Here is a 55,138-nt window from a genome sequence, read left to right as displayed (position 1 = left end):
ATTTTCAGCCGGCATTTTTTGTTTTTTCATGGGCTTTTATGTTTTCAACGGCATTCAAGCTAGCTATGCTGGTCTTTTTGATGCCAAAAAGAAAGAGCCCTTTGGCGGCGGCGAGCCGAGGCAAGACAGCGCCTTAGGGCAAAAGAAATCAATTAAACGTCACTCATATTAATTTTTATAAAATAAATTACCCCTCGTAATGACGATCGGTGGCAGAATAAATTAGTTACTTACGCTTCCAATTCCCGATCTAAATGTTCGGTAACGCGTTGGATCGTATTATCGATGGTGTTACTTAGAATCGTTAAATAAGAGCCTTTTTTAGCAGTTTCGATCGCGATCTGCAAACATTCGGTGCTTTTATTGTTGATAATGATCTCTTTATCCGGATCAACTTCCTTGATGCCTTTTACAAGCAGGTCAACTAATTCCTGTGGTTGTCGCCCGCGCAGGTATTTCTCTTGGCAAATATAAATTTTATCAAACATCTGAGCCGAAATGCGGGCAGTTTCGATAATATCCTCATCTCTTCTATCTCCTGTTGCCGAAATAATACCTACATGTTCGGTAGCCTCTACACCTTGCAAGAAACCTTTTATGCCGTTAAATCCGTCAGGGTTATGCGCAAAATCGACCAGTACTTTAAATTCTTTGAACCTGAAAATATTCATCCTTCCCGGGGTATGCGCCGCAGAAGGAATAAATGTTTCCAGCGATAAACGGATATCTTCAGGTTTATAGCCCCATAAATAGGTTGCCAATGTTGCTGCAAGCACATTCTGGATCATAAAATTCACAGAACCACCAAAAGTTAATGGAATGTGCGTGGCTTTATCTACCCTTAATTTCCAGTCGCCTGTTTTAATAGTAATATATCCGTTTTCATAAATGGCGGCAATTCCACCTTTTCTACAATGTTCTTTAATCACCGGGTTATTTTCATCCATGCTAAAATAAGCAACATTACAGCGCGCATCTTTGCCAATTCGAACGCAATAGCCATTATCGGCATTTAATACTGCCCAACCTTTACGGCGCACTGCCCCGATCACAACCGCTTTGACACGTGTCAGATCGTCAAGATTATGGATATCTGAAATACCCAAATGATCTTCCTGGATATTGGTTACTACGCCAATATCACATGCATTAAATCCCAGTCCAGCCCTTAAAATTCCTCCTCGGGCAGTTTCTAGTACCGCAAATTCAACTGTTGGATCTTTTAAAATGAACTCAGCACTTACCGGTCCAGTGGTATCACCTTTCATTAGCATCGTGTTGTGCACATACACACCGTCGCTGGTGGTAAAACCTACACGTTTACCATTACTTCTGATAATGTGCGCAATTAACCGTGTAGTAGTGGTTTTTCCGTTTGTTCCGGTTACAGCAATAATCGGAATCTGTGATAATTTTCCCTGTGGATACAGCATGTCAATAACCGATGCAGCCACGTTTCTAGGCAAGCCTTCACTTGGTGCAAGGTGCATCCTGAATCCTGGTGCTGCATTAACTTCCAAAACCACACCTCCGTTTTCGGTTAATGGCTGAGTAAGGTCTTGCGCCATGATATCGATACCGCAGATATCCAATCCGATTACCCTCGAAATCCTTTCACATATAAAAATATTCTGTGGATGTACAATGTCAGTTACATCGATAGATGTCCCGCCTGTACTTAAATTTGCAGTAGATTTTAAATAAACCACTTCTCCCTTTTCGGGAATAGTTTCTAAGGTATATTCTTTTTTGGCCAGCAGATCCAAAGTATCCCGGTCGACAGCAATTTCAGTTAGCACATTTTCGTGACCATAACCACGGCGTGGATCTTCATTCTCCTTATCGATCAATTCTTGGATCGTATGAATTCCATTCCCCTTAACATGTGCAGGATCGCGTTGTGCAGCAGCTATAACTTTATGATCGATTACCAGCACCCTAAAATCGAAACCGGTAATAAATTTCTCTATAATTACTTTTCGTGAGTAGGTTTTGGCGTATTCAAAAGCTGCAACCGCATCTTCCATCGTTTTCACATTAATGGTTGCACCTTTACCATGGTTGCCATCAAGTGGTTTAAAAACTAAAGGAAATCCAACTTTTTTAACAGATGCCTCCAGATCATCAGGATTTGAAATCGTTACTCCTGAGGCCACTGGAATGGCGGCTTCGGTAAGCAAACGTTTTGTTTCTTCCTTGTTGCTGGCAATATCTACGGCAATGCTACTGGTTTTTTCCGTCATGGTTGCCCTAAAACGGACCTGATTTTTACCGTATCCCAATTGCACCAAAGAGCTTTTATTTAATCTGATCCATGGAATACTTCTACTTACGGCTTCCTCCACAATAGAACCTGTACTTGGCCCTAATGCTTCCAGCTCACGGATTTCCTTCATCCTGCGGATATCGTGCTCCAAATCGTACTCTTCGTTATTGATCAGGGCTTCGGCAATTTTAACTGCAGCTTCAGCAGCGTAAACACCAACCTTTTCTTCCAGATAACTGAATACAACATTATAAATACCTTCAGTTTTAGTTTGGCGGGTTCTGCCGAAACCGGTTTCCATGCCGGCCAAAGTTTGAATTTCTAAAGCAATATGTTCAATTACATGCCCCATCCATGTTCCTTCTTTTACCCGGGTGAAAAAGCCACCTTCAACTCCCTTAGAACAGCGGTGTGTAAACATGCTGGGCAAGAGTTTCTCAATCCTTTCGCTAAATCCTTCTATTACGTTGGTTGGTTTTTGCTCCAAATCTTCCAGATCTAAACGCATCTGGATCAATTTTTTTCGGCTAATTGACCATATGTTTGGCCCTCTTAATACTTGTATGTTTGATATCTTCATGTAATGTTTTGTTCGTTTTTTATTTAAAACAAGCGTTTGGGACAGCCTTTTTAACTCAATTTTTAGAATAAAATTGATGACGGTAAATTATGCATTTATTTTGAAATTAGACGTTCCATTTAGCTAAATCAATTTTAAGGCGTATTTGTTTTATTTTCAAGCACAATCCTGTTAATTTTAGGTTATAATATTTTAACGTTTGTTAATAAATTGAATATTCTTGACAAAAAAAGTCGTGTTTTTTATCATAAGCCTATATATTTGGGTTTTTTGATACAATTATAATACACAAAGAATGGTTCCGAAAGGTAAACTCATCATCATTGGTGGCGCAATAAACACAGGTAGCTTCGCAGAAACGCAATTTGGACTGCCTGAGAATATGAATTTTTTTGAGCGTGGAATTTTAAAACGGATTACTACAGAATCATTAAAAGATACTCAATCTCGCTTCGAGATCATCACTACAGCATCATTAATGCCCGAAAAAGTTGGTGAAGAATATATCAAGGCTTATGCACAATTAGATGTGCACAATGTTGGTGTGCTTAATATTACCAACCGTGAGGAAGCCAATTCTGATGAAAATTATGAACGTATCAAAGCAGCCGAAGTAATTATTTTTACCGGTGGTGATCAGCTCCGTCTTTCTTCAATTTTTGGTGGAACAAAAATCCATCAAATATTACTAGAGAAATACAGAAATGAACCTGTAGTAATTGCCGGTACTTCTGCAGGGGCGGCCGCAAGCTCTAAAAACATGATTTATCAGGGTAGCAGTAAAGATGCTTTGCTTAAGGGAGAGGTTAAAATTACCGGCGGATTAGGCTTTATTGATGATGTTATTGTTGATACACATTTTGTTCAACGCGGAAGAATTGGCCGCTTGTTATATGCTGCTGCCAGCAATCCTGGTATATTAGGGATTGGTCTTGGTGAAGATACGGGGCTTTTCATCTCTGATGGCCATACGATGGAAGCAATCGGCTCTGGCATGGTAATTTTAGTAGATGGCCGCAATATGGCTGATACCAATTTAACAGACGTAGAGATGGGTCAGCCTGTTTCAATTAAAAACATGGTGGTACATGTAATGTGCGATGGCGACGTTTATGATTTAACAGACCATAGCTTAGTGATCCATCATCCAAAGGTTGTTCCGATAGCCTAAAAAGGTTTAAGGTGGAGGGTTTAGGGTTTAAGGCCTAAGTCTCACATCAAATGTCTCAATACTCAAATCTAGTAGATGAAACTAATCATACATGGCGGCTTCTTCAGCGAATCGTCTACCAACCAGGAAACGAAAAAAGCTAAACAAGATGCTTTGGCTTCGATTGTTACGCTCGGATACGAATATCTGAAAACACATACTGCTTTAGAAACCGTGGTTTATACTGTTGCGCTGTTAGAAGATAACGAGCTGTTTAACGCTGGTATCGGTTCGCAGATCCAAAGCGATGGAAAAGTGAGGTTAAGCGCTGCCCTAATGGATGGTAAAACAGAAAAATTTAGCGGCGTAATTAATGTTGAGGATGTTAAAAACCCTATACAGATTGCACAGCGTTTATTAACATATGATGACCGGGTACTTAGTGGTGATGGTGCCCAGCAATTTGCAAGAACAAATGGATTTGAATATTTCGATCCGATTACCCCGCAGCGCCAATTAGAATACGAAGCTAAATTAAATCAAAAAAACAATAAAGGAACGGTGGGCTGTGTAGCACTCGATGCAGATGGAAATTTAGCAGCAGCAACCTCCACCGGGGGAAAAGGATTCGAAATCCCTTGTCGTGTGAGTGACTCTGCAACCGTGGCAGGCAACTATGCCAATCAATATGCAGGTATTTCTTGTACCGGAGTAGGTGAAGATATTGTAAGCGGTGCCTTAGCCGCAAAAATTGTAACCCGTGTTACCGATGGTTTTTCTTTAAAGGAAGCATCAGATAAATCTTTTGCCGAACTTAAAGCTTTTGATGGCTTTGCGGGCGTTGTAGGCATTTCTGCAGCAGGCGAAGTGTACCATTGCGACTCGCATCCATACATGGTTTGGGCATCTTTTGATGTTAATTTACAGGTATTTAGCTAAAATTGGATTTAAAGTATTATTTTTGTTGCATGACCAAGATTGTATTGGCTTTAATTGGCCTTTTTGCATCATTACAACTACAAGCTCAAAATATAGATAAATCTGAGATCCAAGAACCTAACGGTAGTGCTATAAATATAGCCGTATCTAAATTTGACCTGGAAGACGGCAATTCTTTTTTTGAGGAAGCAGAAGATTTAGAGCGAAAAGGCGATTACAACGAGGCCCTCACCTTATTTGGTAAAGCAGCTTTCGAATACAATGCCATAAAAAATTTCAACAGGTACGGACAGGCCGTTATCAAGATGAGTAGTATGCATTATCAGCTTGGCCGTTTCACTGATGCGGAGCAGATTCTTTTAAATGTGGCGTTAAAAAATTATTCTAAAACCGGAAACAGAGCAGGAGTAATGAACACCTATAACCTTTTAGGCAAAGTTTATCTGGCCAATACCAAGTATACCCAATCGATGTGGTTTTACACTCAACAGGGTATATTGGCAAAACAGCTAAAAAGCAACAATTCATATATCGAATCTATTTTAGGCATTGTTCAGGTTAAAATTAAAAAGAAAGATTTTACGCTTGCCCTGAGAGATCTGAAATCGGCCGAATGGCTTGCCAACTCGATCAAAACAACTCAGTACAAAACGCAGATCAAAGACGCCAGGGAAACGATCGCCAGCAAAACCACCAATAAAAAGGTAAATCCAAGCTAATTTAAACACCTGGTTTTCTATAAATCTTCCTATATTACTGGTAATATAGCGCTTAAAGGTCTGTAATTGGTCAAATTTTGAGTATCGATCAAAACAAAAATAACGCTCAACGTTCTACATAAGAAATTGTTAAATAAAAAGCTTTTAGTTAGATTTGATAAAGTTTTAACAAGAGACGGTAATAATGCTGTCTCTTTTTTGTTTTTTTGCTAAAATGGTAGCATATTGGCTATATAGAATTGGAAATGGATTTTAAATCATTTAAAGAGATGTTAAAGAGAATATTTTTTGTAATTTTTACTGCGGCAGTACTTGCTTGTCATGCTGCACCTAAAACTCAGCCAATGGTTGAGGGTGTTACCAACGTAAAACCTGATGAGCAGCAACAACTTGTTATAAAAGAGGTTGTAAATTTGATTGAGAGTTATAATTATAAAAAAATTCAGATCAACGATTCTATATCTTCGATCATTTTAGATAAGTATATCAAGTCTTTAGATCAGGGCAAAAATTACTTTTTGGCTTCGGATATCAAGGAATTTGAAAAATACAGATATACTTTGGATGATGATTTCAAAAATGGCGATCTAAGCGGCCCGTTTTTCATCTATAACGTTTATGCCAAAAGGTTAAACGAATATTTTACCTATTCTTTAGCACAGATTAAAACAAAATACGATTTTAATCAAACCGACAGCTACGTATACGACAGAGAGAAGCAGCCTTGGGCAACTTCTTCATCTGCATTAAACGATACCTGGAAAAAACGTGTTAAATACGAACTGATCAACTTAAATCTAGCTGGAACAGTGGAAGCAAAGAACGTAGAAACATTAACTAAACGTTACCAGAACTTACAGTCGCAAACTTCAAAAACCAATAATCAGGATGTATTCCAGATTTTGATGGATGCTTTTACCGAATCTATTGATCCACATACCAATTATTTTAACCCAACCAACGCAGCAGCATTTAACGAAGATATGTCCCGTTCTTTCGAAGGTATTGGCGCCCGTTTACAATTAGAAAACGAGGTCGTTAAAATCTCTGAAATTATTGCTGGCGGACCTGCATTTAAAGGTAAACAACTGAGTGCTGGCGATCGCATAATTGCCGTAGCCCAGGGTGATGGAGAATTTGTTGATGTAGTGGGTTGGAGATTGGATAACACCGTATCGAAAATTAAAGGTCCGAAAGGAACCAAGGTGCGTTTAAAAGTTATCCCTGTTGGAAAAGAAATGTCCTCTAAACCGGTTATCATCGAATTGGTTCGCGATAAAATTGTTTTGGAAGAAACATCTGCCAAGAAAAAAGTTAAAACCATTAACAGTAATGGTAAAGATTATAAAATCGGGATTATTACCCTACCAGCGTTCTATGCTGATTTTAAAGCAGCAAACGCAGGTGATAAAAACTACAAAAGCACTACCCGCGATGTTAGAAAATTAATCGACTCGTTAAAAACATACGATAAGGTAAATGCAATCGTAATGGATTTACGTGGAAACGGTGGAGGCTCATTAGTTGAAGCCATTTCATTAACTGGTTTATTTATTGATAGAGGTCCTGTAGTTCAGGTAAAAGATTTACGCGGTAAAATTGAAGTGGACGAGGATGAAAATAGCGGTGTAACCTGGGATGGGCCTTTTGGTGTAATTGTAGACCGTTTAAGCGCATCTGCATCAGAAATTTTCGCCGGTGCTATACAGGATTACGGCCGTGGTATTATTATGGGTAGCCAAACTTATGGTAAAGGTACCGTTCAATCTTCTATCGATTTAAACAAATTGGTAAACCCAAGTATGTTGCAAAGGGTAGCAGGATTAATTTCTAAAGATAAAACCGTTGGCACGTCGCCAAGCGGAGCAAGCCCGGCTGATATTAACTTAGGTCAGATTAACCTAACCATGGCCAAATTTTACCGTGTAGCAGGAAGCAGCACGCAGCATAAAGGTGTAACACCTGATGTTGTTTTCCCTTCAGTTTATCCGATGAATAAAATTGGAGAAGATACCGAATCATCTGCCTTACCATGGGACGTTATTCCGAGCTCCAGCTTTAAAGCAGTTGCAAATCTGACCCCTGTTAAAGCACAGTTGGTTAAAAACAGCGAGCAGCGTATCGCAAACTCATTGGATTTTAAATACCTGAAACAAGATATTGCCGATCTTAAAAAACGTGACAATGAAGTTTCTGTCACCTTAAATGAGGCAAAACTTAAAGCTGAGCGCGATGCACAAGAAGCTAAAACACTTGCCAGACAGAATGAATTAAGGGCATTAAGAGGATTACCTGCCATTAAAAAAGGAGATAAAATTACCAAGCAAGATGCTTTCGATTTTATTGAAGATGAATCGTTAAAAGTAATGGGCGATTTTATGCAACAATCTGGCAATTATGTGATGAACTTAGGCTTGATGCCAAAGAATAACTAAGAAATACATACTTTAACTCATAGTCGTCACCCTGAATTTATTTCAGGATCTATCTCTAGCAGGAAAGATGCTGACCACTTAGTAGCTACAAGACAATTAAAAATACTACTTCTACTTGTAAAACAAGTTCAGCATGACGATACGTATAGAGTAGGAAGGTAATCATTATTTGATTACCTGTCCCCTCACACCACCGTACGTGCCGTTCAGCATACGGCGGTTCATTAAACATAAACAGCTTTAGGGGCTACTATTTCTTTAAGACTTAGTAGCCCTTGTTTCTTTAAAAATGCATTGTTAAGCGACCTGGTCAGGATCGGACTATGCACCGTTCTCCAATAGCCTTTACGGGTATTTCCCCATTGATAGGCTTGATAGGGTTTTACCCCTAGTTTCTCAAGCTGCTTAACACGAGTTTTTACCTGTCTCCATTGAACCCAGTAGCATAGTCGAACACGACTACGAACCCATTCATCCAACTCTCCGAATACCGTTTTAGCATCACTCAACTTAAAGTAATTTCCCCAACCTTGGTTCAATTGTCTGATTTGCATCATCCGATCTTCCATCGTAGAGGGTTTCCTTCGGCAGGTGATGCCACGGATCTTATCCTTGTAGATGACAATGCTTTTCCGGTGTACGGTAATACCCTTGGAGCCCTTCTTATGATAGAAAGTAAACCCTAGTAATCGGGTTAGCCATGGCCGGGTCACCACACTCTTCTCTACATTTACTTTGAGTTTTAGTTCCTTTTCAAGGTAAGCACTGATACTTTCCATTACCCGATCTCCTGCCCGTTTGCTCTTCACATAGATACTACAATCATCAGCATACCGCACGAAACGGTGTCCACGCCTTTCAAGTTCCTTGTCCAGTTTATCCAGAATAATATTAGAAAGTAATGGGCTTAGTGGCCCTCCTTGTGGAACGCCTTGTTTACAATGCACCAACTTCCCATCATCCTCAATATCCGCCCGAAGTATACTATGAATGAGTTTTAACACTCGCTTATCATCGATATTCTTACTTAGTTCGTTCATCAGATAATCATGGTTTACCCGGTCAAAGAATTGCTCCAGATCAAGGTCTACAACATGGCTATAACCTGCGTTGATGTACTCCTTTGCCTTTTCTAAGGCCTGATGGGCATTCTTCGCAGCACGAAAACCATAGCTATTTTCCGAAAAATCAGGATCATACAGTTTAACCAGTACCTGCGAGATAGCTTGTTGAATCAGCCTATCCATATAAGTAGGAATACCTAGTAAACGGATTCCTCCATTAGACTTAGGAATCTTAACCCGCTTGACTGCTTTAGGCCGATATTTGCCTTGCTCCAGTTGGCTTTTGATCAATAGCCATTCAGTTTGAACTTGTTCGGAAAAGTCTGAAAAACCAATATTATCCACTCCAGCAGCCCCTTTGTTCCCTACAACCCGATCATAGGCCAGATGCAAGTTGCTTTTACTAATGATTTCTTCGAGTAACATGTCGAATTGCATTTTTTTTTCTCTCTGTTTCCTTGTTTCCTGCTTTCTTTCAAGACATCGCTCAGCGCTCCCTGCTACCTTATTCCCGACTAACTTATAACTTATTTGCTGTAATGATGGTTTTTTGACTCCTCATTTTCTTTAAACTTTAGTCTTTCAGCTTTCCTCCCTATCTTTGCCCACATGGATGTTTTTGGTAAAGCGTTAACAGATATTTATAGAACCGGCGAGGCTGATACGCTTTGGTTGCACAATTCGTATGGCGAACCAGAAGAAATGCCTTTAGAATTCTTCTTTCGTGATGATGAAGATATGCCCGTTTTAGAGCTTCAGGCTTTGCACATGTGCAGTGGAAAGGTATTGGATATTGGTGCCGGTGTTGGCAGTCATGCTTTACTTTTACAGGCTTTTAATATCGATGTAACGGCTATTGATATTTCCGAAGCAGCTGTTGATATTATGAAAAGCGCGTGGTGTAAAAAAAGCATTCATACAAGATGTTTTTACCTATCAGGAGAAATTCGATACCATTATTATGCTTATGAACGGCATCGGTTTAACCGGAACTTTGCCCGGTTTTAAGGATTTCCTGATCAAGCTAAAAGACCTCATCAATCCCAATGGACAGGTTATTTTCGATTCTTCTGATATTGCTTATTTATACGAAGATATGCCGAAACCGCAAAACCAATATTATGGCGAGGTATCTTATCAGTATGAATATAAGGGCGAAAAAGGCAATTGGTTTAATTGGATTTATATAGATGAAGAAACAATTAAACAGATTGCTAAAGAAACAGGATGGAATGCTGAATTGATTTTTGACGATGGCGAAGATCAGTATTTGGTCAAATTGACTTTGGCGCAATAATCTAAAAGTCATAAAGCTTTTCGAACTCATGTTTTAAATGAGCAGGCTCATAAATTTGTTAGGATACGAATATGAGCAATACGAAAATTAAACTAAGTGTGTTAGATCAATCGCCGGTTCGCAAGGGTGTTACAGCCCGCCGCGCCATTGAAGAAACCACTATACTTGCACAAGAAACCGAAAGATTGGGATATCACCGTTTCTGGGTTTCAGAACATCACAATACCACCAGTTTAGCGGGTTCAACGCCCGAAGTCTTAATTGCCCATTTGGCCAATCATACCAAAACTTTAAGGATAGGTTCTGGCGGTATTATGCTGCCCAACCATAGTGCATTAAAGGTTGCAGAAAGTTTTCGTTTGCTGGAAGTGATGCACCCTAACCGGATCGATCTGGGTATGGGCCGTGCACCGGGTACCGACCGCATTACGGCTTCGATGCTTAACCCATCAAACAATTGGAGCGAGCAGGATTTTGTAGAACAACTGCGTGAGCTGCAACATTACTTGCATGATACCTCTGATGGTGGTATCCAGGCCAAAATAAAAGCCATTCCCATTGCTGAAACTGTTCCGCAACAATGGCTTTTGAGCAGCAGCGGGCAAAGTGCCTTATTTTCGGCACACTTTGGAATGGGCTTTTCTTTTGCACATTTTATTAACCCGCGTGGAGGACCACAGGCTGTCCAATACTACAGGGAGCATTTTAAACCTTCGGTTGATTTGGCAAAACCCGTTGAAAACGTGGCACTTTTTGTTTTCTGCTCTGAAGACGAAGAAAAGGTAAAACAGCAGGAGGCATTAATGGCTTACCGTTTTCTCCAGCTAGAAAAGGGTGGAGGTTTAACTGCTGTAGGTTGGAACGATATTAAAGACATCAGTTATAACGCTGCAGAGCAGGAACGGGTTAAGGCCAATAAACCACGAATGATTTACGGCACCCCAACTGTAATTAAAGAGCGGCTTACCAAACTGGCTGCCGATTATGATGTTGATGAACTGATGGCGGTTACCATTACCGAGCATTTTGAAGACCGGATAAAATCGTACGAGTTACTTGCGGAGATGTTTTTGTAATGAATCATTTCCATGGTCTGTGTCCCCACAGACCATTATGAAGGGTTTGAAGCCGGGAGTTTTTACTGTGGTCTGTGGAGACACAGACCACGGGATTAAAAATTAAAAAACGTTTGTCTGCCACCAACTTTTTGGCCAAAGTTTTGAATATTATAAGTAAGGGTAAGCATGCCATATCTACCCAGGTTATTACTCTGCGTATCGATAACGCTGTTGCCCGTAATCTCGATGTTCCTACGTACATTGCTCTGCAAAATATCATTCACAGAGAATTTTAACTGTGCCCTGTCATTTTTCATGAATAGGTAAGTAAGAGCAGCATTCCAGAATTTGATGTTATTGTTATATCCGGCAATTTTTTGGTCATTGATGGTTAAAGAATAACTGGTTTCGAAAACCAGTTTTTTGGGATAACGGATAATCAGTTCGGATGTGCTTTGGTGGGTATTGTAGCTAATGTTAGTGTAATAGCTATCATCGTACCTGCTGCGATTCAGGTTTACCGAATACGACTGGTTAATTTCTACCTTATCGTTTAGGTCTAACCTTATACTTCCGTTAGGCCCTACATAAAACACATTTGCATCGCTCTCCATGTTGTTCACAATAACAGGGCTATGATCAAAATTGGCCCAGAAGCCCAAACCCACTTTTAAACTTGTTTTATCTTTTTTGAAATCTTTCGAAATATTGGCCCCTCCACTAAAATTATAGATGCCATTTTTGTTAACGGGATTAATCGTTTGAACTCCGTTATTTATGGTGATAGCGTTAACAATGCCGTTTTTTGTGAAATTACCATAACCGTATAAATTGTAATTGATCAGGCTTTTAGGGTCATATTTGTACATATTCATGCTTAAGCCCTGCATACGGGCGGGCAGTAGATTTGGGTTTCCATTTCTGATGTAAAATGCATTGGTATTGTCGGCCACTGGCTGAAGATAACTTACATTAGGTTCTGTAAAACGGGCCGAATAGTTAAAGCGGAATATTTTATATTTTAATTGAAAGGTTGGCCATATAAAATTATAACGCTGATTAATATCAACGGTATTGGTAAAGCGGTTGTTTAATGAAATATAGTTGTGTACCAATCCCGGTTGAAGGTAAAGATCTTTTGTTACTTTATAACCAAGGCTGATGTTCGTATTGGTTTTAAAACCGGCCTGTTTAACAGTTTGCGATAAATCTGGTACAATAATATCGTACAGCTGGTTAGCCGGATTGCGGTAAAAAGTACTTAATGCATTTTCGTTATTGATGATGTTTCCGCTTACATCTGCTTTAAAATTCAGTTTTTTGCTAATTGGTTCGGTATAATTGCCATAGAAGTAAGACCTGAAATTATCAATGGTATTATTCCTTAACTGATCAATTTCTAACGTAGACGGCTTAAGGTAAAAAACACTAATGCTCCTGTTATAATTGATAATTGGATTAGGGGTTGCAGAAATATCGGCTCCAATATTGAAAGATCTTCCTGCTTTTTTAAAATCCTTACTAAAATCGACCCTTAACTGATATTTGTTGCTTGATGTATTCAGGTCATTCAAATTAGCGAGCATATTAATGAGCTGATTATTTGCGTTATTATTGCTTGAAGAAACCTTGCTTACCGAGTTGTTAGAGCTGAGCACAATTGCCGGCTCTATCGTCAGTTGTGTTAAAGAGTCGATTTGCCAGTCTAATTTTCCACCAATATTGTGTTTTAGAATAAGAGAATTGGTATTTTCGCTGGCGTTGGTAATCAGTCTGTCGGTACCTAATGTTTGGTTGGTATTGGTGAGTTTCTCCAGAAGATTATCCGATCGGCCGAAGAAATATTGGGTGTTAATTTTGATTCCTTTCTTGGTTAAAGTATTAAAGTTAAAACCACCACCCGATGAAGCCTGAACACCATTATAACTTCCGCCGAAATTGATACCGTTGAACTCGAAATAACCTCCCGAGGTCATCATCATAGAGTTTACACCACTTCTGCTAAACTCACCTATACGTTGCACATCATTGGGGTTAAAGCCTGGCTGATTGATGTTGTTGCCATAAGCCAATATACTTACCTGTGTGGTATCTCTAAGTTCATTAATCCACCTGCTTGGTAAAGGTCTTTTAAACCTCCACCAGCATACAATTTGCCGAAAGCCCCTTTTTTAATCGCTTTTTTTAACTTTAAATTGATAATCTGCGGGATTTCTGCTGCTGTTAAATCCGGATCACGTCTTTTGGCCTGTTTATCATCAACCACCTGCACCTTATCTATGATATTAGCAGGTAGATTTTTGGTCGCAATCTGCTGGTCGCCACCAAAAAACTCTTTTCCGTCTACTAAAATTTTACTAACTGCTTTACCGTTAACCTGTATAGAGCCATCGGCTGCAATAGTAACGCCCGGAAGCTTTTTTAACAGATCTTCTACCACCGCTGATGGCAGGGTTTTAAAGGATTCTGCATTAAATTCAATAGTATCTTTACGTACAATTACAGGTGGTCTTTCTCCCGAAATTACAATTTCGTTTAAATCATTTGCCTTAACGGAAAGATAGAGGGTACCCAAATTTAATGCAGGATTGGCTGCAGTTAGTTCAACCTCTTTCCGGTATGTTCCATACTGCCATGCGGTTACCACTAAACGGTATTTTACACCTATGGTTAAGCCATTGATTTTAAAAACGCCTTTGTCATCCGATAATTTATAAGTGCTCAATATACTATCGCCAACTTTATATACTGAAACCGTTGAGTAATTTAAGGTGGTTTTGTGATTGGCGCTATTGGCTAAAATTCCAGTAATGCTTCCGTTTTTTTGTGCAAATAAATTAAAAATAGCTAAGGTAAGGGCGATTGAAAGTAAGAGTTTCTTCATGTATATTTTAAATAAGCAAGCTAAAATTAGGTGCTACGTTTTTATGGTACAGATAAATGTGATAAACGATATAAAAAATGTGACAGACTAAAAATCTGGCTTGGTTCGATAATAGACGTACTGGCTGACTAAACGTTGCACTTAATTAAACAACTAATCTTTTAGGTAAAAGTAATCGCCTTAAGGTGTTTTTGCAAATACTAAACGAAAAAATTACATAGCGCTAAAAAGAAAAAGCCCCAAGCTAATGCAATGGGGCTGAGAAAGCGCATATCCCAATGGCTGATTATATTATCCCAATCGGAGAAATCGAGAATTAACGGTTTGTATCTTGATTTAAGGGTTTCGTCATAAAATAAAGTTATTCCATCAGTTTCTGGTTAAATCCAACGATCAGTTTAAACAGATCTTTATACTCGGTAAGGGGTAATGTTTCAGGTTTGTCGAATACGTCGTGGTAGGCAGACGGACCTCCTTGGGTGTAGATGAAGAATGCGGGAACACTTTTTTCGGTAAAGAAATAGTGATCGCTGTTGGCTGCTTTACCTCTGGAGTTTATTTTCGAGATATAATGATTTTGGTTGTTGATTGTGTTTAGCAGCGCAAATGCTTTAGGATAAACGGATGCATTAACTACCGTCATACCGGCTTCACCGGTTCCAACCAAATCCAAGTTGATTAGGAATTTAATCCTGCTTAAAGGAATTAAAGGGTTTTCCACAAAATATCTAGATCCCAATAATCCAGCTTCTTCGCCTGCGAAACAGATAAAACCAATCGAATAAGACTGTGGGTGAACAGCATAGTATTTGGCCAAACTTAATAAAGTAGCTACGCCAGCGGCATTGTCATTTGCGCCGGGGAAATAAGTGTCAGCACCCATTCCACCCAAATGATCGTAATGTGCTGTAATGATTAAAATGGAATCAGGGAATTTAGTACCCTTAACTAAACCGCAAATGTTAGCTGCCTCAAAGTTTGGAATGAATTTGGTTTCAATATCAACATTAATTTCTTTTGGAATTGCTGTAAGGTTCTTTTTATTGAGCTGGATAGTTGCTATATCGCCAACTTCTGTAGCTACAGACCAGGTTAATTTGTCTTTTAATAAAATCTTTAATGATGGAGAAGCCTGATAATTAAGACTATCAACCTCGGTTAAATTTGCCTTTTGTTTAACGCTGGGGCTCTCATTGTTTACAATGAAATCTTTACCCGGGATAAGTTTTTGACCATTTATTGCCACCATCATTTTTCCTGGGAATGTATTTACAGGGAAATTAAATGTCTGCTTATAAGATTGACCCATTGGCAACAAACCGATTTTTTGATAAGCTTCTGTGAGATAAACTGCAGATTTTTTCATCCCGTCTTTGGTATAACCTCTGCCCCAAAATTGTTTTGAAGTAAGGGTATTTACTACATTTCTGGTATAAGTAGAATCTTGCGCGAAAGCATTGTTTGCTAAAAACAGGAAGATGATGAAGCCAAATTTTTTCATCCCGAAATTTAGTAAAATAATGTAGTTGTTGGTCGGGATTTGTAATCCCGATATTGGAGTTAAGGGTTTTTAATCTCTTAGGTGGATTACAAATCCACAATTCATCCAGTCGAGATTTCAAATCTCGACTAACATCAAAAGGTGATCGTCACCCTAAATTTATTTTACTGCGTAGCTTTCCGCTTCGCTACAGGTCAGGGTCTTAATAGATGCTGATCCCGAACATTCCTATCGTGTGGACACATTTCTGAATAATTTGTTTCTTTGTTGGATGCAAACACGAGGTTTTACGAGTTTATCCGATTCAAGGTTAATTAGCAGGGGTAATAAGAATCTGGATATACTTTTCAGGAACAGTGTCCAGAGTATACGCCAGTTAAGCAAAGATGAGGCTGAAGCCAAGGGCTTCTATCGGTTTCTTGCCAATGATCGGGTAAGTGAGGCAGCTATTATCGCTAATTTATCATTCAATTGCCAGTCGGCCAGCCATGGGAAGTACGTTGTTTGTATCCAGGATAGCACCGAAATAAACCTTGGTAGCCACCGTAATAGGATAAGGAAGGATACTTTTATCGGTACTACAAATGCAAAGGGTGACCATGGGTTAGGCTTTATGCTCCATCCAAGCCTTGTACTTGATGCCCGTGATGGTACCCCATATGGCTATGCGGATATCAAGGTATGGAACAGGCCGCTGGAGTTCCGTTCGAAATTTGAGCGTGAATACAGCAAATTGCCCATTACCGAGAAAGAATCCTATAAATGGATTGAGGTATCCAATAACACCAAAAAAGCACTGTCACCCACCGTTGAGGGAATGGTTATCATACAGGACCGTGAAGGGGACATATACGAGCAGTTTGCAGTTGTACCTGATTCAAAGACAGACCTTTTGATAAGGGCCAGGACCAATAGAACCCTGAAAGATAAGAGTAAATTGTTTAACTGCCTCTCAGATCAGCAGTCACAGGGTGATTATGAAATATTGGTGGATGCCAAAGGAAAAAGGCCAAAAAGAAAGGCGAAGATAGAAATCAGGTACAGGGAAGTAGAAATATGCAAAACTGATACTACCAGTAAAGGAGTATCTTCCAGTACCAAGCTCTATTTGATAGAAGCAAAAGAAGTAGGCTATAGCGGTACAGATAAGATATGTTGGAGACTCTTGACTACCATAGCGGTAACAAGTCTGGACATTGCCAGAATGTGCATAGAATGGTACAGCTGGAGGTGGACGATTGAGGAAGTGTTCAAAATACTCAAAAAAGAAGGGTACAATATTGAGGCCAGTGAACTGGAATATGCTTCATCAATAAGAAAACAGAGCCTTATGATTATGGAGGTGGTGATAAAGCTATTCCTGATGCGGCTGGCATATGCTGAACCAGAGTTGGCAATTGGTGCCGATACCTGTTTCAGCATTGAGGAACAGGAATTCATGGAACAGCAAATTATCAGGCTTGAAGGTAAAACCGAAAAACAGAAGAATCCATACAAGTCAAGAGATTTGAAAAGATATGTATGGGTACTGGCAAGATTGGGAGGTTGGAAAGGTTATGAAAGCAAGCGGACACCAGGAATAACAACCCTATGGATCGGACTAAGGTATTTTAGAGCAGCAAAAGAAGGATGGGACACATATAAAGATGTGTCCACACGATAGGAAGGTTCGGGATCAGTGTCTTTCCTGCAAATAAGATGCTGAAATAAATTCAGCATGACGAATCTGGGGAAAATTAATCGACCCAACACTTGGCACTACGGACTAATTAATTGCTCATCACGCTGTCATTCTGAACGCAGTGAAGAATCTCAAACCTATAACACACAGAACTACAACATAGGTGCTGCAAACTTAATAATCGGCACTAAAAACTTAAATGCTCTTATATTTCTTCTATGGTAGAAACGCAGTCGAAGAATGTGGGGTTAACGATAAAGATCCTGAAACAAGTTCAGGATGACGCGTACGGAAGGGGATTGACGCATAAATAAGAAATTAACTCGGATTATGGCGGTCGTCATTCCTGCGCAATGACGATTGATCTCGATTGAGATAACGAGAATGGTTTCTCTGCTCCATACTATATGCACCCTGCTATCCGGCCTAGGATATGATGGAAGGAGATCCTTCGACTACGTTCAGGACGTTAAAGCTTTAGCACCTCCTCTCAACCTACCACAACCCCGAGGTAGCACGCCCTCCCCGATTTTTTCATCGGGGGCTTGTGCTGACGATCAATAAAGCTTTGACGAATTTATCCGACATCAGATCCTAGCCTTGATTGTTTGTTTCTTTATCATCAAGGATAAAGAAAAAGCCCTTCGGCGGCTAGCCGAGGCAAGCATGTGGAAGGGAGAAAGACGGCTATTTAAAGATCCTTCGCTGTGCTCAGGATGACAAATTTTATACCTCATAGATCCTGACCACGAAGTAGCTATTAGACCGATGAAAACAATAAACACAACTAATAAAACAATCCGATAGATCGGATCAGGAGGACGAACCACAGAGGTGAATAATCGATATACGGAACTTAAATGATCTTATATGTCTTATATGGTAAAAAAAACGATCGATGACCATTGGGTTAACGATATAGATCCTTCGCTACGCTCAGGATGACAAATATATCAAACAAAAAAAGACCAACAATCGAACACGTGTTCAACTGTTGGTCTTGTATAAGTTTTCAATTAGCAATTTTCAGTTCTCACAATCCAAACTGTGAACTGCAGGCTGTTAACTGCCAACTGAATTATCCTTTCATAATCGAATGGCCCATTTTATCTCTTTTGGTGGTTAAATAACGTTCGTTATGTACGTTACTTGCAATTTCTATAGGAATATTTTCTACCACTTCTAAGCCATAACCAATTAAACCTGCTCTTTTGGTTGGGTTATTACTCATTAAACGCATTTTAGTAACCCCCTCTGATCGCAGGATCTGCGCACCTACACCATAATCGCGTTCGTCGCCTGTAAATCCTAATTTAATGTTCGCTTCTACCGTGTCGAAACCGGCATCCTGTAAGTTATACGAACGTAATTTATTAATCAGCCCGATACCTCTACCCTCCTGGTTCATGTATACGACAATGCCTTTACCTTCTTTTTCGATCATTTCTAACGCTTTGTGCAACTGCGGACCGCAATCGCAACGGCAGGAACCAAAGATATCGCCTGTTACACAAGAGCTGTGTACACGTGCTAAAATAGGTTCGTTGGCATTCCATTCGCCTTTAGAAATGGCCAGGTGCGTGGCATTGTTATCCAACTGGGTATAAGCCGTCATTTTAAAATCACCCCAAGCGGTAGGTAAATCGATGCTAACCTCTTGTTTAATCAAACTATCCATGGTTAAACGGTAAGCGATTAAATCTTCGATTGATATAATTTTTAACCGGTGCTGTTCGGCAATTTTAAATAAATCAGGGAGTCTGGCCATTTCGCCATCTTCTTTTAAAATCTCTACCAATAAACCTGCAGGTTTCATGCCGGCCAAACGCGCTAAATCTACCGCAGCCTCTGTATGACCAGCACGGCGGATTACGCCACCATCTTTTGCAATTAAAGGAAAAATATGTCCTGGTCTGCCCAACTCTTCGGGGTTGGTTTTAGGATTAACCAGGGCCAGCATGGTTTTAGAGCGATCGCTTGCTGAGATCCCGGTGGTACAACCGTGTCCAACCAAATCAACGGAAACCGTAAAATTAGTTTCGTAAACTGCCGTATTTTTACCCACCATCAGGTTAAGGTTTAACTCTTTACAACGTTCTTCTGTTAAGGGCGCACAGATTAAACCACGGCCATAAGTAGCCATAAAATTGATGATCTCGGGCGTTGCATTTTCGGCTGCCGTTAAAAAATCACCTTCGTTCTCTCTATTCTCATCATCTACAACAATAATCACTTTACCAGCTTTTATATCTGCGATGGCCTCTTCTATTGTGTTTAATTTTGTTTTCATTTTATAAACATTATGGGGCAATGACGTGTTAAAATCAATTTATACCACAAACAATAACCCGTACAAATGTACAACCTTATTGAGCAATATTTGGATTAAAATATCATCTGGAAGTAAAGGAAAAGACGCCTATTTTTCCTTCTTTTTAAACAGCTGAAGGAAGAACTGCTTGTAATAATTCACATCAAACAAGGCCGAATCTACAGTAGCTTTATAGGTTAAAAAGGCGGCCAGTGGCGATAAAACGATTACGGCAATCCACATCCCGAAGATCGGGTTTAAATTACCTTCGCGTGCCGATTTTTCGGCCACTGTGGTAATAATGTGGTATACCAGGAAGAAACAAATGGCCACCACTACCGGTAAACCCATTCCCCCTTTTCTGATAATCGCACCCAATGGCGCACCAATAAAAAACAACAGGATACAAGATGCGGCCAGGGTAAATTTACGCTGATACTCTACTGTGGTAAAAATAATTTCGCCGGTTAAATCAGTTTGCCGTGGCCCCCAGTTGGGTACATGCTGCATAATATTCGCCACGGTATTGTTTGCATTATCGAGGGCCAGTTTCCTCGATCCGTTAGGGATACTCTTCAATATTACATCATCAATCTCTTTCGGCACGGCTTTTACTTTGGTATAACCTTTAGTCACATTAAACTGCTTAAAGTTGCTGGTGAGGTTGGCAATGGTGCGCATTTGCAGCGTATCCAATTGCTTGGTTAGCGAGTCGCGTTTTTTAACGATCCCTTTCAGGTTTAACATGGGCGTGCTGTTTCCAAAAGCATTAGGATCGGTGGTATTTCCATCAAAAGACGACATATCGAAACGCGGTGAGGTTTCTTTAAAACGGTTCCGTGTAAAAATCTGCCTTGGGTTGTACATGCCGTTTTTCGAAGCCTGCTCTTCGTACTGCACACCATTTTTAAGGTAAAGCACCAAAAACTTACCATCAGCGGTTTTATTCATCTTACCCTCTCTGGCCAGAATTACTTTCGGAATCCCGTTATTTTCACGGTGATCGTAAATCATGATATTGTGTAGCGTACCGTCTTCTTCTTTCGAATCGACACGGATGGCATAACCTGGAATGGCATTGTTAAAAACCCCTGGCTTAATTAAAAATGAAAGTTTTTTGTTCCTGATATCGTACAGCAGCGAGCCAAATTTGAGGTTGGCTTTGGGCAGCATGTAGTTGGCAAAAAAGAAGGATGCTATGGTGAGCATCAAAATCACCACAAACAGTGGGCGCATGGCTTTCTGTAAAGAAATCCCCGCCGATTTAATAGCCACCAGTTCATAATTCTCGCCCAGCGTACCAAAAGTCATGATGGATGAAAGCAGTACCGATAGTGGTAGCGCCATAGATACGTTGGCAGCCGAGGCATAATACATCAGCTCCAGAATGGTGTACCATTCGAAACCTTTTCCGATTAAGTCATCAATCCATTTAAACAGAAAAAACATCAATAGAATAAACATCATAACAAAAAATGTTGCTATGAATGGCTTCACAAATGCTTTTATTAATAGAAGATGTATTTTTTTCACCCTACAAAGGTAAACAATACGAAGGTAATTTATGCACCCAAAACGCTAATCAGATAATCGATCTGGTTATCCCAGATTAATTTTTTCTCTGCAAGAAGCTCATCGGTTGTAAAATCAGTAATCGAGAGGGCAACATCATTGGTTAGTTCGTCCTGTACAATTTCCATCTCAAAATAACATTGAGGTTCATCATCCAGCCACTTAAATTTAACCAGCTTATTTTCTTTAATGGAAACCAGTTTTGCTTTTTGCTGCTCATCATCCCAGGTAAAAGTATATACCTGATCGCGAAAATTCACATCGTCCGCAAACCATTGCGACAAGCCGTTTGGCTCACTAATAAAACTATACAATATTCTTGGTGACGATCTAACTTCGTACTCTAGTGTAAATTTTTTCTTTTCTGCCATGTTAGTACACTACCAGGATAATTTCCGGACTATTTTTTAATATTATTTTTCTAAAGAAAGGTAATTTATTCTATATCTGCAACAATATAATTTTTATTGGTTCCGGGCGGTGGTGCATTGGTTCATTTGCCATTGGTTCATCGGTTATTCGTGCATCAGTTCAGTAATCATTAGTTCATTAGTCAATGGTCATTCCCCTCGTTAGTTCATACCAGAAGGCTATTTTGATGACGAACGCAGGGCGGGTAGTTGATTAATCGGCTTCTAATTTCTGCTCAACATCCGCAATACTAACCAATAAAAAATCCGATGCTTATACAAACCTTATATTGTTAAGAAAAAGATGCTACGTAGCTGACCACTGTGTGTGGGAGATAAAGAATATTACTAAATCTGCTATAAAAAGCGGGCGTACAGGTCTTTCTCCATATAAGAAATTTTAGTCTATTTAAGTTTTCGATGAACTTATATGAACCTTATATGGTTAAGAAACACAGGGCGGGCAATTGTTGAAATTATTTCAGTGATAGGACATACAAAATCCTTTACCTATTCTGTACCACTTGTTTACCCTTTCTGTACACCAAGTTAACCCCAGGTTAACCCTCTGGTTACCTTTTCGTTACCTTGGCGTTACCTAATTTATTACCTAAAAGGTAAAGGATTCGCGAATATCAGCTATGGCAAAAGTTACCTTAGGGATGGCTTGGTAACTCCAACAGGTATAGCACCACAATACACTTGTTCTTTTAATAAAAAAAGTATCATCAGTATATACAGCAAATAATGGGCTTAATGACACCATTACAATCGCTACCAATTTTAAGCCCTAGAAATACATTTATTTACAATGCCTCGCCCAAATGATGCGTTTCGTTGTATTATTAACTTCTAAAAACAATCTTCCTTAAAGGTAAAACAACGATTACAACCTACTAAAAACAATCAAATTTACTGAGCAATAAGGCTTTATAGTATTTTTCACATTTATTTTTAATAGAATGTATATTTATTCTATATTTGCAACTCTTAAAAATAACCACATCGATATTTACGTTATTTAGTAAATATTAAGCCCGGCGGGGTAGCTCAGATGGTTAGAGCGCAGGATTCATAACCCTGAGGTCGGCAGTTCGATCCTGCTCCCCGCTACCATAGTGGGCAAATCAAATTTTTGTTTGGTTTGCCCCTTTTTTTTGCCCTCAAAAACGGCCTTTAAAGTACCTAGAACGCGTACAGCCTCATTCATTCGAACAGTTCGATGTTGTGTTCCGTCAAAAGTGAGTTTTTGGGGATAGATCGAACTAATTAATCGCCTTTTTCCCTCAGAATCTGCCACTATATATGTTTCATGAAGGTTTTTGAGCAACCCAGTCGCTTTTCCGATTAGTTCACCAATATTCTCTTTCTCTCTGGATAAATCGATGAGTCTATTTTCAAGAACAAGGATATTTTTTAACTCCTCCACAAAAAACTTATTGACTTTTTCCGCGTTATATCTCACCCCACATTTCGAAAAGCAATGGTAATAGTGATAGTGCTTGCTGTAACCTTTTGAAGCACTACCTGAAAGCATGTAGCCGCACTTTGGACATATCAGAAAGCCACGCAAGGGAAGCGCATCAGGAGAAGATATAGTCGTCTTTTTTGGTTTGTTTCTGCCGTTCAAAACATCCATAGCTTTATAAAAGATTCTTTCCGAAACTATCGCTTTATGTTGCCCTATAACTGTATGGGCTTCCTCGTCCTTATATTTCGCAATGGGTATCCTACCGCAGTAAATGGGATTTCTAATAATCTGCCAAAAATTTTTTCTACCTGTCTTCAGCCCTTTATCCGATGCTGCCTTCCAGATCTGATCAATGAACCACTTACCCGTAGATAATTCGTCATATACCCACTTCATTATTGACGCTTGGGGCTCTATAGGACAAATATACTTTCGCCCGTCTTCGGTTACCTTATTAGTATAACCTATGGGAGCAGGCCCCATCCATCGCCCTTCTTCCTTGCTCGTCTCATTCCATGAAAAGTATTGAGCGCTCTTCTATCATTCTCAACCTCTGGAGCTACGAGATAGAAAGCCAGCATCATTTTATTTTCTGGAATGGAAATATCAAGTGGTTGCTCAATAGCCTGAGGCTCTATACCGAGATCAGCCAAAATTTTTATCATCTGATAGGCATCTCCCGCATTTCTGCTGAATCTGTCCCATTTGGTAAAAAGTATCAAATCGGTTTGTCCTCTCTTCTTTTTTAGATCAGCCAATAATTTTTGCCATGCGGGCCGCACGAAGCTTTTGGCGGAATGGTCCTCAAAAACAACTTTCCTCACTTTGATATCTCTGGCGAAACAATATTTCTGAAGAACCTCCCTCCTGGTTGCGTTGCGAATATTCCTTATCAGCCTGTTCATCAGTACTTACTCTAATATATAAATCTGCTGTAATCATCTTTTCAAAACTTGCTCTACTTCCAAAACAGCTAAAATATATAGCAAATCCAAGATTTCCTTCGCTTGATTTATAGCCATTTTCACACCTTTTTTCTTTAACATTTCCATTAATTTCTCAGGGGGAATTCGCGCTATCGGTAGATGTCTCATAAGCTGTGGATAAACCTAAAATTAATTACACGTTAAATGATCATTTGTATATTACGTTCGGGATCCTGTGCTTTTTTTGCCACATGTACTACTTTGGAGTTATGCAGATTTACACCTTTTCTTTCACATTAGTGGTTCGGATAATTTTCTGAAATCAAAATTTATCGGTAGAAGCAAATGAGCATTACCCTATGGTGGGGTCCACAAGCCACAAATGAGCACTGGCCATTGTAAAAGCATTTTATAAATTCGTTCCAATCTTTATGATAAATTAAAGCGGATGATAGCAGAACCTAGTCAGGCCTTTAACTACTATGATGCTAATTTTGCTCGAAACTTAGATAACTTCCGACTTTGAAAAGGTTTTTACTACTACGCTTATAATTATAGGGTGACTAAAAGCATTCTTATTTCCAGCTTTCTTCCTCTGCACTAGGGATATCTTATTTATCGATATAAATCTCGCATATTCGTAGTGTTCAAACACGTCCTCCCTTAGGATACCTTAGATTATTATTTTTTAGAATACCTTATCAATTAGATATTGCAGAATTTTTGGATGATTTAATAGTGTTTTAAGTATTTCCGAGTTCCGAGGAAATACCCGACCTCAAGGGCGCAAGATTTTTTTGTGTATACAAAAATACATCTTGCAAAACACCCGAGTGGTTAAAGGATTTCTTTAAGTAATATGATCCATGTCAGGAATAATACGATTAAGTTTAGTCAAACGTTGTTTATAGCATAAAAAACGGTCGATAAATTGCAAATCGGTTAATAGTGCTAATGATGGATCAGCATAGACAGGAAATATAATTGTAAGCCGGAAACGGTCGGACGGTTATTAGGATCTCAGCATTCATCAGATTTGATTGCCGCGATGCTATTTCCAATTGGTTAGATAATATTTGTAAAAGTAAAAAATCGTTTGATGAGATTTAACACGATAGGCTGGTTGAAAGGTACATGTTACATCATTTTCTCAAATACCGATTTATAATTCAGTGCACCTTTTGGCCAGGTTGTTTTTTAAGCTTTTTAGTTCTTTTCTGCTATAATTTCTGGTGATTTCATTGCTGGTGAATAACTTATCTAACCACTTTTTTAAGCTTAGCATTCTTTGTGGAGAATGGAAATAACGCTTGCCCATACCCATACTGATGGCAACATGGACTGAAAGTTCACTTACGTCGTGCTCAATGTTATTTTCATCCAGTTCCTGACTCAGATAAACAATGATTTTTTTTTGAATGGTTTTTCTTTGTGATGTTGTTAAACTACTGATGATATCGAAAGGCAAAATCAAGGTTAAGCTTTCCAGAGCCTTCTTAATCATGTCCCTTTCATAGTGTTTTATTTGAGCAACATATTTAGCCGTACAGAATTGTTCTAAAACGCTTTCAAAATCTAAAAAGAATGGTGCGTATCTCATGAAACTGCCTTTGCAAAAGGCGTCTTTGTCTTTTGATAGTACCCCGGCATTATGTAATATTTTGGTGCTTTCCCATCTGGTTAGCGGGTTTTTTGGCCAGCAAAAATCCAACTCGCTGTGAACCTCAACTTTTTTGTCCAGCTTTAATAAGTTCCAGTATAAAGCCCACATATCTGCACACCAGGCTTGTACCTGCTTTGTTGTTTCCTTACCTTTATTAAGATCATTCATAAGAATAAAAAGCTTCTCAGAATCTCTTTCCACTGCCTCCCACAAGCCGCTTGTACATTTTTTTATTACGTATTGAGCACCACCAGTATGATTATCGTTTTCTTCCAGTTTGGAGATATCTATGTTCACTGCATGTGCCATTTCACTCAACGTATTTTCAAATTTATTCAGGTATGCTAAGTTTAAGTAACTGCCCGCGTCAGAAACATAACAAGTTTGAGTATTGATTAATAAATCTTCATCAAGCTTTTCCCTAAAAATGATATCACAGTCATGATAAAAAATAACCTCCTCGGCAAGAGAAGGATATAGAGTGAAATGCTTATTTAAGATATGAGGTCTGATACTTGATTTATACTTAGGGGCAATACGTTCATCAGAGTAGAAAAATATTTTACCAAATTTGTTTTCCTTTTCAAACTTTAAATAATGTGGATTTATTCCTCTTTCTGGACTGTAGCTAATTAAGACCTGAACTTTTTCGGAATCGATGCCAATCGTTTCAAAATTATGGAGCATAACCTTCAGTTGCCAAAGAAAATACCCTTGGTCAGGTTGAGCTGAGATATAAATCATTGCTTAGATAATGTAGTGGAAAAAAACAGATTAATTTCGAAGGAAACATGGTTCCTTCGAAATTTAAAGTGTAAAATTGGATTCAGGGTTTCCCTGGTGGAGTATAGATAACCTAATGATTTGCTTCAATTTTTTCTTTCAATTTGATTTCAGCACTTCTTTTGCCAAAAAGTGCTAAAACCATAAAAATTGACATAAAAGAAAGTGGAAATTTATGTGGGTTTTTCGACATCAGAAATATAACAGTAGCAACAATAATCGCCAAAAGTGTCATTAGTACTATCAAACCATTTTTGGTCGTCAAAAAACCACCCACGTAATTGAGCTTGTCTGATTCAGTGGCAGTTAAATTATAACTCTTGATTCCATCACAACAGGTTTTGACAATAGTAGGTAAATCGCCATCTATGCTCTTACAACTATTCCCCCGGAATACAAACGATTTATTTCTGCCTTTAAGCTGATAAATTTTGAGCTGAACCATATCATGACGAGGAGCCAATTGAAATTTATAACCTGATACATTTCTCCAGGAAATAGGATTTGTATTGGAATTTTCCATGTCTTTAGCTGAAGAAAGATTTTTAATAACCAGAGATTCAGAATCTACAATAACCAAAACATCTTCACAGAAAAAATCTAAAATCTTTTCCTTAAAAAAAACCGGCAAAATCCATAAACCTAATATCAGGACTGCTGCAAAAACTGGCAAATTAAATGCCCTACCGAAAATTATTCCTGCTGCTGCAACCAATAGATAGGCTAAACTGACTACAGCGACGGCTTTCCAAATGTGATAGACTTTGGTTTCCAAATTAGTCATTAATAATTATATACGTCGTATATAAGGTTGCTAACAGCTAAGCCCACACCTACTGTTCCATCATAGAGTTCGCCCCAACCTGTAATTTCTAAAACACCTCCAGCAGCAGCGAAGGCAAGTGCGGCATAATCACTACCAGTTGCATCACCCTGGAGGATGTTTATAATTGCTGGGCCTCCACCAACAATTGCACCTATAATAGTTCCGCTTCCGGTAACATATTTAAAAGCTGTCGCTTCGATAGCGGTTCCATTTGCGATAAAATTTAAGGTATGAGCTGTACTCATTGAAGTGTTGAATGAATCTGCTCCAAGTCCAAGTGCTGCTGCTACATTTATCCCTGGATTGGTTGCTGGTTCTCCGGGATTGGTTCCCGGTGTTACGGTCACTTCCTCCAATTGTATAGGATTTGAGGGAGTCCCGTACCCTGAATAATTACCCCAGCCATTTGGTGTAGCTGTTGTGGTTGTCGTAGAAGTTGTAGGATCTTCCGCTGGTGGGGTTGTATCATTGCCACCCACAGTTTCAAACTGTTCATCTATTTCCATAACCTCAAATTCATGCTGTAGCATTTCGAACGCTAACTGTGTTTTTTTCTTCATAGAGCTTGTTTAATAATTTAAAATTGAAATGTTTGTTGGCTAATATCTTAACGTTTTATGAAGGAATTATGAAGAAAATCTGTGAGGTGAGGTTTACATTCCAAAATATAATAATATTGCGGTTTATTCAACTATGAAATTAAACGCTTTCCCGTTAGACAGACAGCTAGATGCGATGGACTGTGGTCCTGCCTGCTTAAAAATGATTGCCAAACATTATGGCAAATTCTATAGCCTTCAACATATGCGCGATAAGTGCGGTATTACCAAAGAGGGAATTTCATTTGGCGATTTAGGCCATGCCGCTGAAGGTATCGGCCTAAGATCTGTCGCGCTCAGATGTACTGTTAATGATTTAATAGAACGGATACCACTACCAGCAATTGTACATTGGAACAATACCCATTTTGTTGTGGTTTACAAGGCAAAAGGAAGTCGGAATTATGCTACTGAGGAAAGTCTGGAAATACAAAAAGACTCACGAGGTAATAGGGAAACAAAGGGTACTATTTACGTTGCAGATCCTGCCAAAGGATATGTAAGCTATAGTGCAGAGGAGTTTGCCAAAAAAACTATTAAACAGGAACTAAAGCCCTCCTCAAAAGAAGGGGATTTGAAAGAAGCTAAATTGGTATTAATGGCGCTGGAACCGCAGGGAGATTTTTATGAGCGCCAGGCTGATGAAAAAATAGAGCGACTGAAAACCTTTGAAAACTTTATTGGGTATTTCAAGCCCTACAAAAAAAGTTTTGTCAATCTGTTTATCGTGATGCTGCTGGTAACCATATTACAAGGGCTGATGCCTTTTATCAGTAAGGCTATTATAGATGTTGGTATTCAAACACATGACCTCGACTTTATAAATATTATCATCATTGCCAATATAGCTATTATAATAAGTGTATTGCTGAGCAACATGATACGAGACTGGATTTTATTGCATATCAGCTCAAGGATTAACATAACACTGATATCAGACTACCTGATCAAGCTGATGCGTTTGCCAATTACTTTTTTTGAAAATAAAAAATCCGGTGACATTTTACAACGTGTGCAGGATCATGAACGAATCCGGTCATTTTTAATGAATAATTCAGTTGGAATGATTTTCTCAACACTTACGTTCGTGGTTTTTGGCGTTATCCTTTTCGTTTATAATCCTATTATTTTCTACATTTTTTTGGCGGGAAGCGTGCTATACCTAGGTTGGGTACTGGCATTTTTAAAATTGCGTAAAAAACTTGATTGGGAATACTTTGACCTTGTAAGTAAAAACCAAAGCTATTGGGTAGAGACCATTGCCAGCATACAGGATATAAAGGTCAATAATTACGATAAACAAAGGCGCTGGAGGTGGGAAGGGATTCAGGCGAGGCTTTACAAGGTAAACCTTCGGGTGATGAACGTAAGCAATATGCAGAACTTAGGCGCACAATTTATTGACCAGCTCAAAAATCTCCTGATTACATTCTACTGTGCAAAGGCTGTAATCAATGGGGAAATAACCTTCGGGGTCATGATTTCCACACAATTTATTATAGGAATGTTAAATGCGCCGGTCGCACAATTTATCCAGTTTATCAGTGGTTTCCAGTTAGCACAATTGAGTTTCATGCGGCTAAATGAAATCCATCAGCTGCCTGATGAACATGATAACGTAGGACAAAATAGTATAGAATTACCAGATATCAAGAGTTTGATTATCAATAATGTCGGTTTTCAGTATACTCCGGCAGGCAAGCCAATACTGCAGGGTATTCGTTTAGTTATACCGGAAGGCAAGGTTACAGCAATTGTAGGGGATAGCGGTAGTGGTAAATCGACTTTATTAAAGTTATTATTACGCCTTTATAAACCTAGCTACGGGGATATCCGAATTGGGGATATGAATATTAACAATATCAGTTTAAGACAGTGGAGGAATAAATGCGGGGCCGTAATGCAAGATGGTAAGATTTTCAACGACACGATTTTAAATAACATTATTTTGGATGATGAAAAGGTGGATTATGAAAGGTTAAAAAAAGCCCTACAGACAGCGAATATCAGCAGGGAAATAGAAGCTTTGCCATTAGGGTACGAAACAATGATGGGTGAGCAGGGACGCGGTTTAAGTGGTGGGCAAAAGCAGCGTGTTTTAATTGCCCGTGCGCTATATAAAGATCCTGATTACCTCTTTTTTGATGAGGCTACCAATAGTTTAGATACCATTAACGAACAAAAAATAACCAGTGCCCTTGATGACGTTTTTAAAGGGAAAACGGTGATAGTGGTCGCACATCGCTTAAGTACCATCCGTAAAGCAGATCAAATTGTTGTGATGCAGAGCGGTATGGTAGTGGAGATAGGAAACCATGATACTCTTATGGGAAAGAAGGGGCGATATTTTCAGCTCGTCCAATCACAGCTGGATTTAGCCAATGAAGTAACAACAACTGAAGCCTCATCCCAAAATCAAAATAATGGGGTCAAGGAGACCGTTGGAATGGAAACGAAATAGCGGTGCTTAAATCTTCGGATTACCTAAGTACAAATATTTTATGGAATATCCTTGATAAATGGATTGCGGTTAACAATTATTTCGTTGACCAATTTTGATTCATCTGTTTAACAAATGTAAGCGAGACTGATGCCAGCTTAAAAAAATGAAAACTATCTGTAACAAACTCAATCAATGAACAAAGAAAACACTAAACTGGATATTGCACTTCAATCAGATCGCAGCGAAGAAGTTGCAGACATTATTGAACGAATGCCCAACAAATTCGGCTTGGCCATCACTGGTATTGTTATTTTCATATTCCTGTTGATGGCATTTTTTGGTTTTATCAGTCGCTACCCTGACATTGTTCATGGGCAAATTGTGGTGAGTACCCATAATGCACCAATTAAACTTATTGCAACTGTAAGTGGAAAGCTTAAACTTAACGGAATCAAATCGATGAATGACGTAAGGGAGAATCAAATAATCGCCTACATTGAAAATTCAACCAATCCGTATGCAGTGGATTCAATTACCCGAATGCTTAAATATTATAACCCCACCACGGATAATATCGAAATGATTAGTAAGCACATTCCAAAGAACTTTTCTCTGGGAGAGCTGAATATCAAATACTACGCTTTCGTTAATGCTATTCAGCAGTATCGGAACTACCGACAGGATAAAGCATTTGACAAACAAAAAGAAGGACTTTTGGCGATCCTTGCTGAGCAGCAAAAAACTATAAATGGGCTTCATAACCAGTTGTTCATGGCTCAGAATTCCCTCAACTTCGTATATAAGTTCTATAAAAGAGATTCGACATTATTTAAGAAAAGGGTGATTTCAGAAGCTGAGCTTGATAAAACTGAAATGAGTTATCTATCCGCTAAAGACAAAGTGCAGCAAGAAACTAATGCAATTATCAGTGCCAGGCAGGATGCCCGACAAACGCAAAGCCAGTTACAGCAGCTACATATAGAAGACCCTGAGAAGGAAAAAGAACTTCATATTAGCCTGATTTCAACTTATAATGATCTGCTTGATAACATTAAAATCTGGGAACAGAAATATGTATTTAGAGCACCATTTGCTGGGAAATTGCAATTTCTGAAGTTCTATAATAATAACCAGTTCGTGCAAAGCGGAGATGCTGTATTTACCGTTTTGCCTGTTAATGATAAACCGTTTGGGCAAGTAACTTTGCCATCCAGTGGTGCAGGTAAGGTAAAGGTTGATCAGGAGGTCATTGTAAAACTGGATAACTATCCATATCTTGAGTATGGTTCAGTAACAGGTAGGATAAAAAATATCTCACTTACTACAAATACCGAAAAAACCGAGAAGGGTGAGGTCGATAATTATTTGGTTACTGTAGAGTTTCCAAACGGATTAAAGACTAATTATGGAAGTGTGATCGGTTTCAGATATGAAAGTAAAGGGTCTGCAGAGATCATTACCAATCAGCGTAAGCTTATTGAAAGGTTATTTGATAATCTAGAATATGCGGTAAAGAAATAATTTAATGTTTTCATTGATTTATTTAATAAATAGTTAGTCATCTATAATTCTGAATAATAAAACTAGTAACGTTATATAAGTCCCCATGCCCAATTCATGGGGATTTTTGTTACTGCGTTCCACATGTTCAGCATTCCCTTATCCTCCAAAAAAGCATTGTCCTAAGACATTATATGTTCTTTAAAATCGAAGCTTAAAAAACGAATCTTATTTTAACGTTTAAAATAATTAGCAACTTTCACCAATTCCTGCAGATCAGACAAAAAAAATTCGAAATCTGTCCAGTAACGGCTACCGAAGCGGCAAAAGAGGCATAATTCAGATCCAATTCTGGTATGCCTCTTTTCTTTTTAAGGACAACCTGCTGAAAATAAGCTATATACAAAAACACAAAATTGATTTCCTTGGTTCGAACTTTATCATTTTTCTTATCATAACTTATGCTGATGTTTTTACTTTGATCATTTTTTAGAATATTTATTGCCACTTTATTGATCAGAGAGAAGTTCTGAGCGGCATTTTTGCTTCTTTTTCTGCTTGCATCTTCCTGGAAAATAACATCAAGGGTCCAATGCAGCTTGTTTTCTATTCCCCAATGATTACGGATATTTTTTTTGGTAAAAGGCAGCATTAGCTGGTTTACTTGCGATATAATAACGGGTTGCATATTCTGTATTTCCTGTTGCCTTATCGCATCTTTCACTCTCCATTCTGATCAGCACATTTAACCTTTCCCATTTATCAGGATTTTCTATGTGTGCCAGGTCTGTTATAATGGTACATTTTCTGGTCTCTATACGGCCGTGTCCAATGTCAATGTTTTCATCATAATCCGCAGTCTTTAGAAACCTGAACGAATCTTCCATGTTTTGGTATAATGAAGCTTGGTTATTTTTAACCGCCAACAGATAATCGCCTTCAGCTTTTACAATACATGTTGCAATATCTTGCTGGCAGCCCATGGCATCTACACGAATGATATTCCCCTTTATAAATAAACTTTTTAACAGCTCTGGTATAGCGGTAATCTCATTTGATTTCTCACTTACCTTTATCTGTTGGATATTCCGAGGTATACTACACCACCATTCCGAGGCAGTTTGGAATGAAATGAGGTGTCAGCATATTTCCGAATTCAGCGGACAGTAATGCCGAAACATGCACTAAAGACCAATTGATTAGCATGCTATTTTCTTCGTTTGCCAAGTGCAATTCCCTTCGGGAAGTATCTGGTGCAATGCTTGGATTATCTGGAAAAACAGAAAGTTTTCAGTTAAACCATATTCCCAAAAGGAGCACTTTATCCGATGCGAAAAAGGAAAGTTGAAGTTTTTGAAGATATCTACAATAAGCTGTTACGATCAACGTGAAGGAATGGAAAGTTTAACTACCTCCCCCATTCCTATTTTAAGCGTAAAAGAGTCTCTTAACGCAAGATCTCTGTAATGGGCCAGGATAATACGGATAACCCCACCATGCGTTATAATGGCCACACGGTGATAACACTGCCGTAAAAGATGCTCCCAAAACACTAATATTCTTTGTTGCATTTCAAGCATTGTTTCGCCATTTGGTGGTGCAAGATGTACAAAATCATCCATCCATGTGTCACAGTGAAGCCTGTCAATGGTATCCCAGGTCTTCCCTTCCCAGTCACCAAAATTCAGCTCATATAAAGCTTTATTTTCCTGATAAACCTCAGAAATTACAGCTGCTAATTGAGTACACCTTGAAGAAGGACTGGAATACACGGCATCAAATCCCGACGGAATCTGCTCCAATACGCGGTCCTTTTCCTCTGGAAAACTTGCCGCAAGCGGAACATCTGTGCGTCCATAGATCATCCCCTTTGTAATTAAAAGGCTGGTATGACGGATCAGATAAATTTCCATATCAGGATATAGGATAAGTAAATAGTTACTTCGGTCAGTTGTTGAACTGCCCCCAGACAATCACCCGTATATCCACCTATCCATTTCTTAAAGTAAGCCCCCAAATACAGACTAAAAAGCAAGACCGGAACAATAATTAAAAACAAAAGGGGTTGAGCAAGATAAATCGCTAAAGCAATTAAGGGTAATAATGTAAAAATACCTGCAAGGATGAGGTTGACAGGTTTTCCCTTTTCTACAGCCCCACTGGCTTTACTCTCTTCAATACGGACATAACTATGGTTAAAAACCACGGTTATTGCTGCAAACCTGCTCAATGAATGGGCTACGACAAACAGCCCTATGGTTGTAATGACATTTGCATAAATAAAGGTTTCGGTAAATAACTGCAAAATCGCAGCGAATTTGATACCCATTAACAAAATTAGCCCAACTACACCATAGGTTCCCAAGCGGCTGTCTTTCATGATGAGCAAAATCTTTTCTTTTGCCCATCCTCCGCCAAAACCATCACATACATCTGCAAAACCATCTTCATGGAATGCCCCGGTTAATAAAATAGAAGTAACCATTGCTAACAATACCGCAATTGACTCACCAAATAACCAGGCAGCACCGATAAAAACACCAGCAGTAATGAGCCCGGATATCCAGCCAACTACAGGTAAATACCTGATTGAGTCTGGCAGGTTCTGTGCATTATTCTCATGTACAAAAGCCGGTGCAGGCAATCGCGAATAAAATGATAGCGCTGTAAAGAAAAGTCTCAGCTCTCTGTTCATCAAGATTTGTTTGTTATCGCTGCACTCTCAAAACTAGCCATCTCATTCAAAAAATTTACGGCACTTTTTAATAGCGGATAAGCTAATGCACAACCGGTCCCCTCTCCCAAACGCAGGTGAAGCCCCAATAGTGGTTTTGCATTCAAATGTGTCAATAATAAACCGTGCCCTTTTTCTTCAGACTCATGGCAAAAAACAGCTTTACTTTTTATAGTCTGGTCAATACGATAAGCACATAGATAAGCCGCTGTAGCGATAAAACCATCGACCAATACCAACATATTTCTTTTTCCTGCCGCCAGCATTGCACCGGTCATCTCTACCAGTTCAAAACCACCAAAATGCGCCATTAATTCAAAAACATTATTAGTTCCTGTATAATTCACAATGGCTTGTTCCAGTATTATTTGTTTTCTAAGCAATTGTTCATCATTTAAACCTGTGCCTCTCCCAATACAATCCGTAATTGGTAATTCACATAACTGGCTCATCAGTACAGCTGCGCTTGAAGTATTCCCGATGCCCATCTCTCCGAAACCAATCACATTACAGCCTTTGGCGGCGATTTCCGCGACTACAGCCTCCCCCTTCAACAAACAAAGTTCTGTCTGGGCGGCTGTCATTGCAGGCCCATTTAAAAACGAAGCGGTGCCCTTGGCTATTTTTCCGTCGCCTAAAGGCAGACCAGCCTCAAAATCGTAATTCACTCCCGCATCAACCACTTGAAGATGGATGTCATGTTGTCTGCAAAAAACGTTAATTGCAGCCCCCCCGTTTAAGAAGTTCAGCACCATTTGGCGGGTTACTTCCTGCGGGAAAGCACTTACCCCTTCCAGAGCTATCCCGTGATCTGCTGCAAAAACTACCAGATGAGGATTAAGCAATTGTGGGTGTGTCGTTTCAAATACCTGTCCGATTTGCAGGGCGAGGTCTTCCAATAAGCCTAAAGAACCCAGAGGTTTAGTCTTATTATCAATCAATATCTGTAATTCTTCAGCAATCATATCCGTGTTATTTTTTTAAGTATAAAGGAAGTCCGGATACCATAAACACGGCTTCTTCGGCTTTTTTAGCCACATATTGGTTAGCCCAGCCTTGCAAATCTGCAAATTTACGCCCTACCGGAGTATCCGCATGTAAACCCATTCCCAGTTCATTGGAAATGATGATAAAAGTAGCAGGAATTTCAATCAGCTGATCAATTTCCTTTTTAAAATCTGCCAGTGCCAATTCAATATCATTCTCGTGGTCCATAAAAAAATTAGTGAGCCATAAGGTGACGCAATCAATCACAGCAATACGATTTTGTAAGGGCAAAAGATGCAGATCACGATAACGCTCAAAATTTGTCCATTCCGGCCCCCGATCCTCCTGGTGCCTTTTTACGCGCTCCTGAAAATCTTCATCCCATATTTTAGCCGTAGCGATATAAACCGGATCAGTACAGAGTTCCTTCGCACGACTTTGTGCATATGCACTTTTACCACTTCTCACCCCTCCTGTTATGAAAATCAGCATAATTTAAGGTTTTACTGCCGGATCCGGATTTCTAAACCGCTTATAAAGAAACAGTTGCCATTTCTCTTCTGCAACACCGGCTTTATCCATTTCGGCACGTGAAAGCGTAAAAAACAAATCAGACAAACGATTGATATATGCAGGAATCGTTTCATCCACTTCGTCTGTTTTAATTAAACTGACCAGTCTTCTTTCACCCCTGCGCATTTGTGTTCTAATCATATGGCAAAGTGCTGAAATCTCATTCCCTCCTGGCAGAATAAAATAATCAGAAGGATGCGTCATCGCATTTTCCAGCTCATCAATCCACGTTTCACAAAACGCTGGTCCATCCACAGGCATTGGATTGGTATTGATTTTATTTGTATCAGAAGGACGCGCCAGATGCGACATCATATCCATCAGGTCTTTTTGAATTTTATGCAAATTAGTCTGCCATTCATGGGTATTTTCTAATTTTACCCTAAGCATTCCTATCGTAGAATTCACTTCATCCAGTGTACCTACACATTCTACCCGCACATCGTCTTTATCTACGCGTTTTCCGCCAAAAAGACCAGTGGTTCCCTTATCTCCCTTTTTAGTATATATCTTCATATTATCTCATTTATGCTGTCAAGATACACTGCGTCCAAAAAGTTAGACACTATTTGGGCGCAGTGTAATTTATGATACCTCCTTTTTTTCCTGAATGGAATTGATATTCCTAGAAACTGATATTATATCTCAGTGCATAATTCCTTCCGGCAAGATTAAAACCCCGCTTTTCATAATAATTCTCATCTGTGATATTATTCACAAGGAAACTAAGTGTATGTCTCTTCTTGTAAGTATAACTCGCTCCAAAATCAACTACCATAAATTCCGGATATATAATTTCCGGATATTTATTGTCATTGAAATCCGTATCCAAACGTTTTCCAACATATCTGCCGCTTAATCTTAAATCAAGTCCTTTCAGGTTATTAAACTCAAAACCATAACTCATCGTAAAATTAGGAACATTATAAATAGACTTAGTTGTTTCACTACCATCTGCCGCAATTGTTACCTCTTTAGCTTTAGACGACCTCGTCGCATTCCAGAAAAGTTTCAATGAATAATCTTTTGCAGCCAATGTTCCGAAATCCCATGCAAACTCAGTTTCAAAACCATTGATATTTGCTTTATTCGCATTCATATAAGTCATACGTGTGCTAATCGGAAAGCCACTTGGCGTAGTTTCAACCGGGTTTGGAACTGTCGTTTTTGTTGTGATCCTGTCTTTCACATAAGTATTATAATAAGTAACATCAACTGTCAATCCTAATTCGGGCTTACTGAATCTCACACCTGCATCCCATGAAATACTGTTTTCATTTTTCAAGTTAGGGTTTCCTTGGATCACTTTCGCTTTACCATTGGTAATCTTCTCAGAATAACCAGCCACATTATAAGCATCTGGTGTTACAAAACCGCGTCCTGTAGTAGCATGTACAGTAAACAATTTACTTATCGCATACTGTGCAGCTAAACTTGGGCTAAAGACAGGATTAGTTTTTTTACCGCCGGTATAAATAGTTAGCAAAGGTGTTTGTTTTACATTATAAGTAATTATATCCACACGTACACCAGGATTAATCACCAACTTATCGTCAAGGAAATTCAATTGTCCCTGAATATAGGCGGCTGCAGAAGAAAGACTGTAATTAGGTGAATAAGGAGCAGACTCAGTACCATCAGGATTAAAAGACTGTGAACTGGTCGAAGCATTACTATAATCCAGGCCAAAAATCAGTGCGTGCTTGCCCAACGTATAAACGTCTTTTGCTTGTATACCTTTCCAGCTGGCTGAACTTTTATACGAGGCATAAGGAGCTAATAAACCATTAAATGAAAGCAGTGTATTGTTTAAATTATTCTCTTGTGAAGTATAACCTTTCAAAGATAAATGATGCTGATCGATGTTACCTGACAAGGTAGCTTCTTCATTATGTCTTTCAATATCTTTAGTACTCGGTTGTCCGTTTCCGAAAAATATATCACTTGGTGACTCAACATTTTTAGCAGAAAAACGTTCCCCTCTTACATCCAGTCTCCAGTTAGGATCAATCTGATAACCCAACCTTAAACTTCCTGTATTATAGCTCAGTTTTGAGTAATCACGTCTTGATCCATCAGAACGCTTATCGTCAACTTCTACTGGGGTCACAGTAGTGCCATCGGTATAGTTTTTAGTTGCTGTACCAGCATTAAATAGCTTCCTGAATACATTTCCATTACCCAGCTTTGTATCCTTAGCCCTGTCGAAATTCAGGAAAGATAAATCGAAATCTATTTTCTTACTGATATTACCTCCGGTAGATGCCCCCAGTTGAGTAGTCTGATAAGATCCATATTGCGCATATACATTTCCATGTACATCGCCAGATGATTTTTTAGTGATAATATTCACTACCCCACCCATCGCTGATGAACCATATAAAGCAGATGCAGGCCCTTTAAGCACTTCAATACGCTCAATATAAGCAGGGTTAATAGTAGAAATACTTACAGTACCAGCCGGACGGCCATCAACCAATAACAAAGAGCGTTGATTTAAACCACTGGTTTGTGGTCTGAAACCACGGATGCCAATGCCAGAAGATAAACTTGGATACTGGATAATACTTACTGAAGAGTTCATTTTTAACAGATCAGTTACTTCCATCGAAGGTGTAAGATCCATAGCTGCTTTAGTAATTACCGTCATACTTTGTGGTACATTACCTCTTTTTGTTGCTGTACGTAAAGAGGTAACCACCACTTCATCAAGTGCATTGGTTTTAACAGAGTCAGTTTTCTTTTGTTGTGCCAATGCCGGGCTGCCCAATAAAACAGTGCCTAACAGCAGGTTTCTAAAAGATAATAAGTGTAGATTTTTATTCATGTTATGGGTATATTATTCGTTAAAGTGCATTAAGAAATTCGCATAAGGTGGTATAAGTTGTCTGCTCACTATTGTGATGAATTGTCCAAATGGAATCTTCACCATCACGGGAAACAGAAACAACCAGGTTTTCCTCTTCAGCCGATGAGATACTAAATCCACTTCTGATCAGTGCTTTTTTAGTCCAGAAAGCGGCAATACCATCGCCGGTAACGCTGATAGTTTTCTTCCCTGCATTGTGGATATTAAAAGTTCCTGTTGCAGCATCAAATGCGATCCCGTCTTTATCAAATGCATGCTGAAAAGCTCCGTTTAAGATCAGTTCTTCCGGCAGTCCGGCATCCAGGTGTCCACCCCTGCTCATCAGCCAGATCTGATCAGCCACCTGTAAAGCAAGATCAAGTTCATGAGTAGAAAGAAGAATTGCCTTATTAGTTTCTTTGGCCAGTTGATGTAACAGCCGCATCAGCTGAATACGGCTGGGCAAGTCAAGATGGGCAGTTGGTTCATCTAATATGATCAACGGCGTATCTTGCGCCATCGCCCTCGCAAGCATCACTTTCTGACATTCACCGTCACTCAGACTATCCACCTTTCTACCTAAAAACTCACCTGTACCTGTCGCTTCTACTGCCTGGTTAATAATTTGTTTATCTGATGCAGTGAGTACTCCTAACCATCCTGAGTGAGGGTAACGGCCTAATGAAATCAGGGAGTAAACATCCAGGTTACCAGATCTTACATTATCTGTCAGCACCAGGCTTATTTTTTTTGCCACCTGTGCAGGTCTCAGTTGTTTGATGTTTTTTCCTTCCAGCTCAATTTCGCCTTTCAGCGGATGCTGTAATCCGGATATAGTTCTGAGTAAAGTAGACTTACCACAGCCATTAGGTCCTAATAAACAAATGAGCTGCCCGGCATAAAGATCTAAATCCAATGGCCCCGAAACAGCCTTAGTCTTATTTCTACCAGACTGGTAACCTATCGTTAACCCTGAAGTATGGAGTAATGATTTTTGTGCAGCCATTAGAATCCTTTTAATTTAGTAGAACCAACGATAATCCAGATCACAACTGGAGCCCCTACCAGCGAAGTAATCACATTAATAGGCAATACGGTCTGACTTCCTGATATTTGCGATACAATATCACAGATTAACATGAGTACTGTACCAATCAAACAGCAGGCAGGAATCAATACCCGGTGGCTGGAAGTGTTAAACAATGCTCTTGCCAAATGTGGTACTGCAATACCAATAAAACCTATCGGGCCACAAAAAGCGGTGATCCCCCCGGCTAAAATACTCGTACTGCCAATAATCAGTATACGTGCGCGCTTTACCGTCAAACCCATACTGCGCGCATAATTATCACCTAACAACAAAGCATCCAGCAATTTAGAAGAAAGAAAAGAGATCAGTAAACCGATAGAAACGACTATCGAAAGGATTAATAATTGACTGCCTGTTACACCGCCCAGAGAGCCAAATGTCCAAAGCAGATAATCTTTAATCAGTTCTGGAGTACTGAAATACTGCCAGATACTGATCACCGAGAACGTAATACTTCCAATCATCACTCCTACAATCAGTACAATAACATTATCTTTTAATGAGGACGAAATCGAAACAATCAGCAGCATTATCAGACCTGCACCTAAAGAAGAAACCAATATAATTAACCAGCTGCCCGAAATACCCAACTCTTTAATGGTATATAAACTCGTGATACTGCCAGCAGAAAGCATAACCAGGGCTACTCCCAAACTCGCTCCGGCAGTAACGCCCAAAACTTCAGGCCCTGCCAGTGGATTACGGAATAACGTTTGCATCTGTAAACCACTAACCGACAAACCGCAACCTACAATAATTGCAGTAAGTGCTTTAGGCACTCTGATTTTTTCAATGATATAAACCCAGGTATCATTCCCTGAATCAGGGTTAAACAAGGCCTTGATCACCTCTTTTAAAGGGATATGGACAGAGCCAAGGGCTATATCAAGCAGAAATGCCACCAATAGTATGGAAAGCAGTATTAAAACTTTTATTTTGTTCAATTTTTTCAGGAATTAGTTCAATTGCTTGTAATACACGAGCTGATGATCTGGTAGTAATTCGGGGTGCAGGATCTTGATTAAGTCGCCTAATATGATTTGTGGATTAACAGCACCTGATTCCCAGTAATCATTTGAGCCTATATCATTTATCTTTTTGTTGTTGTTAAAGATATGACCGTCTTTGAAGGGCCTAAAATCCGTGTAACGATTATCTATCGCCTTAATCTCATTTTTGGAATTGGCGGTACCTGTATTCAGCCAGAAATCTGCCTTTAGTGCTACCGGGGCTACACTTTCAAAATTGAGCGGCAAACTACCCTTTCCGTATACATCAGCCCATTTATAGTTGACACCGGCATCCTTTAAAAACCTAACCATATAACTATCTCCATCAGGCACATACCATGTCCCTTTATAAGGTAGCCCGATGATTACTGAAGGTTTGTTTGCCACTTTTTCACCAATCCCGGCCAAACGGTTATATTCTTTTTCTACAGCTTCAAATTTAGTATTGACAAATGATTCTTTGTCCATTAATGCGGCCATCAGTTTTACCCATTCTGCGCGGCCCAGCGGTGTTGTTTCCAGCCATTCTGAATTGAGCATTACAGGTACACCTGCACCGGTTAATGTGGCATATTTACTGAATTTAGCATCTGGATTGCCCATCACCATGACCAAATCTGGCTTCATGCTGATCAGCACCTCCTCGTTCATAGTTCCGTCAATCCCAATTTCCTTAACTTTCCCAGCAGCTATTTTTTTGCGTACTGTTGCAGAGCTTACATAAGACAAGCTGCCCAGACCGGTTATCGCATCTGCGGCACCTGCAAAATCTGCCAGTGCGATGTGCATGGAAGACATCGCCACCAAACTTTTAACAGGGATCTGTATCAGCTGTGCTTTTTTATATCCCTTTGGTCCTTTTGCTCCTTTGGCCAGTAAAACATATTGGACAGTATCTCTGTGAGCGCCCATACCAGAATAAATACTGATTAGCTTATAGCTGTCATAATAATCGATATTAAAACCTTTGGCGTATTTAATTTCTGCACTGCCTGTTTTTGCGGAGGTATGTTTTTTACCATCAGGATGCTGTTTGCATGAGGTAATCAGCAACAGAAAAACTATCAAACAGGGAAATATTCCACTGAGAGAAGTATAATTTATTTTTTTCATCATAAAGTTTAGCCTTTCTTCCGAAAGCATTTAATAACCATTTATAAGGCAGGTCTTCTGACTTCCTCAAACTGCAACCTTCCCCTCTTAACGAAAGTGGTATTATAGCAGTTTTAACAATGAGGTTTACAGCAGCGGAGACTGTTCCGGATTTACACCGGTATTCCCTATTAAAGCATTTCAAATAAAATGCTGCCTTAATGCTGCAAACCTAAGAGAAAAATTCCAATTATTAGAATGCTGTGTATTATTTGATAAAATCTAAGACAAATCTGATACGTTCTGTTGGTGATAGTTTAGGGACATCAACGAGGGTGAAGCCACATTCGGTATAAGTTTCCCTGATGGCCTGATTGATCAGAATTGCCTCTTCAAAGCTTTGCCAGCGTTCATTATCAGGTACATAAATATCTTCCCAGGGTGGAAGAATAAGAACCTGGTTGTGATAAGGATGAAGGGCCAAAGCAGCATAATAATCTTCAGGAACAGCAATCCCTGCAACTTTAAGATAAGCTATAATATCAGGAATACCCCGGTCAAAAAAAGAAATGTAATTTTTTGGTACACAATCCCATGCATCGATCATTTCCTTTAAAACTTTAGCAAAAAAGCAAGAGATATCCAACCAGGGCAGACAAGAAGAACCTATCGCTGTTTCCTGGATAATCATCCTTCTTGACACTTCCTGAGAACAGAAATATCCCTGCTCCTGCAATCCGTTAATTAAAGTGGACTTGCCAGAACCCGGGCCTCCGCTTATGATTTGTTTTCTGGGTATACTACTCATTCTTATACCAGGAAAAAGTAGATCATCATAAACAGCACCATCAATAGGCATACTCCATGATTGATACTGCTTACTGTTGTAAACTCTTCATGTTTGATTTCCCTTTTATTACTTCCGATAAAGGGTTTTTCGATCAAAACACCATGGTATATATTGGGGCCCCCAAACTGAACATCCAATATCCCTGCCAAAGCCGCTTCAGGATAACCGGCATTTGGGCTTTTATGCTGATGACCATATTGTATCACAAACTGCCAGCCTCTGACACTAAGGGTAACCAATAACATTAAAACAGTGGTAATACGCGCTGGAATAAAGTTCACCACATCATCCAAATGGGCAGCAAACTTACCAAAATATTCATAGCGTTCGCTACGATATCCTACCATAGAATCCATCGTATTGATCATTTTATAAGTAAGCATCCCCGGTACACCTGCTACAAAGTAGAAAAATAAGGGCGCAATTACACCGTCACTCAGGTTCTCTGACATCGTTTCTAATACAGCCACACGAATCTGTTGTGCATCAAGAGCTGAGGTGTCGCGGCCCACAATTCTTGATAAACGCGTTCTCCCCGCTTCCAGCCCTTTATATTTTAATGCATCAAATACTTGTTTTCCTTCTGTAATCAAGCCTTTATTGGCTAAAGCATAATACACAAATGCAGTCGCAAAAAGGAAATAGACAGGAACACTATGGCTCAGCATGAAATGTATGGCACTGTAAAAGAATAAAAATGTTCCTGCGCATAAAATTAATGTCATTATCATTCCCTTAACAAATCTGAATTCCCCTTTATTGAGGTGTTTTTCAGCAAAAGAAATCAGGCTCCCAAAAAATCTGACCGGGTGCGGCAGACCTTCAGTATCTCCAAATATTAAATCAAGCAGATAACCTGCAAGCAAGGGAATAATAATAATTATATATGTTTCCATTCAGCTAAAGCATTGATCAGCAATTGATTTTTATTCTCATTTAAAGTAGCAATGCGGACATGTTTTTCACTAAGCCCTCTAAAGTTACTTGCATCACGGATCAATATATCAAATTCTTTTAGTAAAAATTGCTTTAAAGATGCAGCAGTATGAATAGGAGTACTTGCCAGAAAAAAATGGGTATGACTGGGATAGACAGTCAGCGGAGTTCCTGCTAAACCTTTTATAAAATCAGCTTTCTCAGCTAACAATTGCTGAAGAGGGAGCTGTACTTCCTGATAGTGATCATAAATAAAATGTCCGGCTGCAATAGCCATTGCATTCACAGCCCATGGCAATTTAAAAGACCTTAAGCTGTTTATCAAAGATGCATTGGCAGCGATATAACCTAACCTTAGTCCGGGGATTGCATAAGCTTTAGTCATGGAGCGTAAAACGATCAGGTTACCGTATCTTTCAATCAAGGCAATTACAGAAATAACAGACAAGGTAAATTCAATAAAAGCTTCATCAACAACAAACAAAATTTCCGGATATGCTTTGATGATGTTCTCCAGATCTGTGAATACAGCCCCGGTTGGATTATTGGGATTACAAATAAATAATAACTCAGTGTCAGGTACCAGACCATTCTGCAACTCTTCCCAATTGATAAAACTAATTGTATGTTCAAACATTTTACAGGCATCCTCATACTCTGCAAAAGCTGGAACAGCGATCGTTGATTTCTTTTTTTGCAGCGCCTGGGCAATCAGGTAAATACTTTCTGTACTTCCGTTAGTCACCAGGATATTTCCGGTTTTGAAACCATAAAACGCAGCTATTTTCTCCGTGAGGCTTTCGGCCAGGACTTCAGGATAACGTTGTACTTGCTCCCATTGTATAAACAGATATTCTTTTAAACCAGCCGGCGCTCCCCCATGCCATACATTTGTACTGAAATCGGCTGCTAATGTATGCTGATGTAAATACCCGTCGTCTCCGTGTCCCTGAAACATGTTACTAATTTTTTATATGCTGATAAACCTGTTCAATATCCAGATTTTCTCTTAACAATGCAGCTAATTTATCATATTGTTCGCTACGGAATTGCCTGTAATCCGTCGATTCTGCCTGCAATGCGGTATATGGGGCCAGCAAATCGTTGATGACTACTTGATTATCCAAAATACCATGTAAATACGATCCCCAACATTTTTCTGATAAAAAACAACCATCGTTATGTTGTTCTTCCATAAAAGCCACTGGTTTGTCCGCACCATGCACGAAAGTTTCCCCCATATGAATCTCATAACCTGTACAGGTTTCAGGAAAATCTCTGTAGGTAAAAGTGCATTGTCTGGTTGTTTTTTCATTCAATAGCACTGTTTCAACTGGTAAAATACCTAGCCCGTCAATTTCTCCGGCAGCAGACTCTAGCTGTAAAGGGTCTTTGATGAATTGCCCCATCATTTGATATCCTCCACAAATACCAATTACGGTTTTACCATTTTGATACGCCTGTATAATAACTTCTGCCAGCCCATTGTTTTTGAGTTCAACTAAATCTTCAATCGTATTTTTGCTGCCTGGCAGAATCACAATATCTGCCAGTGAAACCCCTTCTCTGGTATGTGTATAATATAGATTGACTCTGCTATCCTTATCCAAACAGTCAAAATCAGTAAAATTAGACATCCTGCTGAGGAGTACCACTGCCACGTTGACTTTGCCGGCTACGGGCTGATTTCGTTTTTGTTTCAGCGATACCGCATCCTCTTCTTCTATAAAAATATCCTTAAAATAAGGAACGATTCCAATTACCGGTACTCCACACAACTCTTCTATGATCTTTTTCCCTTCTTGAAACAGCTCCATATCACCCCTGAATTTATTGATAATAATCCCCTTAATGCAAGCCTTCTCTTCTAGCTCCAGAAGGGCCATTGTTCCGTATAGACTGGCAAAAACCCCGCCTTTATCAATATCGGTTATCAAATAGGTAGCTGCTCCTGCAGCTATTGCCATTCTCATATTGGTAATATCACGCTGTTTGAGATTTAACTCAGAGATACTTCCCGCCCCTTCCATAACAATAGGTGAATAACGGGAGGCCAGCCGTTGATAAGCCCGTTTGACTTCTTCAAAGAGCTCAGCACGATCACCAGATAAAAAATACTCTTTTGCACTTTGATTGCCTATGGATTTTCCATTCAGGATGACTTGTGCGGTCTGATCATTTGTTGGTTTAAGCAGCACAGGGTTCATGTCTGTATGACAGGGAACTCCCGCAGCTTCGGCTTGTACAGCTTGCGCACGACCAATTTCCAGACCTTCGGGAGTGGCATAACTGTTAAGCGACATATTCTGAGCTTTGAATGGCGCAGGCGCATAACCATCCTGTTTAAAGATCCGGCAAAATCCGGCAGTAATCACACTTTTACCTACATCAGAAGAGGTACCAACAAACATGACAGATCTGAGTTTCCTTTGAATTTCCATGGATTGCAAGCTTACGCAATTTCCCAGAGCTTAACAATGCTATACATAAATTTGAGAGCGCTATACACTTGAGTTAATTTATGAGTTTATTCCTACTAATATTATGCATGGACAAACCAGTCAAGTTGACCCTATTTCGCTAAATCTATAACTGCAAGATATTTAATGATTCAATTTAGTTTCCGGCGCAATGGGGTCAAAAGGCTCCGGTATATCCAGTCAGACTCCATAAAATCTATTATAAAGAATCGGAATTATTTCATACCAGCCTTTCTAAAATCGGACCGTCTATTGGATGTCACAGCAGAATATACAGCAACATCAAATTTTGTTTATCAATTCGAAAAACCTCAAGCTATTCCTATAGCTTACATCTGTGTCTATAATTATGGCGAGTGGAAGCCGATCTTTTATGGCAAGGTTTATTCAAAGGGCAAATACGTTAAATTTAATGGGATGGCAAAAGATATGGCTTATCACATTGCAGTTCCAAAAGGCAGCAGTTATAAATTAGTTGGTAAGCCATTTATTATAGACTCTTTGAATCATGTTATTTACTCAGAGCCTGATTTGCAAAAGAAAATAAAGATTGTTGTGGAAAAAACTAATATTGGAACAGATTCTTGGGTAAAAAAAACAGAGCATATACACTAAAGTATCTAAATAAAAATAATCAATGGAAAGATTTGGGTAGCAGAGTTTGTAAAAAGGATTCTAGCTTAATCTTTAACAATATACCGATAGGTGCATTCTATATGCTCGAAGATAAAATGAGTGATAAACACTTAAGTAGAATATTCGTTCGTAAGAATCAAGATCAAATTTGGTACTAATTAATTGTCAGCTTTAATTCCCTTTACATAAATTTTATTGGCAGATCAGAAAAGACATTAATTGGTAGAAAAGACTGCTACAACATTATTGTAATCTAAAGTTCATAACCTCTTTAAGCTTTCATATTTTAATTTCATTTCATTTTTCATCATTACTATCGTCAAAGACTCAACCTTAACTGGCTTATTAATAATTTCTTTGCAAATATTTAATAATTTGGACTTATTTCCCGTGGCGTCATAAACCTTGCTTAACTGATAAAGTGGAAAAAATCTTGACGGACACATGTGGGAGGATACCAAATAATAGTGCTCTGCTATAAAATATTTGTTTAATCCAAAGAGATTGTCTCCTATCAGCATTTCTAGGTCATAATTTGAAAATAACGCGTTACACTTATTTGCTATAAAAAGACTTCTTTTATAGTCCTTATTGTGATTTAGTACTGCAGCGTAATTATAAAGAAATTGAGGGTTATTCTTCAAAACAGGATACAATTCAGAATAGCGGAGAATAATTTTATGATAATTGTTCTGTGTTCTATTGCGTGCAATTTTCGACCATTCTATTTCTGCGATCATTCTTGATATGATACCCGATGCAATAAAAATGGTAGATATTATAATAAATAGACATGCTATACGAACATACTTCAAGGGGATAACAATGGAATACTTTGCATTTACCACTATAATGGAGATACTTAGACCACATAAGACCCATATAAAAGGATAAGCAAATGGGTAAGAAAAAAGAGAAAACACTGCGACAGAAATTAAGCACAGGCCAGCAATAAAGCTCTCATGTTGAGGACATCTACAATAAGATTTCCAGACAAAATAACCAAATCCCATTAGAACCAGAAAACCGACAATACCATAGTTAACAATAAATAAAATATATTCATTATACGGATGATCAATACTATCTGCTAACATCTCGTATTTGCTGTCTATATGGTTTTTAAAATATTCCGACTGATAGTACATATATTTAGAATTAAATCCACCAGAACCAAATCCGAACACTGGTCTGTCTGCGATCATCGAAAAACTGCATTTCCAAATTAAAATTCGGCCTTTCGCAGATTTAATTTTAATAAAATATAGCCCTGCGATCAGGATTGATGATATAACAACACTCCCTAAAAGGAATATTTTTTTTCTTTTTCGAACGTAATAATTAAAGAGGTAGAATAGAAATGTTACACCAAGACTGAGAATCCCTGACCTTGAAAATGAAAAAATGATTGTCAAAGAGCTTATTATAATGAACAAAATTGAAACATATCTCAGTGCCCCCTTTGTTTTAAGAAAAAAAAGGGAAAATGGAATACTGGCACATAGAGTAGCGGCAAAACCTGCGGAGTTATCATACCAGCCAACCATATTTATACCATTAAACCGCGGCTCAAAACAAAATAACTGGAATAGACCTTTAAGTGCGAGAATAAAAGATAATACTGCGATAATAATAAAAATCGCAGTATTATTCAAGATATCTTTTTTCTCTGGTTTAATCAACAAAAACCTAGAGGTGTAAAAGATTAAAAAAATGCAAAATAAAGTTTTAGTTAAGTTCCATTTCTGCTCCTTTGGCTGAATAAATAAATTTGAGGTAAAGAAAACAGAACAATAACATATTAAACAAAAAAAGGCTAGGTACCCGATCCAAGTTATATTTTTTTTATTTCCAAAAGAAAAAATATCCATACAGCAAAACTGACACAAATAAATAGATTAAGGTCACAGGAGTCAAAATACGATTTGAAATCCTTCCTCTCAGAAATATGATCAGTAAAACCCCACTGGTAATACAAAGGGAGAGTTTAGCCATTGGATTGGGTAAATAAATTGCCAAGAACGCACAAACTGCAATTACAACAGCTATTGCAATATCAACAAAATAATTTTTTTTCATCTTATTGGGTTTTTACATCTAAGGTTACACAACCTATTATTGGAGTTCCAGGCCATGTTGCGGTTATCACAACTCCGTTTGGATAATGATTCTGTGCTACCCAAGCTGTAGCGCTACAGCCTGCCAATACTATTGAAGCAACCTTTGTCGCTGTAGTAGGTTCGGGAATGGCGGCGGCTACTACAGAGGCAAAACCTGTACCTGCAGCAATATCGCCTAGCGCTGCATATGACAACTTTAACTCAAATCCCCACCAATACGAGTTAAATCCATTTATTCCACCAGGATCAGGCATTTGCTGATCTGGAGTAATCATTAAAAGATTTGCTGAATGTGTAGGTTTATCAATTTTTTTAAGAAAAATCAATGACTTATCTTTTTGTACCAACACCACTGAAGAAGATTTTAAAGCAGTTCTCAATGTACTGTTTGTGCCTATCATTAGTCCTTTAAAGTATTCAAAAACTTCATTTGAAATACCAATTTCGATAGAACTATTTGTTTTTAAGAAATATTGACCATTTTTCAGCTCAATATTTTTATCCATTCTGTTCCTTGCTTCTAGAAACAACGCTTTGTCAGTTTCTGTAAAATCCGCCATCGGCTTTTTTACATCGAAATTTATAACGTTTGGTGATTCATCTTTTCTGCAGGCATAAAAAATGCAGAGAACTCCTATAATTAGAAGGATGAGGCTAATTGTAGATTTTTTTTCATAAGTTTAAAGTAAAAATTTATTTGTTCACTAAAGTAGAATTTATAATTCAAATTAGAAACTTTTAAATGATCATATTTACTGATTCCTGTAAATTCATAAGCTAGTTGCCGTCTATCAAATACTTAGTTGTGATTTTATTTCAATTACATTGGGCGGTATCTAGTAGTTTACATACTCAATAAATTATTAGACATTTGACTATAGAATATAATTTTACAAATTACCAGTAGGCATTTCGGTAAAAATAGCCGCCCGTTCCGCATTTGTGTCTCGTCGTAGATTTGCAAAGTAGAATAAAACTGATTTCTCTTTACACATGTAACATACACTGTTTTGCTTTCAAAATTTAGGACAATGTTCCCTAAAAACGTTAAATTTGCCTTTAATGATTAGATAATTGTCTCAATAAACGAAGTGTATTATATAACTAAAGCTCTAAAGAATCTATCTAAAGATTTTTTTTAATTAACGCATTTCTATGTCGATTTTACCTCTAAGCAGATATTAAATTGATTATTTTAAAGTGTTGCGGTTTTACATTGGTTTTTTAATATGAGTTCTTAGAACGATATTTGAAAATGAAGAGATCTATACTAACATTACTCATAGCGTTACCATTATTTTCATTTTGTCAAAAAACAACGTTTTATGGCCAGTATGTCGATCTTTATAAGGGCAAAAAATTTGTATACTCACAAGAATATGCAACTTATATTGAAGGATCATCAATTAAGCCACGGCTATTATTAGAAGTAATTATGCCGAAAAACAAAAAGGATAAGGATACTTTAAAAAATTTATTGCCTGAAACAATTCAAGGTGATACATTAATTTTTGAGAATAAATCATTTTCTAAAATAGTTAATGAATATACTAAGTCAGAATCTTACCGATTGCCTATCAAAAATCTTAAAAACAATAAAAGATATTATTTTGAGTATGATCCTTTTAATAAATATGACTTTCCTTTTGCTATTATTGATTCATTAGAAGTTCCGAAGAACTTATTTTGCAATGAAATTACCAAAAACGCAGATGAATTTAGTGGAATTAACACTATTTCGACGCCAGTAAGTGATAATATCCAATATTCAATATCCTCGAAAGACAATATTCAGAGCAATTTTATAAACTTGAAAGTTACAACAACCTCATTACCACCGCTCGGGATAAAGGGGGTCATAATTTTATTTCGGGACGGCTCAAAATTCGATTTTCCAAATGAGAAAATTTTAACAAACTCAGCAGGTGTTAGTGGATTCTATACCATTTTCGCTACAATCATTTTGAGTAAAGAAAACTTATTTCAATTAAAATCTAAAAAAATCAAAGGATTTAGAGTTGGTGGCACTGATAATTTGTTAAGTCAATTTGAATCAGAAAGATATTTTGGGCTATTTAACTGCTTAATTACTACAAATAATTGAAGAAATTAGAATCAACATCTACAGCACAATTATAAAATGGTAAACAAGTTTTATTATAGACTATCAAATAAGCAAAAAGCTGATATTGCAAAAAATCTTATTGAAATTTTGCAGAAAAATGCTCCAATATCGATCGATACTACTGAATTTATCGGAAATTGGATTCTCACCGGCGCAGGTGAAAAACGAAAAGCTTTTTATGATGTTTGGGATTTAGTGCTAAAGAACTACCTTCCAACTACGAGACCAATTTTGTTTCGATCGTGTAAGAGAAAAAGTGGCGGTGGTAAGATCGCAAGTTTTACGGGACGTTTAGAATGTGCAAGAAGGTTTAACAACGGTAAGGGGGCATTATTAATTTGTGATACTGGCGAACTTTTAGAATCTATGGTTAAATTCTATAAAGTTGGCTCATATACACATACATTTTTTCCTCTTGTGGATGTTTTAACAAAAGCGAAAAAGGCTGGAGGGTGGGGCTTTTCGGAAAGACTTTTAAATGAGTATATAGGGGAAGATGAATACATTATGAGGATAAACGAGGGTGATGTCTATACATTTAAATGGGTATAGAAATTCTCACTTAACAAACCTGAAGAAACGGTGAAAAAATCTCAAAAATCGAACCTTATTTTAATGTTTAAGATAATTAGCAACTTTCGCCAATTCCTGCAAATCAGCCAAGAAAAAATTCGAAATCTGCCCAGTAACGGCTACTGATTGAAAGCTCATCGAAAGATGGGCTTTTTTTGTTTAAAATTCTGCTGAGCATGTTGATTTTTTGGGAGATGCTAGAACGAATTAGATTAGCGAATAATTTTCACTTAGTTAGTCAGTATCAATGGGGTTAATGTTTATCTTTCAAACCTGTTAGGTGCTACGATAAGAGAAAGAAATTAATAAAGAAAATCAGCAATTCTAAAAGAATTGGAAAATCTAAAATGATAAGTTATGAAATTAATCACTAAAATATCGGTTTGCCTGGTATTGATGATGGGACTATCAGTGACGCTTTACGCACAATCAAAACAACAGGCTGTTAAATTGATATTGCGCTCAACACCGTGGACATTTACCGGAGGATCTGCGCTAAGTACGCTTTCGTCAAAAACAAGAAGCGCAATTTTCAAATCCCCGTCAGATAGCAGTAGCTTTACCATAAAATTACTGGTCAATCTTAAAGCAGGAAGTGCGAATAAGACACTTATTGACATCCCTGAAGTGTTAAAAGTGACTATGTTTCAGCACGACGCTAAGGATCGAAAACGTCAAAACTATCCTGCTTATTTATTGCCAGATGGTTCTGATCCAACATTAGAAGCGTCTCTTCGGCTTCATTCTCCAACTGAGCCTAATGGTCCACGGGATATGTCTGTGGGTATTCCTTTAGGGATGTTGGAAAAATTAAATGGAGAACATGAGCTTGTGCTTCATTTTTCCGGAGTTCGGTGGACTTTATACGTTGATAATGAGCTTCTTGACAATGATTTCCCCATAGGGTATCCGAAATGGGGCAAACAAAGCACCTGGAGCATAGATTCTTCAGTTGTTTTAAAAGCAGATTTTTTTTCCCCAGGAATGCAGCTACAAAGAGTGGCTTTGAAAAAACCCAGAACTGTGGCTGAAATTCAATACTGGACGCCTCAGGGACATAATGCCTGGGTGGGAGATGTTGCTACTTTATTTTATAAGGGACGTTACCATTTATTCTATTTATTTGACCGCCGTGGTCACGCCAGCAAATTTGGAAAAGGAGGCCATTATTTTGAGCACCTCTCCACCACCGATTTTAAAACCTGGGTTGAACACGATGCCGCCACGCCTATAGAGGAGCAATGGGAGGCATTTGGAACTGGAACACCTTTTATCTTTGACAATAAACTTTGTATCAGTTACGGATTGCATACCACACGGATTTACCCTAAGGAGCAAACCATGTTGCCTTTACAGTGGGATTATTACAATAAACATGGCATTACGGGCTCTTTCCGATACGACACCATTCCTGGCTATCCTGCTGGATCCACCTATTCCATTAGTGAAGATGGGATCAGTAATTTCAAGAAATCAAAAATCTTATTTCATCCTTGCGAAAACCCTAGTGTTTATACAGATCCGGAGGGACGCTTGCGCATGTTGGCAAATTATGGAGCAAAAGGGACGTGGGAATCCAAGTCCATTGATGGTGGCTGGCAATCCGTAAATCCAAACTTCCCTCCTGGCGGCGATTGTACATTTTTCTTTCGCTGGCAAAGTTATGACTACGTTATTGGTGGTTTTACCGGTTTTTGGTCAAAACCAGCAGGTGCAACAGCGGACAGATTTGTAGATGGCGTTAAAGCAGGGCTTGACTTTTACAATGGAATGAATGTGCCAGCCGTAACAGAAATAAGCAACGGCCGGTTTTTGCTGGCTGGCTGGATTCCAATAGCAGCTTGGGGTGGAACACTAGCTATACATGAAATGGTACAGGCTCCCGACGGCAGAATTGGAACAAAGTGGATGAACGAGATCATACCTGCAATCCAAAAAGAAAGGTTACTGTCAAAAGAAATTAAAAAAACTTCCACATTTCCTACAGGGTCTTCTTCGTTCCTATTGACTTTCGATGTAGAACCGGGCACTGAATTAAATGGAAAACTAGGCGCACTTTTTCTAGGCGCAGACAGTGAAGACCATGCTGCTGAAGTTCAAATCAGTCCAAAATATAAAAGGGCACAATATGGAACTGGACAGCTTCAGGATTTTTCTGGTACTGAGAAATCCTTACATGAGGGTGGATCACCAAACAGCGTGCGTAATTATGCGATTGAAAATTTGTCTGGTACAGATAAACCGTTTACAGTTAGAATGATTGTTAAATATGAAGACAAATTTGGCGGGTCATTAATTGATACTGAAATTGCTGGTCAGCGCACTATGATTTCTTTCCGTCCCGATTTAAAAGTTGAAAACTTACTATTAAGGTCGGAAAAAAACGTTATTAAAAATGTGAAAATTGCCTCACTTAAAAATTAGAGAACCTTTATTCAACTAGGTGCGGAGTACCTTTTGAAAGTAATTGTGTTTTTTGTGATTATGCTGAGTGTTCAAAATATAGACCTTATCGTCTGAAATAACTTGTGAGTGTTGGAGATCAGCCAATTAATGACATGTATAAATTTGCATTTATCAGTTTCCAGGTAAATACTATACACACGTCTTGGCAGGATTAAAGAAGTTGTAATTTGCCACCAGCGTTCACAATAACACATTGGTTCGTAAAAATTTATGGTAGTTTATTTCTCCGATATTGTCCTTCAACCTTATTTTTTATTTTTTTTTAAAAAATTACAATAGCATCCGTAATGCTCATAAAAGGTAGAACATTCGCAACTTAATACTAACAGCGCTAATAAAGGTGATTTCATCTCAAATCAGAATTAATTAAATTATTAACCTGAGTTCGATTATTAAATCTCATTTTGTGGCGTTTTAATCAAGTTTTCTGTTAAGACGGTCGTCACCCTGAATTTATTTCAGGGTCTTTCACGCTAAAAAGATGCTGAAATAAATTCAGCAGGACGATAAAGCGGGATTAGGCGTAAATAAGATATAATT

The 55,138-nt window shown here is 38.5% G+C and carries 45 protein-coding genes, 1 tRNA gene and 1 riboswitch; of the genes, 15 read left to right on the top strand and 31 right to left on the bottom strand.

Annotated elements, in window-relative coordinates; all coding sequences use genetic code 11:
• Nucleotides 1–230: 230 nt before the first annotated feature.
• Nucleotides 231–2,846 carry a cyanophycin synthetase gene (gene cphA, locus AW17_RS16340; protein ID WP_029278228.1) on the bottom strand — a complete coding sequence of 872 codons (2,616 nt, stop codon included), beginning with the start codon at nucleotides 2,844–2,846 and terminating at the stop codon, nucleotides 231–233.
• 295 nt (nucleotides 2,847–3,141) lie between these two features.
• On the opposite strand from cphA, the gene AW17_RS16335 reads away from it, so the two are divergent.
• The 4 genes from AW17_RS16335 (at nucleotide 3,142) to AW17_RS16320 (ending at nucleotide 8,089) form a co-directional block, all read left to right on the top strand.
• The gene (locus AW17_RS16335; RefSeq protein WP_029278226.1) at nucleotides 3,142–4,017 is read left to right on the top strand and encodes a cyanophycinase; all 876 of its coding nucleotides are present in this window, start codon (nucleotides 3,142–3,144) and stop codon (nucleotides 4,015–4,017) included.
• Between the two features lie 75 nt (nucleotides 4,018–4,092).
• Nucleotides 4,093–4,935, top strand: a complete 843-nt coding sequence (locus AW17_RS16330; RefSeq protein WP_029278224.1) for an isoaspartyl peptidase/L-asparaginase — start codon at nucleotides 4,093–4,095, stop codon at nucleotides 4,933–4,935.
• A gap of 29 nt (nucleotides 4,936–4,964) precedes the next feature.
• Complete coding sequence (locus tag AW17_RS16325) at nucleotides 4,965–5,654, top strand: tetratricopeptide repeat protein (RefSeq protein WP_029278222.1); 690 nt, start codon at nucleotides 4,965–4,967, stop codon at nucleotides 5,652–5,654.
• 269 nt (nucleotides 5,655–5,923) lie between these two features.
• Nucleotides 5,924–8,089: a carboxy terminal-processing peptidase gene (locus AW17_RS16320; protein ID WP_245235083.1), complete on the top strand. Its 2,166-nt coding sequence runs from the start codon at nucleotides 5,924–5,926 to the stop codon at nucleotides 8,087–8,089.
• Between the two features lie 224 nt (nucleotides 8,090–8,313).
• On the opposite strand, the gene ltrA is transcribed toward AW17_RS16320, so the two are convergent.
• The gene (gene ltrA, locus AW17_RS16315; protein ID WP_036670172.1) at nucleotides 8,314–9,579 is read right to left on the bottom strand and encodes a group II intron reverse transcriptase/maturase; all 1,266 of its coding nucleotides are present in this window, start codon (nucleotides 9,577–9,579) and stop codon (nucleotides 8,314–8,316) included.
• A 183-nt stretch (nucleotides 9,580–9,762) separates the two neighbouring features.
• Between ltrA and AW17_RS25295 the strand changes: the two genes are divergently transcribed.
• From AW17_RS25295 to AW17_RS16305, 3 genes are all read left to right on the top strand, one after another.
• Nucleotides 9,763–10,161 carry a class I SAM-dependent methyltransferase gene (locus AW17_RS25295; RefSeq protein WP_342422226.1) on the top strand — a complete coding sequence of 133 codons (399 nt, stop codon included), beginning with the start codon at nucleotides 9,763–9,765 and terminating at the stop codon, nucleotides 10,159–10,161.
• Nucleotides 10,115–10,450, top strand: a complete 336-nt coding sequence (locus AW17_RS25290) for a hypothetical protein (RefSeq protein WP_342422224.1) — start codon at nucleotides 10,115–10,117, stop codon at nucleotides 10,448–10,450. Before AW17_RS25295 ends, AW17_RS25290 begins: the two co-directional genes overlap by 47 nt.
• A 71-nt stretch (nucleotides 10,451–10,521) precedes the next feature.
• Complete coding sequence (locus tag AW17_RS16305) at nucleotides 10,522–11,526, top strand: LLM class flavin-dependent oxidoreductase (protein WP_029278217.1); 1,005 nt, start codon at nucleotides 10,522–10,524, stop codon at nucleotides 11,524–11,526.
• A gap of 95 nt (nucleotides 11,527–11,621) precedes the next feature.
• Here AW17_RS16305 and AW17_RS16300 read toward each other — a convergent pair whose 3' ends face one another.
• The 3 genes from AW17_RS16300 to AW17_RS16290 all read right to left on the bottom strand — a co-directional run bounded on the left by AW17_RS16300 (nucleotide 11,622) and on the right by AW17_RS16290 (nucleotide 15,893).
• The gene (locus AW17_RS16300) at nucleotides 11,622–13,580 is read right to left on the bottom strand and encodes an outer membrane beta-barrel protein (protein WP_029278216.1); all 1,959 of its coding nucleotides are present in this window, start codon (nucleotides 13,578–13,580) and stop codon (nucleotides 11,622–11,624) included.
• 5 nt (nucleotides 13,581–13,585) lie between these two features.
• Complete coding sequence (locus AW17_RS16295) at nucleotides 13,586–14,392, bottom strand: TonB-dependent receptor (RefSeq protein WP_029278214.1); 807 nt, start codon at nucleotides 14,390–14,392, stop codon at nucleotides 13,586–13,588.
• A gap of 361 nt (nucleotides 14,393–14,753) precedes the next feature.
• Entirely contained in the window at nucleotides 14,754–15,893 is a 1,140-nt protein-coding gene (locus tag AW17_RS16290) for a M28 family metallopeptidase (RefSeq protein ID WP_029278212.1), read from the bottom strand.
• A 271-nt stretch (nucleotides 15,894–16,164) separates the two neighbouring features.
• Between AW17_RS16290 and AW17_RS16285 the strand changes: the two genes are divergently transcribed.
• Nucleotides 16,165–17,556, top strand: coding sequence for an IS4 family transposase (locus AW17_RS16285; protein WP_051691896.1), 1,392 nt, complete (start codon nucleotides 16,165–16,167; stop codon nucleotides 17,554–17,556).
• A 1,096-nt stretch (nucleotides 17,557–18,652) separates the two neighbouring features.
• On the opposite strand, the gene AW17_RS16280 is transcribed toward AW17_RS16285, so the two are convergent.
• The 3 genes from AW17_RS16280 to AW17_RS16270 form a co-directional block, all read right to left on the bottom strand.
• On the bottom strand, nucleotides 18,653–19,864 hold the full coding sequence (locus AW17_RS16280) for a bifunctional 3,4-dihydroxy-2-butanone-4-phosphate synthase/GTP cyclohydrolase II (RefSeq protein ID WP_029278210.1): 1,212 nt from the start codon (nucleotides 19,862–19,864) through the stop codon (nucleotides 18,653–18,655).
• A gap of 129 nt (nucleotides 19,865–19,993) precedes the next feature.
• A complete protein-coding gene (locus tag AW17_RS16275) occupies nucleotides 19,994–21,418 on the bottom strand; it encodes an LptF/LptG family permease (RefSeq protein ID WP_029278208.1) in 1,425 nt (474 codons plus the stop codon).
• A 29-nt stretch (nucleotides 21,419–21,447) separates the two neighbouring features.
• On the bottom strand, nucleotides 21,448–21,828 hold the full coding sequence (locus AW17_RS16270; protein ID WP_029278206.1) for an START-like domain-containing protein: 381 nt from the start codon (nucleotides 21,826–21,828) through the stop codon (nucleotides 21,448–21,450).
• A gap of 1,078 nt (nucleotides 21,829–22,906) precedes the next feature.
• Here AW17_RS16270 and AW17_RS16265 point away from each other — a divergent pair.
• Nucleotides 22,907–22,983 (top strand) — tRNA-Met (locus AW17_RS16265).
• On the opposite strand, the gene AW17_RS24975 is transcribed toward AW17_RS16265, so the two are convergent.
• From AW17_RS24975 to AW17_RS16245, 5 genes are all read right to left on the bottom strand, one after another.
• Complete coding sequence (locus AW17_RS24975; RefSeq protein ID WP_245235085.1) at nucleotides 22,940–23,734, bottom strand: recombinase family protein; 795 nt, start codon at nucleotides 23,732–23,734, stop codon at nucleotides 22,940–22,942. The two genes, AW17_RS16265 and AW17_RS24975, sit on opposite strands and share 44 nt — an antisense overlap.
• A 68-nt stretch (nucleotides 23,735–23,802) precedes the next feature.
• The gene (locus tag AW17_RS24970) at nucleotides 23,803–24,243 is read right to left on the bottom strand and encodes a recombinase family protein (RefSeq protein ID WP_051691895.1); all 441 of its coding nucleotides are present in this window, start codon (nucleotides 24,241–24,243) and stop codon (nucleotides 23,803–23,805) included.
• A gap of 1,183 nt (nucleotides 24,244–25,426) precedes the next feature.
• Complete coding sequence (locus tag AW17_RS16255) at nucleotides 25,427–26,671, bottom strand: hypothetical protein (RefSeq protein ID WP_029278205.1); 1,245 nt, start codon at nucleotides 26,669–26,671, stop codon at nucleotides 25,427–25,429.
• A gap of 112 nt (nucleotides 26,672–26,783) precedes the next feature.
• A complete protein-coding gene (locus AW17_RS16250; RefSeq protein ID WP_029278203.1) occupies nucleotides 26,784–27,494 on the bottom strand; it encodes a hypothetical protein in 711 nt (236 codons plus the stop codon).
• Nucleotides 27,494–28,096, bottom strand: a complete 603-nt coding sequence (locus AW17_RS16245; RefSeq protein ID WP_029278201.1) for a hypothetical protein — start codon at nucleotides 28,094–28,096, stop codon at nucleotides 27,494–27,496. The genes AW17_RS16250 and AW17_RS16245 overlap by 1 nt, the downstream gene beginning before the upstream one ends.
• 133 nt (nucleotides 28,097–28,229) lie before the next feature.
• Between AW17_RS16245 and AW17_RS16240 the strand changes: the two genes are divergently transcribed.
• Entirely contained in the window at nucleotides 28,230–30,596 is a 2,367-nt protein-coding gene (locus tag AW17_RS16240) for a peptidase domain-containing ABC transporter (RefSeq protein WP_051691894.1), read from the top strand.
• Between the two features lie 174 nt (nucleotides 30,597–30,770).
• Nucleotides 30,771–32,099, top strand: a complete 1,329-nt coding sequence (locus AW17_RS16235; RefSeq protein WP_029278197.1) for an HlyD family secretion protein — start codon at nucleotides 30,771–30,773, stop codon at nucleotides 32,097–32,099.
• A gap of 238 nt (nucleotides 32,100–32,337) precedes the next feature.
• Here the strand turns inward: AW17_RS16235 and AW17_RS16230 are convergent, their stop codons facing one another.
• The 15 genes from AW17_RS16230 to AW17_RS16160 form a co-directional block, all read right to left on the bottom strand.
• Nucleotides 32,338–32,730, bottom strand: a complete 393-nt coding sequence (locus AW17_RS16230; protein WP_051691893.1) for a DDE transposase family protein — start codon at nucleotides 32,728–32,730, stop codon at nucleotides 32,338–32,340.
• Nucleotides 32,699–33,154 carry an ISAs1 family transposase gene (locus AW17_RS16225; protein WP_280740049.1) on the bottom strand — a complete coding sequence of 152 codons (456 nt, stop codon included), beginning with the start codon at nucleotides 33,152–33,154 and terminating at the stop codon, nucleotides 32,699–32,701. The genes AW17_RS16230 and AW17_RS16225 overlap by 32 nt, the downstream gene beginning before the upstream one ends.
• 306 nt (nucleotides 33,155–33,460) lie before the next feature.
• The gene (locus AW17_RS16220) at nucleotides 33,461–33,943 is read right to left on the bottom strand and encodes a histidine phosphatase family protein (protein ID WP_245235082.1); all 483 of its coding nucleotides are present in this window, start codon (nucleotides 33,941–33,943) and stop codon (nucleotides 33,461–33,463) included.
• Nucleotides 33,944–33,975: 32 nt separating this feature from the next.
• Nucleotides 33,976–34,773 carry an adenosylcobinamide-GDP ribazoletransferase gene (locus AW17_RS16215; protein WP_029278193.1) on the bottom strand — a complete coding sequence of 266 codons (798 nt, stop codon included), beginning with the start codon at nucleotides 34,771–34,773 and terminating at the stop codon, nucleotides 33,976–33,978.
• Nucleotides 34,773–35,777, bottom strand: a complete 1,005-nt coding sequence (cobT, locus tag AW17_RS16210; protein ID WP_029278191.1) for a nicotinate-nucleotide--dimethylbenzimidazole phosphoribosyltransferase — start codon at nucleotides 35,775–35,777, stop codon at nucleotides 34,773–34,775. The genes AW17_RS16215 and cobT overlap by 1 nt, the downstream gene beginning before the upstream one ends.
• A gap of 7 nt (nucleotides 35,778–35,784) precedes the next feature.
• Nucleotides 35,785–36,291 (bottom strand): bifunctional adenosylcobinamide kinase/adenosylcobinamide-phosphate guanylyltransferase, encoded by a 507-nt coding sequence (locus tag AW17_RS16205; RefSeq protein ID WP_029278190.1) that lies wholly within the window; start codon nucleotides 36,289–36,291, stop codon nucleotides 35,785–35,787.
• 3 nt (nucleotides 36,292–36,294) lie between these two features.
• Entirely contained in the window at nucleotides 36,295–36,888 is a 594-nt protein-coding gene (locus AW17_RS16200) for a cob(I)yrinic acid a,c-diamide adenosyltransferase (RefSeq protein WP_029278188.1), read from the bottom strand.
• 109 nt (nucleotides 36,889–36,997) lie between these two features.
• On the bottom strand, nucleotides 36,998–39,199 hold the full coding sequence (locus AW17_RS16195; RefSeq protein WP_029278187.1) for a TonB-dependent receptor: 2,202 nt from the start codon (nucleotides 39,197–39,199) through the stop codon (nucleotides 36,998–37,000).
• Nucleotides 39,200–39,218: 19 nt separating this feature from the next.
• Nucleotides 39,219–40,226 (bottom strand): ABC transporter ATP-binding protein, encoded by a 1,008-nt coding sequence (locus AW17_RS16190; RefSeq protein ID WP_029278185.1) that lies wholly within the window; start codon nucleotides 40,224–40,226, stop codon nucleotides 39,219–39,221.
• Nucleotides 40,226–41,254, bottom strand: a complete 1,029-nt coding sequence (locus AW17_RS16185; protein WP_245235081.1) for an iron ABC transporter permease — start codon at nucleotides 41,252–41,254, stop codon at nucleotides 40,226–40,228. Before AW17_RS16185 ends, AW17_RS16190 begins: the two co-directional genes overlap by 1 nt.
• A 12-nt stretch (nucleotides 41,255–41,266) precedes the next feature.
• Nucleotides 41,267–42,436: an ABC transporter substrate-binding protein gene (locus tag AW17_RS16180; RefSeq protein WP_209444272.1), complete on the bottom strand. Its 1,170-nt coding sequence runs from the start codon at nucleotides 42,434–42,436 to the stop codon at nucleotides 41,267–41,269.
• Between the two features lie 27 nt (nucleotides 42,437–42,463).
• A riboswitch (cobalamin riboswitch) is annotated at nucleotides 42,464–42,648 on the bottom strand.
• A gap of 32 nt (nucleotides 42,649–42,680) precedes the next feature.
• Complete coding sequence (locus AW17_RS16175; RefSeq protein WP_029278180.1) at nucleotides 42,681–43,220, bottom strand: AAA family ATPase; 540 nt, start codon at nucleotides 43,218–43,220, stop codon at nucleotides 42,681–42,683.
• A 2-nt stretch (nucleotides 43,221–43,222) separates the two neighbouring features.
• Nucleotides 43,223–44,158, bottom strand: a complete 936-nt coding sequence (cbiB, locus tag AW17_RS16170) for an adenosylcobinamide-phosphate synthase CbiB (protein ID WP_029278178.1) — start codon at nucleotides 44,156–44,158, stop codon at nucleotides 43,223–43,225.
• The gene (locus tag AW17_RS16165; protein WP_029278176.1) at nucleotides 44,143–45,156 is read right to left on the bottom strand and encodes a pyridoxal phosphate-dependent aminotransferase; all 1,014 of its coding nucleotides are present in this window, start codon (nucleotides 45,154–45,156) and stop codon (nucleotides 44,143–44,145) included. Before AW17_RS16165 ends, cbiB begins: the two co-directional genes overlap by 16 nt.
• A 4-nt stretch (nucleotides 45,157–45,160) precedes the next feature.
• Complete coding sequence (locus tag AW17_RS16160; RefSeq protein WP_029278174.1) at nucleotides 45,161–46,639, bottom strand: cobyric acid synthase; 1,479 nt, start codon at nucleotides 46,637–46,639, stop codon at nucleotides 45,161–45,163.
• 291 nt (nucleotides 46,640–46,930) lie between these two features.
• Between AW17_RS16160 and AW17_RS16155 the strand changes: the two genes are divergently transcribed.
• The gene (locus AW17_RS16155; RefSeq protein ID WP_029278171.1) at nucleotides 46,931–47,293 is read left to right on the top strand and encodes a hypothetical protein; all 363 of its coding nucleotides are present in this window, start codon (nucleotides 46,931–46,933) and stop codon (nucleotides 47,291–47,293) included.
• A 281-nt stretch (nucleotides 47,294–47,574) separates the two neighbouring features.
• On the opposite strand, the gene AW17_RS16150 is transcribed toward AW17_RS16155, so the two are convergent.
• The 3 genes from AW17_RS16150 to AW17_RS16140 all read right to left on the bottom strand — a co-directional run bounded on the left by AW17_RS16150 (nucleotide 47,575) and on the right by AW17_RS16140 (nucleotide 49,994).
• Nucleotides 47,575–48,999, bottom strand: a complete 1,425-nt coding sequence (locus AW17_RS16150; protein WP_167343686.1) for an O-antigen ligase family protein — start codon at nucleotides 48,997–48,999, stop codon at nucleotides 47,575–47,577.
• A 160-nt stretch (nucleotides 49,000–49,159) separates the two neighbouring features.
• The gene (locus AW17_RS16145) at nucleotides 49,160–49,393 is read right to left on the bottom strand and encodes a hypothetical protein (protein ID WP_029278167.1); all 234 of its coding nucleotides are present in this window, start codon (nucleotides 49,391–49,393) and stop codon (nucleotides 49,160–49,162) included.
• A 1-nt stretch (nucleotide 49,394) separates the two neighbouring features.
• Nucleotides 49,395–49,994 carry a hypothetical protein gene (locus tag AW17_RS16140; RefSeq protein ID WP_029278165.1) on the bottom strand — a complete coding sequence of 200 codons (600 nt, stop codon included), beginning with the start codon at nucleotides 49,992–49,994 and terminating at the stop codon, nucleotides 49,395–49,397.
• A 695-nt stretch (nucleotides 49,995–50,689) separates the two neighbouring features.
• Here AW17_RS16140 and AW17_RS16135 point away from each other — a divergent pair.
• The 3 genes from AW17_RS16135 to AW17_RS16125 all read left to right on the top strand — a co-directional run bounded on the left by AW17_RS16135 (nucleotide 50,690) and on the right by AW17_RS16125 (nucleotide 54,556).
• Complete coding sequence (locus tag AW17_RS16135; protein WP_029278163.1) at nucleotides 50,690–51,538, top strand: hypothetical protein; 849 nt, start codon at nucleotides 50,690–50,692, stop codon at nucleotides 51,536–51,538.
• A 36-nt stretch (nucleotides 51,539–51,574) separates the two neighbouring features.
• Complete coding sequence (locus AW17_RS16130) at nucleotides 51,575–52,111, top strand: hypothetical protein (RefSeq protein ID WP_209444270.1); 537 nt, start codon at nucleotides 51,575–51,577, stop codon at nucleotides 52,109–52,111.
• Between the two features lie 378 nt (nucleotides 52,112–52,489).
• A complete protein-coding gene (locus AW17_RS16125) occupies nucleotides 52,490–54,556 on the top strand; it encodes a glycoside hydrolase family protein (protein WP_029278160.1) in 2,067 nt (688 codons plus the stop codon).
• Nucleotides 54,557–55,138 lie beyond the last annotated feature (582 nt).

The sequence above is a fragment of the Pedobacter borealis DSM 19626 genome, assembly GCF_000708285.2.
Taxonomy (GTDB): Bacteria; Bacteroidota; Bacteroidia; order Sphingobacteriales; family Sphingobacteriaceae; genus Pedobacter; species Pedobacter borealis.
This window is presented reverse-complemented; position numbering and strand designations above follow the sequence as displayed.

Coding starts and splice junctions, on each gene's coding strand:
- AW17_RS16130 (WP_209444270.1), top strand. CDS start 51,575: ATGGTAAACAAGTTTTATTATAGACTATCAAATAAGCAAAAAGCTGAT.
- AW17_RS16190 (WP_029278185.1), bottom strand. CDS start 40,226: ATGGCTGCACAAAAATCATTACTCCATACTTCAGGGTTAACGATAGGT.
- AW17_RS16280 (WP_029278210.1), bottom strand. CDS start 19,864: ATGAAAACAAAATTAAACACAATAGAAGAGGCCATCGCAGATATAAAA.
- AW17_RS16215 (WP_029278193.1), bottom strand. CDS start 34,773: ATGAACAGAGAGCTGAGACTTTTCTTTACAGCGCTATCATTTTATTCG.
- AW17_RS24975 (WP_245235085.1), bottom strand. CDS start 23,734: ATGAAGTGGGTATATGACGAATTATCTACGGGTAAGTGGTTCATTGAT.
- AW17_RS16285 (WP_051691896.1), top strand. CDS start 16,165: ATGCAAACACGAGGTTTTACGAGTTTATCCGATTCAAGGTTAATTAGC.
- AW17_RS16135 (WP_029278163.1), top strand. CDS start 50,690: ATGAAGAGATCTATACTAACATTACTCATAGCGTTACCATTATTTTCA.
- AW17_RS25290 (WP_342422224.1), top strand. CDS start 10,115: ATGCTTATGAACGGCATCGGTTTAACCGGAACTTTGCCCGGTTTTAAG.
- AW17_RS25295 (WP_342422226.1), top strand. CDS start 9,763: ATGGATGTTTTTGGTAAAGCGTTAACAGATATTTATAGAACCGGCGAG.
- AW17_RS16140 (WP_029278165.1), bottom strand. CDS start 49,994: ATGGCGGATTTTACAGAAACTGACAAAGCGTTGTTTCTAGAAGCAAGG.
- AW17_RS16250 (WP_029278203.1), bottom strand. CDS start 27,494: ATGACTAATTTGGAAACCAAAGTCTATCACATTTGGAAAGCCGTCGCT.
- AW17_RS16325 (WP_029278222.1), top strand. CDS start 4,965: ATGACCAAGATTGTATTGGCTTTAATTGGCCTTTTTGCATCATTACAA.
- AW17_RS16330 (WP_029278224.1), top strand. CDS start 4,093: ATGAAACTAATCATACATGGCGGCTTCTTCAGCGAATCGTCTACCAAC.
- AW17_RS16255 (WP_029278205.1), bottom strand. CDS start 26,671: ATGATTTATATCTCAGCTCAACCTGACCAAGGGTATTTTCTTTGGCAA.
- AW17_RS16235 (WP_029278197.1), top strand. CDS start 30,771: ATGAACAAAGAAAACACTAAACTGGATATTGCACTTCAATCAGATCGC.
- AW17_RS16160 (WP_029278174.1), bottom strand. CDS start 46,639: ATGGAAATTCAAAGGAAACTCAGATCTGTCATGTTTGTTGGTACCTCT.
- AW17_RS24970 (WP_051691895.1), bottom strand. CDS start 24,243: ATGAACAGGCTGATAAGGAATATTCGCAACGCAACCAGGAGGGAGGTT.
- cphA (WP_029278228.1), bottom strand. CDS start 2,846: ATGAAGATATCAAACATACAAGTATTAAGAGGGCCAAACATATGGTCA.
- AW17_RS16165 (WP_029278176.1), bottom strand. CDS start 45,156: ATGTTTCAGGGACACGGAGACGACGGGTATTTACATCAGCATACATTA.
- AW17_RS16175 (WP_029278180.1), bottom strand. CDS start 43,220: ATGAGTAGTATACCCAGAAAACAAATCATAAGCGGAGGCCCGGGTTCT.
- cbiB (WP_029278178.1), bottom strand. CDS start 44,158: ATGGAAACATATATAATTATTATTATTCCCTTGCTTGCAGGTTATCTG.
- AW17_RS16270 (WP_029278206.1), bottom strand. CDS start 21,828: ATGGCAGAAAAGAAAAAATTTACACTAGAGTACGAAGTTAGATCGTCA.
- AW17_RS16290 (WP_029278212.1), bottom strand. CDS start 15,893: ATGAAAAAATTTGGCTTCATCATCTTCCTGTTTTTAGCAAACAATGCT.
- cobT (WP_029278191.1), bottom strand. CDS start 35,777: ATGATTGCTGAAGAATTACAGATATTGATTGATAATAAGACTAAACCT.
- AW17_RS16335 (WP_029278226.1), top strand. CDS start 3,142: ATGGTTCCGAAAGGTAAACTCATCATCATTGGTGGCGCAATAAACACA.
- AW17_RS16245 (WP_029278201.1), bottom strand. CDS start 28,096: ATGAAGAAAAAAACACAGTTAGCGTTCGAAATGCTACAGCATGAATTT.
- ltrA (WP_036670172.1), bottom strand. CDS start 9,579: ATGTTACTCGAAGAAATCATTAGTAAAAGCAACTTGCATCTGGCCTAT.
- AW17_RS16220 (WP_245235082.1), bottom strand. CDS start 33,943: ATGATCTATGGACGCACAGATGTTCCGCTTGCGGCAAGTTTTCCAGAG.
- AW17_RS16205 (WP_029278190.1), bottom strand. CDS start 36,291: ATGCTGATTTTCATAACAGGAGGGGTGAGAAGTGGTAAAAGTGCATAT.
- AW17_RS16305 (WP_029278217.1), top strand. CDS start 10,522: ATGAGCAATACGAAAATTAAACTAAGTGTGTTAGATCAATCGCCGGTT.
- AW17_RS16240 (WP_051691894.1), top strand. CDS start 28,230: ATGAAATTAAACGCTTTCCCGTTAGACAGACAGCTAGATGCGATGGAC.
- AW17_RS16180 (WP_209444272.1), bottom strand. CDS start 42,436: ATGATGAAAAAAATAAATTATACTTCTCTCAGTGGAATATTTCCCTGT.
- AW17_RS16295 (WP_029278214.1), bottom strand. CDS start 14,392: ATGAAGAAACTCTTACTTTCAATCGCCCTTACCTTAGCTATTTTTAAT.
- AW17_RS16200 (WP_029278188.1), bottom strand. CDS start 36,888: ATGAAGATATATACTAAAAAGGGAGATAAGGGAACCACTGGTCTTTTT.
- AW17_RS16230 (WP_051691893.1), bottom strand. CDS start 32,730: ATGCTGCCTTTTACCAAAAAAAATATCCGTAATCATTGGGGAATAGAA.
- AW17_RS16145 (WP_029278167.1), bottom strand. CDS start 49,393: ATGAAAAAAAATTATTTTGTTGATATTGCAATAGCTGTTGTAATTGCA.
- AW17_RS16125 (WP_029278160.1), top strand. CDS start 52,490: ATGAAATTAATCACTAAAATATCGGTTTGCCTGGTATTGATGATGGGA.
- AW17_RS16320 (WP_245235083.1), top strand. CDS start 5,924: ATGTTAAAGAGAATATTTTTTGTAATTTTTACTGCGGCAGTACTTGCT.
- AW17_RS16195 (WP_029278187.1), bottom strand. CDS start 39,199: ATGAATAAAAATCTACACTTATTATCTTTTAGAAACCTGCTGTTAGGC.